General features: G+C 67.6%; 58 protein-coding genes, 1 tRNA gene and 1 pseudogene (1 of these 60 cut by a window edge). 40 read left to right on the plus strand and 20 right to left on the minus strand.

Features of this window, described 5'->3' with window-relative positions; genetic code table 11:
• A partial coding sequence (locus AB0M45_RS14805; protein WP_357881820.1) for an MspA family porin occupies positions 1-94 on the plus strand: 94 nt, incomplete at its 5' end.
• Between the two features lie 140 nt (positions 95-234).
• Here the strand turns inward: AB0M45_RS14805 and AB0M45_RS14810 are convergent.
• The 3 genes from AB0M45_RS14810 to AB0M45_RS14820 form a co-directional block, all read right to left on the minus strand.
• Positions 235-900: an SAF domain-containing protein gene (locus AB0M45_RS14810; RefSeq protein ID WP_364328014.1), complete on the minus strand. Its 666-nt coding sequence runs from the start codon at positions 898-900 to the stop codon at positions 235-237.
• 86 nt (positions 901-986) lie between these two features.
• Positions 987-1,277: an FmdB family zinc ribbon protein gene (locus AB0M45_RS14815; protein ID WP_364328017.1), complete on the minus strand. Its 291-nt coding sequence runs from the start codon at positions 1,275-1,277 to the stop codon at positions 987-989.
• Positions 1,278-1,347: 70 nt separating this feature from the next.
• A complete protein-coding gene (locus AB0M45_RS14820; protein ID WP_364328020.1) occupies positions 1,348-1,953 on the minus strand; it encodes a 5-formyltetrahydrofolate cyclo-ligase in 606 nt (201 codons plus the stop codon).
• Between the two features lie 68 nt (positions 1,954-2,021).
• On the opposite strand from AB0M45_RS14820, the gene AB0M45_RS14825 reads away from it, so the two are divergent.
• The 7 genes from AB0M45_RS14825 to AB0M45_RS14855 all read left to right on the plus strand — a co-directional run bounded on the left by AB0M45_RS14825 (position 2,022) and on the right by AB0M45_RS14855 (position 8,447).
• Complete coding sequence (locus AB0M45_RS14825; RefSeq protein WP_067476722.1) at positions 2,022-2,978, plus strand: UTP--glucose-1-phosphate uridylyltransferase; 957 nt, start codon at positions 2,022-2,024, stop codon at positions 2,976-2,978.
• A gap of 151 nt (positions 2,979-3,129) precedes the next feature.
• Positions 3,130-4,386 carry a gephyrin-like molybdotransferase Glp gene (gene glp, locus AB0M45_RS14830; RefSeq protein WP_364328023.1) on the plus strand — a complete coding sequence of 419 codons (1,257 nt, stop codon included), beginning with the start codon at positions 3,130-3,132 and terminating at the stop codon, positions 4,384-4,386.
• Between the two features lie 12 nt (positions 4,387-4,398).
• Positions 4,399-5,049, plus strand: a complete 651-nt coding sequence (locus tag AB0M45_RS14835) for a GNAT family protein (RefSeq protein WP_364328026.1) — start codon at positions 4,399-4,401, stop codon at positions 5,047-5,049.
• A 259-nt stretch (positions 5,050-5,308) separates the two neighbouring features.
• Complete coding sequence (gene glpR / locus AB0M45_RS14840; RefSeq protein ID WP_364328029.1) at positions 5,309-6,406, plus strand: gephyrin-like molybdotransferase receptor GlpR; 1,098 nt, start codon at positions 5,309-5,311, stop codon at positions 6,404-6,406.
• A gap of 90 nt (positions 6,407-6,496) precedes the next feature.
• Positions 6,497-6,572: transfer RNA gene (locus AB0M45_RS14845), tRNA-Ala, on the plus strand.
• 764 nt (positions 6,573-7,336) lie between these two features.
• Positions 7,337-7,516 carry a hypothetical protein gene (locus AB0M45_RS14850; RefSeq protein ID WP_364328032.1) on the plus strand — a complete coding sequence of 60 codons (180 nt, stop codon included), beginning with the start codon at positions 7,337-7,339 and terminating at the stop codon, positions 7,514-7,516.
• 4 nt (positions 7,517-7,520) lie between these two features.
• Positions 7,521-8,447, plus strand: a complete 927-nt coding sequence (locus AB0M45_RS14855; RefSeq protein WP_364328035.1) for a carbohydrate kinase family protein — start codon at positions 7,521-7,523, stop codon at positions 8,445-8,447.
• Here AB0M45_RS14855 and AB0M45_RS14860 read toward each other — a convergent pair.
• Complete coding sequence (locus AB0M45_RS14860; protein ID WP_364328038.1) at positions 8,444-8,695, minus strand: hypothetical protein; 252 nt, start codon at positions 8,693-8,695, stop codon at positions 8,444-8,446. The two genes, AB0M45_RS14855 and AB0M45_RS14860, sit on opposite strands and share 4 nt — an antisense overlap.
• Here AB0M45_RS14860 and AB0M45_RS14865 point away from each other — a divergent pair.
• Positions 8,685-8,963: a hypothetical protein gene (locus tag AB0M45_RS14865; protein ID WP_364328041.1), complete on the plus strand. Its 279-nt coding sequence runs from the start codon at positions 8,685-8,687 to the stop codon at positions 8,961-8,963. The two genes, AB0M45_RS14860 and AB0M45_RS14865, sit on opposite strands and share 11 nt — an antisense overlap.
• 602 nt (positions 8,964-9,565) lie before the next feature.
• Here AB0M45_RS14865 and AB0M45_RS14870 read toward each other — a convergent pair.
• The 3 genes and pseudogenes from AB0M45_RS14870 to AB0M45_RS14880 form a co-directional block, all read right to left on the minus strand.
• Positions 9,566-9,955, minus strand: a pseudogene (locus AB0M45_RS14870) (peptidoglycan-binding domain-containing protein); the annotation flags it as partial.
• A gap of 523 nt (positions 9,956-10,478) precedes the next feature.
• The gene (locus AB0M45_RS14875; protein WP_364328043.1) at positions 10,479-10,634 is read right to left on the minus strand and encodes a hypothetical protein; all 156 of its coding nucleotides are present in this window, start codon (positions 10,632-10,634) and stop codon (positions 10,479-10,481) included.
• Positions 10,635-10,972: 338 nt separating this feature from the next.
• On the minus strand, positions 10,973-11,617 hold the full coding sequence (locus tag AB0M45_RS14880; protein ID WP_364328045.1) for an HAD family phosphatase: 645 nt from the start codon (positions 11,615-11,617) through the stop codon (positions 10,973-10,975).
• A gap of 1,025 nt (positions 11,618-12,642) precedes the next feature.
• On the opposite strand from AB0M45_RS14880, the gene AB0M45_RS14885 reads away from it, so the two are divergent.
• From AB0M45_RS14885 to AB0M45_RS14940, 12 genes are all read left to right on the plus strand, one after another.
• Positions 12,643-12,951: a DDE-type integrase/transposase/recombinase gene (locus tag AB0M45_RS14885; RefSeq protein WP_364328047.1), complete on the plus strand. Its 309-nt coding sequence runs from the start codon at positions 12,643-12,645 to the stop codon at positions 12,949-12,951.
• Positions 12,952-13,495: 544 nt separating this feature from the next.
• Positions 13,496-13,876, plus strand: coding sequence for a hypothetical protein (locus tag AB0M45_RS14890; protein WP_364328049.1), 381 nt, complete (start codon positions 13,496-13,498; stop codon positions 13,874-13,876).
• 617 nt (positions 13,877-14,493) lie between these two features.
• On the plus strand, positions 14,494-15,045 hold the full coding sequence (locus tag AB0M45_RS14895) for a hypothetical protein (protein WP_364328051.1): 552 nt from the start codon (positions 14,494-14,496) through the stop codon (positions 15,043-15,045).
• Positions 15,042-15,596, plus strand: a complete 555-nt coding sequence (locus AB0M45_RS14900; RefSeq protein ID WP_364328053.1) for a hypothetical protein — start codon at positions 15,042-15,044, stop codon at positions 15,594-15,596. The genes AB0M45_RS14895 and AB0M45_RS14900 overlap by 4 nt, the downstream gene beginning before the upstream one ends.
• Entirely contained in the window at positions 15,593-16,438 is an 846-nt protein-coding gene (locus tag AB0M45_RS14905) for a helix-turn-helix transcriptional regulator (RefSeq protein ID WP_364328057.1), read from the plus strand. The genes AB0M45_RS14900 and AB0M45_RS14905 overlap by 4 nt, the downstream gene beginning before the upstream one ends.
• Before the next feature lie 84 nt (positions 16,439-16,522).
• Complete coding sequence (locus AB0M45_RS14910) at positions 16,523-17,287, plus strand: glucose 1-dehydrogenase (RefSeq protein WP_364328060.1); 765 nt, start codon at positions 16,523-16,525, stop codon at positions 17,285-17,287.
• A gap of 119 nt (positions 17,288-17,406) precedes the next feature.
• Positions 17,407-17,736 carry a metalloregulator ArsR/SmtB family transcription factor gene (locus AB0M45_RS14915; protein ID WP_364328063.1) on the plus strand — a complete coding sequence of 110 codons (330 nt, stop codon included), beginning with the start codon at positions 17,407-17,409 and terminating at the stop codon, positions 17,734-17,736.
• Positions 17,736-18,269, plus strand: coding sequence for a cupin domain-containing protein (locus AB0M45_RS14920; RefSeq protein ID WP_364328066.1), 534 nt, complete (start codon positions 17,736-17,738; stop codon positions 18,267-18,269). The genes AB0M45_RS14915 and AB0M45_RS14920 overlap by 1 nt, the downstream gene beginning before the upstream one ends.
• Before the next feature lie 181 nt (positions 18,270-18,450).
• The gene (locus AB0M45_RS14925; protein ID WP_364328069.1) at positions 18,451-19,098 is read left to right on the plus strand and encodes a TetR/AcrR family transcriptional regulator; all 648 of its coding nucleotides are present in this window, start codon (positions 18,451-18,453) and stop codon (positions 19,096-19,098) included.
• 116 nt (positions 19,099-19,214) lie between these two features.
• On the plus strand, positions 19,215-20,684 hold the full coding sequence (locus AB0M45_RS14930) for a cytochrome P450 (RefSeq protein WP_364328072.1): 1,470 nt from the start codon (positions 19,215-19,217) through the stop codon (positions 20,682-20,684).
• Positions 20,681-20,866: a ferredoxin gene (locus tag AB0M45_RS14935; protein WP_364328075.1), complete on the plus strand. Its 186-nt coding sequence runs from the start codon at positions 20,681-20,683 to the stop codon at positions 20,864-20,866. The genes AB0M45_RS14930 and AB0M45_RS14935 overlap by 4 nt, the downstream gene beginning before the upstream one ends.
• A gap of 125 nt (positions 20,867-20,991) precedes the next feature.
• Positions 20,992-21,225, plus strand: a complete 234-nt coding sequence (locus AB0M45_RS14940; RefSeq protein ID WP_364328078.1) for a hypothetical protein — start codon at positions 20,992-20,994, stop codon at positions 21,223-21,225.
• 53 nt (positions 21,226-21,278) lie between these two features.
• On the opposite strand, the gene AB0M45_RS14945 is transcribed toward AB0M45_RS14940, so the two are convergent.
• Positions 21,279-22,040, minus strand: coding sequence for a uracil-DNA glycosylase (locus AB0M45_RS14945; RefSeq protein ID WP_364328081.1), 762 nt, complete (start codon positions 22,038-22,040; stop codon positions 21,279-21,281).
• A gap of 256 nt (positions 22,041-22,296) precedes the next feature.
• On the opposite strand from AB0M45_RS14945, the gene AB0M45_RS14950 reads away from it, so the two are divergent.
• The 6 genes from AB0M45_RS14950 to AB0M45_RS14975 all read left to right on the plus strand — a co-directional run bounded on the left by AB0M45_RS14950 (position 22,297) and on the right by AB0M45_RS14975 (position 29,447).
• Complete coding sequence (locus tag AB0M45_RS14950; protein WP_040782680.1) at positions 22,297-22,740, plus strand: GyrI-like domain-containing protein; 444 nt, start codon at positions 22,297-22,299, stop codon at positions 22,738-22,740.
• A complete protein-coding gene (locus AB0M45_RS14955) occupies positions 22,737-23,171 on the plus strand; it encodes an effector binding domain-containing protein (RefSeq protein ID WP_364328084.1) in 435 nt (144 codons plus the stop codon). Before AB0M45_RS14950 ends, AB0M45_RS14955 begins: the two co-directional genes overlap by 4 nt.
• Positions 23,172-23,420: 249 nt before the next feature.
• The gene (locus AB0M45_RS14960) at positions 23,421-24,194 is read left to right on the plus strand and encodes a hypothetical protein (RefSeq protein WP_364328087.1); all 774 of its coding nucleotides are present in this window, start codon (positions 23,421-23,423) and stop codon (positions 24,192-24,194) included.
• Complete coding sequence (locus AB0M45_RS14965) at positions 24,184-26,319, plus strand: Rv1355c family protein (protein ID WP_364328090.1); 2,136 nt, start codon at positions 24,184-24,186, stop codon at positions 26,317-26,319. The genes AB0M45_RS14960 and AB0M45_RS14965 overlap by 11 nt, the downstream gene beginning before the upstream one ends.
• Before the next feature lie 43 nt (positions 26,320-26,362).
• Entirely contained in the window at positions 26,363-28,204 is a 1,842-nt protein-coding gene (locus AB0M45_RS14970) for an EAL domain-containing protein (protein ID WP_364328481.1), read from the plus strand.
• Between the two features lie 115 nt (positions 28,205-28,319).
• Positions 28,320-29,447 (plus strand): glycosyltransferase, encoded by a 1,128-nt coding sequence (locus tag AB0M45_RS14975; RefSeq protein ID WP_364328093.1) that lies wholly within the window; start codon positions 28,320-28,322, stop codon positions 29,445-29,447.
• Positions 29,448-29,476: 29 nt separating this feature from the next.
• Here the strand turns inward: AB0M45_RS14975 and soxR are convergent, their stop codons facing one another.
• Positions 29,477-29,962 carry a redox-sensitive transcriptional activator SoxR gene (gene soxR, locus AB0M45_RS14980; RefSeq protein ID WP_195132043.1) on the minus strand — a complete coding sequence of 162 codons (486 nt, stop codon included), beginning with the start codon at positions 29,960-29,962 and terminating at the stop codon, positions 29,477-29,479.
• A gap of 128 nt (positions 29,963-30,090) precedes the next feature.
• Between soxR and arcA the strand changes: the two genes are divergently transcribed.
• Both arcA and AB0M45_RS14990 read left to right on the plus strand, forming a co-directional pair.
• A complete protein-coding gene (arcA, locus tag AB0M45_RS14985; RefSeq protein WP_364328097.1) occupies positions 30,091-31,380 on the plus strand; it encodes an arginine deiminase in 1,290 nt (429 codons plus the stop codon).
• Between the two features lie 7 nt (positions 31,381-31,387).
• Positions 31,388-31,747, plus strand: a complete 360-nt coding sequence (locus AB0M45_RS14990; protein WP_364328100.1) for a GntR family transcriptional regulator — start codon at positions 31,388-31,390, stop codon at positions 31,745-31,747.
• Positions 31,748-31,844: 97 nt separating this feature from the next.
• Here the strand turns inward: AB0M45_RS14990 and AB0M45_RS14995 are convergent, their stop codons facing one another.
• On the minus strand, positions 31,845-33,389 hold the full coding sequence (locus AB0M45_RS14995; RefSeq protein ID WP_364328484.1) for a phospholipid carrier-dependent glycosyltransferase: 1,545 nt from the start codon (positions 33,387-33,389) through the stop codon (positions 31,845-31,847).
• 637 nt (positions 33,390-34,026) lie between these two features.
• Between AB0M45_RS14995 and rsmI the strand changes: the two genes are divergently transcribed.
• Together rsmI and AB0M45_RS15005 are read left to right on the plus strand one after the other, a co-directional pair.
• Positions 34,027-34,863: a 16S rRNA (cytidine(1402)-2'-O)-methyltransferase gene (rsmI, locus tag AB0M45_RS15000; protein ID WP_364328103.1), complete on the plus strand. Its 837-nt coding sequence runs from the start codon at positions 34,027-34,029 to the stop codon at positions 34,861-34,863.
• A 59-nt stretch (positions 34,864-34,922) separates the two neighbouring features.
• Complete coding sequence (locus AB0M45_RS15005; protein ID WP_364328106.1) at positions 34,923-35,675, plus strand: isocitrate lyase/phosphoenolpyruvate mutase family protein; 753 nt, start codon at positions 34,923-34,925, stop codon at positions 35,673-35,675.
• 35 nt (positions 35,676-35,710) lie between these two features.
• Here the strand turns inward: AB0M45_RS15005 and AB0M45_RS15010 are convergent, their stop codons facing one another.
• Complete coding sequence (locus tag AB0M45_RS15010) at positions 35,711-36,391, minus strand: TetR/AcrR family transcriptional regulator (protein WP_364328109.1); 681 nt, start codon at positions 36,389-36,391, stop codon at positions 35,711-35,713.
• A gap of 214 nt (positions 36,392-36,605) precedes the next feature.
• The gene (gene metG / locus AB0M45_RS15015) at positions 36,606-38,165 is read right to left on the minus strand and encodes a methionine--tRNA ligase (RefSeq protein ID WP_364328112.1); all 1,560 of its coding nucleotides are present in this window, start codon (positions 38,163-38,165) and stop codon (positions 36,606-36,608) included.
• A gap of 138 nt (positions 38,166-38,303) precedes the next feature.
• Here metG and AB0M45_RS15020 point away from each other — a divergent pair, with 138 nt between their 5' ends.
• The 3 genes from AB0M45_RS15020 to rsmA all read left to right on the plus strand — a co-directional run bounded on the left by AB0M45_RS15020 (position 38,304) and on the right by rsmA (position 41,330).
• The gene (locus AB0M45_RS15020; RefSeq protein ID WP_364328115.1) at positions 38,304-39,131 is read left to right on the plus strand and encodes a TatD family hydrolase; all 828 of its coding nucleotides are present in this window, start codon (positions 38,304-38,306) and stop codon (positions 39,129-39,131) included.
• Positions 39,132-39,308: 177 nt separating this feature from the next.
• A complete protein-coding gene (locus tag AB0M45_RS15025; protein ID WP_364328118.1) occupies positions 39,309-40,436 on the plus strand; it encodes a transglycosylase family protein in 1,128 nt (375 codons plus the stop codon).
• A gap of 12 nt (positions 40,437-40,448) precedes the next feature.
• Positions 40,449-41,330, plus strand: coding sequence for a 16S rRNA (adenine(1518)-N(6)/adenine(1519)-N(6))-dimethyltransferase RsmA (gene rsmA / locus AB0M45_RS15030; protein WP_364328121.1), 882 nt, complete (start codon positions 40,449-40,451; stop codon positions 41,328-41,330).
• Positions 41,331-41,387: 57 nt separating this feature from the next.
• Here the strand turns inward: rsmA and AB0M45_RS15035 are convergent, their stop codons facing one another.
• Complete coding sequence (locus AB0M45_RS15035) at positions 41,388-41,594, minus strand: copper ion binding protein (RefSeq protein ID WP_364328124.1); 207 nt, start codon at positions 41,592-41,594, stop codon at positions 41,388-41,390.
• Positions 41,595-41,693: 99 nt separating this feature from the next.
• Entirely contained in the window at positions 41,694-43,505 is a 1,812-nt protein-coding gene (locus AB0M45_RS15040; protein ID WP_364328127.1) for an ABC-F family ATP-binding cassette domain-containing protein, read from the minus strand.
• Positions 43,506-43,777: 272 nt separating this feature from the next.
• Between AB0M45_RS15040 and AB0M45_RS15045 the strand changes: the two genes are divergently transcribed.
• Positions 43,778-44,626 carry an LLM class flavin-dependent oxidoreductase gene (locus AB0M45_RS15045; protein ID WP_364328130.1) on the plus strand — a complete coding sequence of 283 codons (849 nt, stop codon included), beginning with the start codon at positions 43,778-43,780 and terminating at the stop codon, positions 44,624-44,626.
• 18 nt (positions 44,627-44,644) lie between these two features.
• On the opposite strand, the gene AB0M45_RS15050 is transcribed toward AB0M45_RS15045, so the two are convergent.
• Complete coding sequence (locus tag AB0M45_RS15050) at positions 44,645-45,580, minus strand: 4-(cytidine 5'-diphospho)-2-C-methyl-D-erythritol kinase (RefSeq protein WP_364328133.1); 936 nt, start codon at positions 45,578-45,580, stop codon at positions 44,645-44,647.
• Between the two features lie 113 nt (positions 45,581-45,693).
• Entirely contained in the window at positions 45,694-46,446 is a 753-nt protein-coding gene (locus AB0M45_RS15055; RefSeq protein ID WP_364328136.1) for an SDR family oxidoreductase, read from the minus strand.
• A 78-nt stretch (positions 46,447-46,524) separates the two neighbouring features.
• On the opposite strand from AB0M45_RS15055, the gene AB0M45_RS15060 reads away from it, so the two are divergent.
• Positions 46,525-47,118: a TetR/AcrR family transcriptional regulator gene (locus AB0M45_RS15060; RefSeq protein WP_364328139.1), complete on the plus strand. Its 594-nt coding sequence runs from the start codon at positions 46,525-46,527 to the stop codon at positions 47,116-47,118.
• Here AB0M45_RS15060 and AB0M45_RS15065 read toward each other — a convergent pair.
• Positions 47,115-48,008: an Abi-alpha family protein gene (locus tag AB0M45_RS15065; RefSeq protein WP_364328142.1), complete on the minus strand. Its 894-nt coding sequence runs from the start codon at positions 48,006-48,008 to the stop codon at positions 47,115-47,117. The genes AB0M45_RS15060 and AB0M45_RS15065 overlap by 4 nt on opposite strands.
• Positions 47,999-49,321, minus strand: coding sequence for a hypothetical protein (locus AB0M45_RS15070; RefSeq protein ID WP_364328145.1), 1,323 nt, complete (start codon positions 49,319-49,321; stop codon positions 47,999-48,001). Before AB0M45_RS15070 ends, AB0M45_RS15065 begins: the two co-directional genes overlap by 10 nt.
• Positions 49,322-49,514: 193 nt before the next feature.
• On the opposite strand from AB0M45_RS15070, the gene AB0M45_RS15075 reads away from it, so the two are divergent.
• Together AB0M45_RS15075 and AB0M45_RS15080 are read left to right on the plus strand one after the other, a co-directional pair.
• A complete protein-coding gene (locus AB0M45_RS15075) occupies positions 49,515-50,387 on the plus strand; it encodes an Abi-alpha family protein (protein WP_364328148.1) in 873 nt (290 codons plus the stop codon).
• Positions 50,388-50,837: 450 nt separating this feature from the next.
• Positions 50,838-51,365 carry a nuclear transport factor 2 family protein gene (locus AB0M45_RS15080; protein ID WP_364328487.1) on the plus strand — a complete coding sequence of 176 codons (528 nt, stop codon included), beginning with the start codon at positions 50,838-50,840 and terminating at the stop codon, positions 51,363-51,365.
• Position 51,366: 1 nt separating this feature from the next.
• Here AB0M45_RS15080 and AB0M45_RS15085 read toward each other — a convergent pair whose 3' ends face one another.
• Positions 51,367-52,965, minus strand: coding sequence for a peptide chain release factor 3 (locus AB0M45_RS15085; RefSeq protein WP_364328490.1), 1,599 nt, complete (start codon positions 52,963-52,965; stop codon positions 51,367-51,369).
• A gap of 342 nt (positions 52,966-53,307) precedes the next feature.
• Here AB0M45_RS15085 and AB0M45_RS15090 point away from each other — a divergent pair, with 342 nt between their 5' ends.
• Entirely contained in the window at positions 53,308-53,904 is a 597-nt protein-coding gene (locus tag AB0M45_RS15090) for a 50S ribosomal protein L25/general stress protein Ctc (protein WP_364328151.1), read from the plus strand.
• A gap of 17 nt (positions 53,905-53,921) precedes the next feature.
• On the plus strand, positions 53,922-54,509 hold the full coding sequence (gene pth / locus AB0M45_RS15095; RefSeq protein ID WP_364328493.1) for an aminoacyl-tRNA hydrolase: 588 nt from the start codon (positions 53,922-53,924) through the stop codon (positions 54,507-54,509).
• 108 nt (positions 54,510-54,617) lie between these two features.
• Here pth and AB0M45_RS15100 read toward each other — a convergent pair whose 3' ends face one another.
• Positions 54,618-55,954 carry the 3' portion of a fatty acyl-AMP ligase gene (locus AB0M45_RS15100; RefSeq protein ID WP_364328154.1) on the minus strand. It continues 316 nt past the right edge of the window, so the window shows 1,337 of its 1,653 coding nt (coding positions 317-1,653); the start codon falls outside the window, past its right edge; its stop codon occupies positions 54,618-54,620.

Here is a 55,954-nt window from a genome sequence, read left to right on the forward strand (position 1 = left end):
TGCGCAGGCGCGTGCTTTCGTCAGCGTCGAGGTCGAGACCGACAACGTCATCACCTGGGTGACGCTGTGGGGCCAGCCCTTCAGCCTCGGCTGAGCCCGAACACCCACCGCGCAAACGTGAACGGGTCCGTCGTTACGACGGGCCCGTTCCGCTGTGCGGCACAGATGAGGTCATATCTCGTGCCTCCCACCCGCGCTGTTCAGATGGCGAGATATTCCCGCGGGGATGACAAGTCAATGGAAGACGACGGTGAGCGCCGTGCGCAGTGAAGCCCCGGCCACGGTGGTGGCGTGGTCGGCGTCCATCGCGACCAAGACCACGCGTTCGGCGGCGCCCCTTTCGTCGGCCGGCCTCGACACCAGGATGACGGCGGCGTCGGTGGCCAGGGTGCGGGCCGGCCGGGTAGCCGGTCCGTTCGAGTCTTCGGCACCGATCACGTCGACGCGATCGCCCGCACGCAGGATGTCCGCGACGGCGGTGTCGGCGAGACGGATGGGAACGATCCTGGCATCGCGCGCTCCGGTGGCCGCCGCGGCCAACCGTGGACCGATGACGCGCAGGTCGGTGAAGACTTCGCCCTGACGCATCGCGCCGGTCAGCGTCGCGCCGACGAGAGCGGCGGGATCGGCGACCGCGCCCGCGGGCAGTGTGCCCGCTTCGCGTGGCGCCGAGCGCAGGTCACCCGGCTCGAGGAGTCGTCCGGGCGCCAGCTCCCGGGCCGCGATCACGACCGTCGTGGTCTCGGTATCGGGGTCACCACGCAGCGAGAGGACGGCCGCGAGTACGGCGAGGACGGCGGCGAGCAGTCGTCGGGCGAGGACGGCATCGGCCCAGGGTGGGCGCTGCCACCCGGAGGGATTCCAGCCGCCCCGGCCGAGGTCGGCGAGTGCGCGAGTCATGGCCGGATCCTATGGCCGAACTCACACTCAGCCGTCCCGTCTCACCGGGGGCTGTGGATGGCGACGAGGCTGTGGAAAACGTCGAATCAGCTGGCGACGGCCGTGCTGGTAGCCGCGGTGGACCCGCTGGACGCGCTCGAGTCGGAGGATGAACTCGAACCGCTGTCGCCCTTGGCGGGCTCGCTCGCGGTGGACGCGCTGCCGCGGCTGTCGGTGCGGTAGAAGCCGCTGCCCTTGAAGACGATGCCGACCGAGTTGAACAGCTTGCGCAGCTTTCCCGAGCACTCCGAGCAGACGCTCAGAGCTTCGTCGGTGAAGGACTGAACGATGTCGAAGCGGTTGTCACACTGGGTGCACGCGTACGAGTAAGTTGGCACAGGATCCTCCGCGGGTATTCGTCAATCTGGCACTCTACAGCCGACAGTGCCAACATCGCCAATCGGCATTTCATTCCCCGGCGCTATCGCCGAGTCGTCGCAGGCCGCCGCGGGGTGTCAGAGCCCAGCCCATCCGCAGATCGTGCGGCTCCTCGGGCAGCCGCTCGACCAGTTCGTCGTCCCGTACCACCGCGATCAGCCGCGCGTCCGGGCGCGCGGCGGGCAGGGTGCGGTCGTAGTAGCCGGCTCCGCGGCCGAGCCGGACGCCGCGGCGGTCCACCGCGAGCGCGGGGACCAGGATCACTTCGGCCCTGGCCACCGCGGCTGGAGGCAGTACCGTGCCGATCGGCTCCAGGAGCCCGTAGCAGGCGCGGCGCATGGCATCCGCTCCGGTGTACTCGGCCCAGCTCAGCGGCCCGGGCGGCCCGGTGACCGGCAGCAGCACCCGCGCGCCACCGGTCACAAGCGCGTCCAGCATGGCCGTCGAGCCCGGCTCCGGATCGACCGGCACATACGCGCAGACCCACTCCCGCGCACCCAGCGCGCCGACCGCGACGGTCAAGGCGAGCGCCTCGTTCTCCCGGTCAGTGGCACTCATCACAGCTCGCCGGGCTGCCAGTTCGATGCGCCATGCATGTTTATCGCGCTCGGCGGGCATCTTCACAGTGATCACCATAGGCTCACCCCGGTACCGGGTCGGCTCGACGCCGCTCCGGCGGCGTGATGGATGGATAGGGTATGCGCATGACAGCAAAGGCCGGACAGCCCGGTGACACCGCGGTGGTGTCGTGCTTCCGCACGGCCGTGGTGCCCGCGGCCGGGCTGGGAACACGGTTCCTGCCCGCGACCAAGACGGTGCCCAAGGAGCTCCTTCCGGTGGTGGACACCCCCGGCATCGAGCTGGTCGCCAGCGAGGCGGCCGACTCCGGCGCCGAGCGCCTGGTGATCGTCACGTCGCCGGGCAAGGACGGCGTCGTCGCCCACTTCGTCGAGGACCTGGTGCTGGAGAGCACGCTCGCCGAGCGCGGCAAGTACAAGTTGCTGGAGAAGGTGCGCAAGGCGCCTGCGCTGCTCGACGTCACCTCGGTGGTGCAGGAAGAGCCGCTCGGGCTCGGCCACGCGGTCGCCCAGGCGGAGCAGGCCCTCGACGCCGACGAGGACGCGATCGCGGTGCTGCTGCCCGACGACCTCGTGCTGCCCTGCGGTGTGCTCGACGTGATGAGCCGGGTGCGCCGCAAGCGCGGTGGGACGGTGCTGTGCGCCATCGACGTGCCGAAGGACGAGGTCAGCGCCTACGGCGTGTTCGATGTTGCGCCGGTGCCGGATGCCGTGAACCCGAACGTGCTGCGCGTCAAGGGCATGGTGGAGAAGCCCGCGCTCGCCGACGCGCCCTCGACGTTTGCCGCCGCGGGCCGGTACCTGCTGGACCGCGCCATCTTCGACGCGCTGCGCCGCATCGAGCCCGGCGCCGGCGGCGAACTGCAACTCACCGACGCCATCGCGCTGCTGATCGCCGAAGGACATCCGGTTCATGTGGTGGTGCACCGTGGGTCGCGCCACGATTTGGGCAACCCGGGCGGTTATCTTCGTGCTGCGGTCGATTTCGCACTGGAACGAGAGGAATACGGCCCCGCCCTGCGGGAGTGGCTGCAGCACCGCCTCGGTCCGGACTGGGATCCGCAGCTGACTACCGACGACTGACGGGCCCGTCCGGGGTTTCGCCGAGAGTGGACCGTCGGGTACGAATGGTGGTTCACCGCGGTGCGCGCGAACGCGCTTGCGCCGCGGTGCGATCCCGCGCGCCGGCGCAGGCGGAATCGGATGGAGTGCGGAGAGGATCAGGAAGGGCTGGATGCGCTCGGTTGAGGATCAGCAGATCAAGGTGACCGCCGCAGCGGTCGCGCCTCGGCCGGTCCGGGTCGCGATTTCCGAGGCTCAGGGCCTGCTGTGCGCCGAGGACGTCGTCACCGAGCGTCCGTTGCCCGGCTTCGATCAGGCCGCGATCGACGGCTACGCGGTGCGCAGCGTCGATGTCGCCTCCGCGGGTGCCGACATCCGCGACGAGGAGGGCAATCTCGTCGACCTGACCCTACCCGTGGTCGGTGAGGTGGTCGCCGGATCGCGTCAGCCGATCCGGTTGCAGCCGCGCCAGACCGTCCGGGTCGATACCGGTGCGCCGATGCCGACACTGGCCGATGCCGTTCTCCCGTTGGATTTCACCGACGGGGGCAGGGCCAGGATCAAGGTGTACGAGCCGGTGCGCTCCGGGGATTACGTCCGGCGTGTCGGCGACGACGTCCAGCCGGGCGATGTCGCGGTGCGGGCGGGAACCATCATCGGCGCACCGCAAGTCGGTCTGCTCGCCGCGGTCGGACAGGACAAGGTGCTGGTGCACCCGCGACCCCGGTTATCGGTGATCTCGGTGGGCGGGGAACTGATCGACATCGACCGGACGCCCGGCCCCGGCCAGGTCTACGACGTGAACTCCTACGCGCTGGCCGCCGCCGCCCGGGACGCGGGCGCGGACGTGAACCGGGTCGGCATCGTGAGTTCGGATCCGCGCCGGTTGCGTGACGTGGTCGAGGGGCAGCTGGTGCGCTCCGAAGTCGTGGTCATCGCGGGCGCGGTCGGCGGCTGGGCCTCCGAGCAGATCCGGGAGACGCTCGAGGGGCTCGGCGAGCTCGAAATCACTCGGGTGGCCATGCATCCCGGTTCCGTGCAGGGCTTCGGCAAGCTGGGCCGCGACGAGGTGCCGACCTTCCTGCTGCCGTCCAACCCGGTCGGCGCGCTGGTGGTGTTCGAGGTGATGGTGCGGCCGCTGATCCGAATCGCGTTGGGGCGCAGGCATCCCATGCGCCGGATCATCCGCGCGCGCACGATCATGCCGATCAGCTCCATGGCCGGACGCAAGGGATATCTACGCGCGCAACTCATGCGGGACGAGTCGACCGGCGAATACCTGGTGCAGCCACTGGGCAGCGCGAACTCGTCCTCCCACCTGCTCGCCACGCTCGCCGAGGCGAACAGCCTGATCGTGATCGACCCGGACGACACCGAGATCCGCACCGGTGACGAGGTGCAGGTCGCCTTTCTGGCACAGCGCGGCTGAGACGTGGACGCGATGAACGTTTTCCGGGTCACGCAGCATCCGGGCTGGCCCGCGCGACTCGGCCCGGTCCGGGTGGCCGCGGGACAGGTGACGCTGCGTCCGGTGCGGCTGCGTGACGCGGCGACCTGGAGCCGGATTCGGTTGCGGGACCGGGAGCATCTCGAGCCGTGGGAGCCCACCGGCCGCGGGTCGTGGGAGGCGCGCAATCACGCGTCCAGCTGGCCGTCGCTGTGGTCGAGCCTCAAGGCCGAGGCACGCCGCGGCGCGATGATCCCCCTGGTGATCGAAGTCGACGGCGCGTTCAGCGGGCAGCTGACCGTTGGCAATATCGTGCGCGGCGCGCTGCGCTCGGCCTGGATCGGTTACTGGGTGGCCAAGGATCTCAGCGGGCAGGGCGTCGCGACCGCTGCGTTGGCGCTCGGGCTCGACCACTGCTTCGGGCCGGTGGGCCTGCACCGCGTCGAGGCCACCGTGCGACCGGAGAATCTGGCCAGTCAGGCGGTGCTCCGCAACGTCGGCTTCCGGGAGGAGGGGCTGCTACGGCGCTACCTCGACGTGGACGGCGCTTGGCGCGATCACCTACTGGTCGGCATGACCATCGAGGAGGTGGTCGGGACGGTTCTGGACCGGCTGGTGCGAGAGGGGCGCGTCACCCTGCTGTAGCGCGGGCCACCGAAGACGGTGGCATTGGTGGAAATGTGACAGGTGTGGCGGATGTGCACGGCGCGCCTGACGGAACTTGGTGCTACCCGGAATTAGCCTACGGACGTCGATGGTGCGTCTTGCGTCATCGGCAGGGAGCCTGCGGGCGTCCGGCGTCGACGCGCTTGCGTCGGACGGGGAGCCGGACGAGCGCGGCGTATCACGCGCCGCCCGCGGGCCGAGCCGGACAAATCCAGGCAGGGACGGAGGTGCTGACGCGATGCCGAATTCGATCCTGTGGATCGGTCTTGTCGTGCTCTGGGTCTTCGTCCTGTTCCCGATGCTCGCCGACCGCCACCCGAGAATCCGCCGGACCACCGACGCCGCCCTGGCGACCCGGGTCCTGCACCGCGGCGGAGGCAAACGACGTCTCAGAAAAGGCCCGGCAGCCGGGCATGAAACCGACCCGAACTGGCGGCCCCGTGGACGACACGCTGGACGCCGCGTACCGAGAGAGTATCCCCACAGCGATGATGCGGAGGACCGGATGACGACACCGGCCGACGAGCCCGTCACCGAGACCGACGAGGACAACGTGCCCGTGCCTTTCGACGCCGCGGGATCCGACATCGCTGACGCCGGACCGGAGGAGATCGAGGCGGCCGTCGTCGACGCCGACGACGCGACCGACGCCGACGACATGACCGCCGCGCCGGAAGACGACGAGGAAGCGGCCGAAGTCGCTGCGAAGATCGACGCGGCGACCGATGATGACGGCGTGGGCGCACACCACCCAGAACCGGCCGCGGCCAGAATCCCGCCTGCGCGCTCCACCGCGCCCGCCCGCGTGGCCTATCCCGAGGACGACGAAACCGATTCGGACGAATGGGAATTCGTCCCCAGTCGCCGTGGCCGCGGCGGCTTCGACCCCGAGGCCGACGCCATCGCCCGCGCCGCCCGCTACACCTTCCGGCAGCGCGCCGTGCTCGGCCTGGTGCTCACCGCCATCCTCTGCGGCGCGCTCGCGTTCGTCTTCACACCCATGCTGTGGTGGGGCACCGGGCTCTCCTTCGTGGTGCTCGTGACATACCTGGGCTACCTGCGCAAGCAAGTGCGGATGGAGGAGGAGATCCGCCGCAAGCGCGCCGCCCGTCTCAACCGCGGCCACGGCGGAGCCAACCCACGCGCGCGCCGAGCCGGCACCCCGCAAGGCGCCATGGACCGCGACACCGCCCGCGCCCTCCGCCGCCGCTCCGCACTCGTAGACCTCGACGACGAAGACCCCCTGTTCGACCACCTCGACCCCTTCGACCCCGCCACCGCCCGCGCCCTCCGCAGCCGCACCACCGGCGACGCCCGCCGCGCGGAGGGCGCGTAGGCCCCGACATAAGCGCAGGTCAGCGCACCGATTCGGAGTCCAGTGGCATGGCCTGATACAGTGTCACAGCGCGGTTCCCCGGAGCCGCACGGGGCTATAGCGCAGTTGGTAGCGCGTCTCGTTCGCATCGAGAAGGTCAGGGGTTCGATTCCCCTTAGCTCCACCATATGGTCCGTATTAAAACCCTGCCCTAAAGAAAACCGCAGGTCAGGGCTTCAATCAACCTCAGCGACTCGCCACCCTTTCGGGTGGCGAGGTCTGTTTCTGGCAGATGCCGCTGAAGGAGACTCCGTGCCAGCATCGTAGCTTTGCTCGGGTTTTCTCCTCGCTGCACGGCTGCAACTCCGGCTTGGACGGCGTGTAACTCTGCCAACGCCAGCTGTGGCTCGTGCCCAGTGATCTCCTCGTCGAACACGTAGATTCGCCTGAAGATCGCCTGGTTCAGCCTGCGCCGGACCTTATCGCTGGCCCCATGTACATCCTGTGCGGATCACGCAGAAGCTCCAAGCACCCGGTGATGTACTCCACACTGGCGTTGAGATTCTCGGCCACTTGGCCCAGCTCGTTCGCCACCTTCTCCCGCGTGCGTTGGATCTCGGTCAGGCGGGTCTTGATCGTGCTTTCGGCATCGCGCCGTCCTCGGCCAGTTCGACCAGGTTCGCTTCCTTGGTGTCCAGCTCCTCGAGCCGGTCCTGGAGTTGCTTCCCGGGCGGCATCGCTCAGTCACCTCTTCGATCAACAGCAGGTACGCCGCCTCCAAATGCACGATGCATTCGTCCGGATGGTGATGGCGGTGGATATACAGCAGCTCCCTGGCCCGTTCCGCGGTGAGATCAAGCAACTGCACCTGACACATGAACTCGGCCAGCATGCCGTCCGCTTGGACAAACGTCTTGTGGTTGGGCGGTCCCAGGGTCGAGCCTGGTCCGGGTGGCCGAACGGTTCTATACCGGCGGTTGCCAGGGCGAGCCCGAGAACTGTGAGCCCGAGAAGTGCAGCGCGCTCGACTGGTTCGCGCTCGATACTCCGCCCGAGCGCATGATCGGCTACTGCCGGGCCGCGATGAAGCACATCGCCGAGGGCACGCCGTTCTCGGTCTACGGCTGGTAGAGCTATGACGCTCCAGTCCGGCCCGGTGGTGTGCGTCAGCTACTTGGCGCTGGCGGAGCTGTGGAACCTGCCCCGATTTCCGGCAGCGAACCACGGGGCGGAAATCCGAAGTATCGAGTGGTCGGTGGCGGCCGACGGACCGATAACAGCGGTGGCGCTCGCATCCCTGAGAGCGCCCTCGTTGCTCATCGCCAATGACATCGGCGACGACGAGCAAGGCCAGCACGTTCGCCGATGGCTGGAGGAGGGCGGCGTCGGGCGAACCTTTGCGATCCGTTCGGAGGTCGTCACGCCATGGATCGTCGTGGCAGCCGACGACGATCACACCCGTACCTGGTTTGCACATCTGCCATGCGTGGTTGGCAGCCTGGAGCGCGCCGACTTGTCGCCGATCGCCAGTGCATCGCTTCTCTACCTGGACTGCTACCAGCTCATAGAGCGGGCAGCGCTGCGGGTGATCGAGGCGGGCCGCGCGGCCGAGGTGCCGATGCTGCTCAACCTGGGCGGCTGCGAACTCTCGCAGGCGATGGCGTCCGCCATCCGTGGGTGCTCGCAGCTGGTGATCCAAACCAACGTCGATGATGCCGCCCACGCCGCGGCGCCGGAAGCAGCGAGATCGTTGCTGGTTCGGACCGGCGTGGCCTGGGTGGTCGTGACGGCTGGAGTATTCGGCGCGGTCGCCGTCAGCAGATCGGAAACGGTGTCCGCGCCCAGCTTCCCGGTGGAAGTTCGGCACACCCATTGTGCAGGGGCGGCTTTCTCGGCGGGGCTGCTCTACGGCCTGCGGTCGGGATGGCCGATGCATCGTGGCATGCTGCTTGGATCGGCCAGCGGGGCACTGCGGGGCGCACGACACCAGAGTGCCTCGCTGCCGAGCTTGGACGAGTTGCGGGAGGTCATCGCCTCACGCCCGCAGTCCGTCGCCAGCTAGAACAACTGCCACTCGTCCAGGCGGCCGATGAGCTCTTGCAGCCTGGCGGGCGTCATCCGCTTGCGGAGCGCATCTTCCGCCGATTCCTGCGTCGCGCCGTACTGCCACCACGCCTCGCCCGTTTTGCGGTCCATTACCAGGAACTTGTCCTTGACCGCCGGGCCACGGATCACCAGCGACACCGTGTATGGCTCGGCCACGACGGCGTGAACCGTTGTGTGGTGCAGGGCGTAGGTCGTGATCGACATCCTGCAGCACTACCGCGTGTCCGCCACCGAGGACGAAGCCTCGGCGGCCAACTGTCGGCAATGCGCTCCGAGCCAGTTCGTGCTGCCGCGGATCCATCAGGCAGCAGCTCGAAGCTGCGGAAACATCCGCTCCGACAGTGCGCGCACCGGCCGTGCCAGCCGCATCTGCGGCCAGATCATCACCAACAGGCGACCGTTCACCAGTTCCCGCAGATTCTTCGCGGTGCCCTCGTCCAGCACGATTTTGTATACGGCTGCGCGGTCGTAGTCGTCGTCCAGGTCGAATTCTCGGCGGCCGCTCCAGGCCAGCTCGATCGGCAGCCGGAGTGTCCCGTGTTCGGGCCCACGCAGTTCAACTCAGCGAGCCGACGACCTCATACGGTCTGAACTCGCTGAGCTGAACGGGTATTGCTTCGACTGGACATATCCACAGTCTGCCGCAGTCCTTCGCCGCGTGTAAACCTGCCACACTCGAGGTCGAACTGCTCCGCGATTCCCTGCGGTCGGCGGTGACCGACGGCATCTGACCGTTGGCGTCGGCAGCAAACGCGGAACTCGTTTGATCACCCGGGAAAGGTGGTGGCTCAGTGGGTGGTCTCTCGGCGTGAGGACAGGGCGTCACTTGTCCATATCTTTGCGCGATACTCGATGGCCAGTCAAGCGGCTGCGCGATTTACGTGTCCCCACGGACATCGACGGCACCCCGCGATGCTGGCACATCTCTGTGGGGCTCATCCGCAGGAACCGATTCGGCCGCGGCCGCACAGCGTTGGCTGGCCTACCGCGTACCGCGGACGATCAGTATCAGTGGCCGTAACGGTGGCAAGAGACATCGGTTCCATGGAAGTAGGCCCATTTCAGCTTGCTCCTGGTTTCGGGCCCGAAGATACCGTCGGCACCGGCGCCGGCCTCCCGCTGTGCGTGGATCAAGGCGGATTTCGTTTTGGGACCGAAATTGCCGTCGCGAGCAATATTCTGGCCATAGCACTTCCACAATGTGCCCTGGAGCGCCCTGACGGCATCACCTGAGTCGCCCTCACGCATCGAGCAGGTGTTGGGACCAGGAACGCTGACGGTCCCGCCCCGGCCGTCAGTGGATGTGTAAGAGTAGGTACAGGTCCCGGCTGCATTCGCGGGCGCGGCAGTCGCGACGCTCAGTCCGGTGCCGATCAGCAGAGCGGCAGCGATGGAGCCGACCGCCTTGGTGCTCGTGTTCATCATCATTCCCATTCCCATTGCACATTCGCGTAATTGGCACATTCGCAAGCTCGGTCAACGTTCCGCTATGTGCTGGCTACCGTCTGATGGTAGAGCGGACTTGCCTCGGAATCTAGTTCGCCAATCGCGTTTTACACGCCTTTGATATTTCAACGGCGACGGTGCCGACTCCTGATCCGCCCGGCCGCGGCCAGGGTCCATTGCCATGGCTCCGACCCGAACTGAACTCAGGGTCCGGGTCGTGGGTGCCTTCGTCGCCGTTTCCGGTGGCGATGAGTGCTGGGTGGAGTTCATGACCCGAATGCCGGTGGTCGTTGCCGTTCGCCTCTGTTGGCTTGCGCGGCAGTGCGTTTCGGCAAGCTTGAACCGGCGCGGAGGTTCCCTTCGTTTCGTGGTCAAAAGAACTTCTCGGGATCGTGGTGCAGCGACTGTGTGCACATGGCCTCTGGCCATGTAGCACGGCTGCAACATGGATATCGTTATCTCGGAATGGTCCAGTTATTGTCGAGTGGCCGGTCGACCGCCAGGAATTCGTAGTATTGGCATTCGCTCACTATCCATCCACTCAGTTGGCGCAGGCGAAACGTTCTGCCCGAAATGACGAGTCGTCGCCGAGGTGGAAGAACAGGTGTCCCCGGATCGTCTGGTCGTCGATGAGAACCGCCCAGCCGCGTCCGCTGACTTTGTCGCCTTCGTCGAGGCCTCCAGGTGAACGCGACACCGGGCCGGCCATCCTGCCGAGTCGGTCGGCAGTCCAGCTGACCGTGGACCGCGATGAAACTGAACTGGCCGGTCCCGTCCGCGCCGAACTCGATGTCGGGCTCGCCTAGTAGGGATGTCGTGCCGCGGGTTCCCTATCTCGGGCCCGCCTAGTCGCGTTCTTCCAGTCGATAAAGCCTTGTTCCTGGATGGGGCGTTCGGTCATGGCGGCCCAAAGGGGCGCCCATACGAAACGCTCGGCTGGGATACCCCAGCCGAGCGTCTGGAAGGCTCGTGTCCGCCACCGACCGGCAGCGGTGTTGCGCCGACCGCGGGAATCCTGTGGTGACTCGCGGGGATCTACGCGGCGATGGTCGTGAGGCGGAGGTGATCCTCGATATCGGCGGGTGAGCCGGTGTAGTGGAGAGCGCGCAGACCGAGGTGAGCGGCGGCTTGGCAGTTGTCGGCGCGGTCGTCGACGAACAGGACGCGGCCGGGATCGCGAACTCCGGTCGCGGCGAGTGCGCTTCGGTAGGTGTCGGGGTGGGGTTTGTTCATGCCGAGCCGGGCCGAGTAGAGGGCGTCGGTCATCAGAGGGCGCCAGTCGGAGGCGTCGAGGGTATCGCTGACCGGATGGGGTGCGTTGGAGAGCAGCACCATCGGGAGATCTGCCCGCCGGGCATGGCGGAGAAGTGCGACGACGCGGTCGTCGGTCCGGGTCCACAGTGCGGTGTCGACGGCACGCAACCGGCTGAGCAATTCCGGGTCCGGGCGATGGCCGAGCACGGCGGTCCAGAAGTCCGCGTCGTCGAACTCGCCGGAATCGTAGGGTTCGCGGGCGCTCCAAAAAGCATTCTGGAAGAGCCCGAGCTGGTCTGCGTGCCATCCGGCGAGTTCGGCGAGCCTGCCCCACATAGGAACAGTGGGCTGCAGGCCGATGACGCCGTTGTAGTCGAAGATGACCGCGTCGAGTTCCGCGGGCTGGTGAGGTAGCGCAATTACCACCGGTTCTCCAAGGCTTGATGGGACAGGACAGCCACGCCTGCGTCGAGCAGGGCGGGCAGCGTGAGGGGTGGGTGGTGTCGTCGCGGGGGCCAGGCGCCGATCAGCGTCCGGCGTCGGGCATATCTCGCGCGTGTTCCAAAGCCGGCGCGATGGTGCGTGTCATGAAAGCTCCATCGGTGCCGCCACCGACTTCGCCATCGAGAACGACCGCGAAATCGGCTGCGTGGGTACGACGATTCCCGCCTGCTTCCATGACGGAAGAGGCGCACAAACTGTGGATCGAAGGAAGGTTTCGCGAGTCGAAGGCTGGAGGTGATGCGCGACGCTGCGCGAATAAGCCGAAACCTACCAAGGGGTTTGGCGAGGCACCACTCGGAACGGGCCTTGGTGATCCGCTCCACAAAGTGCCGTGCGAAGGTCTCACCGGCGCGCCGTATCCGAGTTCCTCACCGATGTCGGCCAGCAGTCGTCGAAGACCAGGCCCTCCTCCACCTGGATCCCGCGTCGGCGAATGGCCCGGTACGGCTTGCCATCCCCTGATGCGGTTACCGGACCACCGTTATCTGATGCGTCTCGGTCACCGCCGTGGCCGTGTTGAGGAACACGATCCGAGGGTTCAGGGCTCCAGGTAGAGCCGCTCCGATGGTAGGCGCGGCAGTCCGGTGGTGACGGGGGTGTCACCGTGACGGCGTCGATGTAGGGCCGGAAGCAAACCGCCACCTTGCTTGCAGTGATATCAAACCAGCAGGTGCCGCGCTGGTCGGATTCCAAAGCCGGGCGATATGGCGATGATCAGACGGGATCCGGGGTTGTCTCAGCTGCGGCAGGGGGACGGCTGGCTATCAGGGCCCGCAGTGGGAACGCGCCACCACCAATGACTGTCCAGGATTCCCTACGGGGGTACACCTGGCTCGAGCAGGGGCGCGACATCACGGTCTCGGCCGAGGTGCTCGATTCCGGATGCCGGTTTGCGGGCCTGGCTGCGTTCCTACGCGACGAAACACCAGCGGTGAAGATCGCGGTCGATGCTCGACGAGCACGCCCGCGAGTCGCTGCTGCACCTGGTGGAGCGGTCGATCACCGCCGAGAAGCTGATGGCCGAGCTGGAGCAGGTGTTCGCCGCTCGCGGCGGCCCGCCGAAGGTGCTGCGCGTGGACAACGGGACGGAGATGATTTCTGCTTCGCTGCACCAGTTTTGCGCTGATCGAGCCGGCATTGTCTACCTTCCACCCGGGACGCCGTGGAACAACGGGTTCATCGAGCCGTTCAACCGCAGTTTGCGTGCTGAGTGCCTCAACCGCACCCACCATCCCGTGGCCTGCGACATCAACTGAAACCGGGTCGAATACAACCCGGACTCGAGGACCGGGTGGTCCCCGTTATCGGGGCGCGGTCAGGCGGAGCTCATCATCCACAGGCAGCGCCGGATTTCCTGAAAGCGGTGTGGGCGCGATCGGTCAGTTCCCGATCTCAATGGAGTGTAAAAGATTTGGGCCAATTCGGGCGGTGGCCGCCGCTGTTATGTACCTGTTATTTTCCGCTGCTGCGATGGGGTTGCATGTAACCCGATGTGGAGAAGGATCTGATGCGACGAATTGTCTGGGGCACAACTGCTGCCGTACTGTTGAGCCTTACCGGCTCGTTGATCGCCGCTGGACCGGCTAACGCCGCCTGGGTCTACAACAGCAAGCATAAGACAAAAGGTCTGTGCGAGGCCCGCGGAGAGACCATCCTCAACAACGAAGGGTCGTCCGTGTACAGCAAGTACACATGCGTATATGTCCCGATGAGCAGTTATCCATGGCGGCTGTACATGGACTGACGTCTCCGGCATTCTGACAATCGAGTTGAAGGGGAATTATGTCTGATCGAAATTTTGTGCGTTTTACCGCTGTCGGCATCGCGGCCACAGCACTCGTGGCCGTTGTGTGCTCGTCGACGGCCGCGGCGAATCCTGGAAGCGTCGATCCCGCAACGGTGGCGCGGGAGTACGTCGAGGCGATCAAGGGCGGCGAGTCGCGGCCCGACCTGCTCTGTGCAGCGGAGGCCGGCGTCCCGGACGAGGAGCCGTCCACCGACTCTCCCGAGGAATCGGCCACCGTTCCCCAAGCGGTGCAAGCCACCCTGGGCGCGGTCGAGGTCAAGGGCGACGAGGCCACCTTCGATGTCACGGTGTCGCAAGCCGGCGAAGACACCACCACCACCAAGCATCGGTTGATCAAAGAAGGCGGCGCGTGGAAGGTGTGCGGTCCCGCCTAGCAAATGGTTGATTGCCTCGCAGGACCCGACGACTCGATCCCCAGGTCCTGCGAGCTGGCCAGCGATGGGGTGACGATGCCAACCGCACGTTCACCTTCTGCGACAAGGCCGAAGCCATGGAGATTCGGGCGCCGTTGAGCAGGTTACTGTTGAGGGCCTCGGAACGACGGTGGTCGGCGCAATTGACCCGCGGATAGTGTGACCGGATGCGTCGTGACGAGCTGTTGGAGCTCCGGCAAAGACGTCGGCCGCGGTGTCCAACGTTTGCTGATGAACTGAATCACGCTTATCGCGATCGCTGGGTGCGGTTCCATGGCCTGCCCCAGGACCACGCTCGGTGGCATCCCGGCGCCGACTATTGAACCTCGGTTTGCGATGATCCAACCAAGACCGACGCCGAATTCGTTCCCTACACATACCTTTTCGTCAGCCAGATCCCGTGGCGGCGCCGCGCTGTCGATGACCTGCTCCGCGGTCGTGATCGCTGACCTGTCGTTGGAGCGAATTCACCATCCCTACGATGGCGGCACAGATGTTCTGCTATCTACCACCGCCGAACGCGACTCGCTCTCGCGCCGGCACTCGCGCTGGCTCGGCAATCACAGTGAAGGAAACGAATGAGCGACCTCGACGATATCCGCGACATCCTGGGAGTCCCGATGTACCACGGGGCGCGGACCGATTGGGAAGCCGTCAGCCAGGCTCTCGGTGCGTGTGTCCCCGGCGATTTCCGGGAGTTGGTCGACGCCTTCGGTCCGGGGATGATCGGCAATGACACGGTCTTGCTGCAGCCGTACGCGACCGATGAAGACTACGATCAGGTTCTGATCCACGAGGAGCGCATGCGCGGACTGGAGAGCATCTGGGAAGACGAAACCCACAGTCTTCCCGAATTCCGCACCAAACCCACGGTGTTCGACGAACCCGGCGTTCGGCCCGTCCTGTGGGCCTACTCGAGCCTGGGTCTGTATCTCTACTGGCTTGCCGAGCCCGACGTCGACCCCGACTCGTGGCAGATACTGGTCGAACAGGCCCGCGGCTGCGACTGGGAATTCCACCCGGGTACGGCGACTAGCTTCCTGCTGCGTCTGCTTCGCGGCCAGGAGCCGAGCAAGTATCTGGATTACCTGCGGCATCGCGAACAGCATTTCTTCACCCCTGCCCAGTGAAAGCGCTCGTCCGGTACACACCGCACGCGGACGACGAATCGTGGTCCGCGGACTGGGCTCCGTCGTTGTTCTTCGATGAGCACGGTGAATCGCGCGACTGGGATGACCTCGGCGAGGACGAGTTCATCTTCAGCCGGTTCTACGTAGACGTCACCCTGGAGATCGGCGGTGTCGACTTCTCGCGCCATTACCTGCCAGTTCTCGATTTCGCACTGGCCTGGGCCGCCGCGCCGAAGGCTCTGAGAACGCAGGACCGGGTGGAGGTGATGATGAGCGTCGAAGCACTCACCTACCGACTCGAGCGGGACGGCGACCTGGTCCGTGTCCGCTCCAATGTCCATGCCGGACAGGCACTCATCTCCGCGACGGCGTTGGCCGACTCGGTCGATCGAATGGTCGACGGCGCGTTCAGCATGCTCCACCGCCATCATCCGGAACTGCGACACAACCCCTATCTGCTGGTGCTGCTGAAGCGCCTGTTATACCCGGATGTGCAGTACCTCAACGCCTGGGAGTGGGACGTGTGTCGTCGTTGTTACCGTGAATCATGACCAGCGAATCCGCGCAGGGGCGCCGCGAGCAGCTCCGTGATTTTCTGCGCTCTCGTCGGGAGGGGCTCGCACCGGGTGACGTCGGTATCGTCACGACGGGTCGGCGGCGCACTCCTGGGCTGCGGCGCGAAGAGGTCGCCGCGCTGGCCGGGGTCGGGGTGTCCTGGTACACCTGGCTCGAGCAGGGGCGCGACATCACGGTCTCCGCCGAGGTGCTCGATGCGATCGCCGGGGCCCTGCTGTTGAGTGCGCCGGAGCGGGTGCACCTGTACCTGCTGGCCGGTCTCAACCCACCGCCCGCCGGTGGGGCGCCTGCTGTGGAGGTAACTCCCGAAGTACGGCAACTGCTGGATGGGTGGGAGCGACGACCTGCGCTGTTGCGCGACCGGTACTGGAATGTACTGGCATTCAACGACACTGCGCGCGCGGTGTTCGGCTTCGACGACACCGCGCACAACTGCTTGGTCACGTTCTTCACCAATCCCCGATACCGCACCATGCGCGATATTTGGGCGGCGGCTGCTCCCGCGGTCGTGGCCGCCTATCGCGCCGATACGGCGCACTGCGCCGAACACTCCGAGTTCCGCAGAGTGGTAGAGGATCTCAGTACGGTAAGCGCCGAATTCGCGGAGCTGTGGGCGCGCCACGAGGTCGGCGTCCCGATCCAGGCCGTGAACGCGCTGCGCCACCCCGAGGCCGGGGAGTTGTTCTTCGACGCGACGACCCTGCTGGTCGCCGACCATCCCTGCTGGCATCTCGTGCTGTACAACCCGCGACCCGGTACCGATTCCGCTGCTCGACTCGAACGACTACAGCACATCCGTCTCGCCGCCCCCGCCTGACCGGGCATGGCCCGAACGTGGTGGTGCCGAACCCACGATAACTGCGCACTGTTTGTCTGCCGCACGGGTTGACACGCTGGGGCCATGACGTACAACAGCTTCCGATTCGACGGCAAGATCGCACTGATCACCGGAGGTTCCAGCGGCATGGGTTTGGCCGCCGCGCACCGGTTGCTCACCGAAGGCGCGCAGGTCATCATCACCGGGCGCGACAAAACCCGGCTCGATGCCGCCGTCGAGGAACTCGGCGATCGGGTGCTCGGGATCCCCGGTGATGCGGCGAGTCTCGCCGATCTCGACAAGCTGGCAACAGTCATTCACGATCGGTACGGGCGGCTGGATGTGGTGTTCGCCAATGCGGGGATCGGCGCGTTCCAGCCCATCGAAGAGGTCACCGAAGCGGAGTTCTACCGCGTCGTGGACATCAACTTCAAAGCGGCGTTCTTCACCATCCAGAAGGCGTTGCCGCTGCTGCCCAACCACGCCGCGATCGTGATCAACTCGTCGTTCGGGCTGTACCGGGGGATGCCCTCCGCCGCTCTCTACTCGGCGACCAAGGCGGCGGTGCACAACCTGACCCGGACCCTCGCAGCCGAACTCGCGCCCAGGGGAATCCGGGTCAACTCCGTGAGCCCCGGCTACGTCGATACGCCGGCGTTCCGGGCCGAGATCTCCGCCGAGGCCCAGGCTGCCATTGGCAGTGGGGTCGCAGCAGGCCGCATCGGCGAGGCCGACGAGATAGCCGCCGCAGTAGCGTTCCTCGCCTCCGATGAAGCGTCCTACGTCAACGGACAGGATCTGCTCATCGACGGTGGACTGATATCCGCCATCCCGGCGGGGATGCTGTAATCCCGATCCGGCGTTTCCGCACGGACAGCTACCCGTAGCTCGCGGCCCTCCCGAGCGGATGGCGAAGCTCGCGTAGTTCAGAGGTTTCTGAATACAGATTTCAGTGTATTGTTCTGTGGGTGGAGACGTTGCTGCACAGTGACGCGCTGGCTCGGTTCGGGCATGCGTTGTCCGATCCCACCCGGACGCAGATCCTGCTGAGCCTGCGCGCAGGTCCCGGTTATCCGTCGGAGCTGGCCGAGCGGATCGGAGTGTCGCGGCAGATTCTGTCGAATCACCTTGCCTGTCTTCGTGGTTGTGGCTTGGTCGTCGCGGTTCCGGAAGGGCGGCGCAGCCGGTACGAGCTGGCCGATGCGCGCATCGCGGCCGCACTAGGGGACCTGCTGGGGCTGGTGCTTGCGGTGGATCCGGCGTGTTGTCCTGCCGCGGACGCGGAGGCGTGCTGCTGATGTCGGCGGCGCTGGGGATGCCGTCGGGGGTGACGTCGACCGGTGCGTCGGCGGCGCGGCGGGCGGTGCTGTCGCGGCGTATCCGCTGGTTGGTCGCCGCGACAATCAGGGTGGGCAATATCTACACCATCCTGATTCCTGGCTCCGCCACGAACGGCCGCTACACCCTCATTGATATGAGGGTGCCGCCGGGCGGCGGTCCACCCCCGCATCGGCACGATTTCGAGGAAATGTTCACCGTTGTGGAGGGGCGCATCCGCTTCACCTTCCGTGGCACGGATATCGACGTGGTAGCCGGTGCGACGGTGAACATTCCGGCCAACGCGCCGCACTTCTTCCGCAACGTCTCGGACGTGCCCGCACGCATGCTGTGCATGTGCACACCAGCGGGCCAGGAAGAGTACTTCGCAGAAATCGGCGCTGTGCTCGATAGCCCTACCGACACCCCGCCCCCGCTGACCGAGGCCGAGGAGTCGCAACAGCGGGAAAAGGCGCGGCAACTCGCCGCGAAATACCGCAGCGAGCTCGTCTGACACGCGGCGACGAATGAGCAGTTGAGCGTGACCACTCCGATTCCAGGAGCGGTCACGCCGAACCGCGGCCGAACCGGTCTCGGACATCGCTCGGCTCGGCGCGGTCCGAATTCCGTGCGAACCGGCGTTGGCCGGTGTATTCGCGGGCCCGATCGGCCGCGTGAATGCTTAGCATCGGAATGTGGAGCCAGGATCATTGCTGAAGGCGCGGGCCGGCGGGAAGCTGCACGGCGGTAACCATGGGATCGCGCCGGAAGAGGTGGTCGCTGCGCAGCGGGCCCGCATGGTGGTGGGGATGATCGAAGCCGCCGCGCAGAAAGGGTATGCCGCGGTGACGGTCGCGGACGTGCTCGTCCGTGCCTGCGTCTCGCGGATGACGTTCTACCAGCATTTCGCGAACAAGGAAGCATGCTTTCTCGCCGCATACGACATGGCCGTGGAGATCGTGATGACCCGGATCGGGACTGCGCTCACGGCCGACGGTCCCGTGCTGGAACGCATCGACCGCGCTTTGGACGCATACTTCTCGACGCTCGCGCAAGAACCCGAGGTCGCGAAGGTTTTCCTGGTGGAGGTGTACGCGGCGGGAACGGCGGTGCTCCAGCAGCGACTGGCGACACAGGCCGGTTTGGTGGATGGGTTCGCCGCGGCACTCGGCGCGAGCCTGCCGGATCAGCGTGTGATGGCCGAGGCGGTGATCGGCGCGGTCGTCACGCTGGCGACCAATCGAATCGTCGCGGGGGATTTCGACGGCCTACCGGGTTTGCGGGAACCACTGATGTCGCAGCTGATCACGAAGCTGGTGCAGAAGGATCCGGCCGCTCGGTGAGGCGAGCAGCGTCGAGCGGCCGCCTGTGCCGGTCCTCGCGGCGCTCGCCCGAGGACGCCGAGACCGCTGTTTCCTATATGGTCGAACCGTCGCAGTGTCGCGAAGGGATGACGGCCATGAGTCTGCTTGTGCCCCAATCGATCAACGAGGTCTCCGGTACGGTCCGCCAGGCGCGGGCCACGTGGGCCTGGCATGCGCAGCGGGCGGCCGCGCGGCTCACCGAACGTTATCCAGCCCCGGTCCGGCCGCTGGCCGATCCGCCGCCGGGCAGCGGACTGAAACCGGTGCCCGGCGACTTCGGACTGCCTGGAATCGGCTACACCTTGCAGGCGTTGGCCGACCCGATCCAGTTCGCGCGGACGAGATCGGAAAAATTCGGTCCGATCCAATGGTTCGGCCTGCTCGGGCGCCGCATGGTCGGGATCGCCGGCCCGGAGGCGCTGGAGGCGGTGATGCTGGACCGGAACAAGGCGCTGTCGGCCCAGCGCGGCTGGGAATTCCTGATCGGCCCGTTCTTTCGCGGCGGGCTGCTGCTGCGCGATTTCGACGAGCACCTGTTCCATCGGCGCATCATGCAGCAGGCATTCACCCGGCCGCGATTGATCGGCTATTTGGACCTGAGCACGCCGCGGATCACCCGCGGCATCGCGGACTGGCGGCCGGGTGCGGACTTCCGCGTCTACCGCGCGATCAAGAAACTGCTGCTCCAGCAGGCCACCGAGGTCTTCGCGGGCGCCGAACTCGGTGCGGAGGCCGCCCGGCTCGAGCGTGCCTTCGAGGACGCGGTGCGCGGTGGGGCGGCGCTGATCCGGACCAACGTCCCTGGTGGGGTGTGGGCCCGCGGCTTGCGCGGGCGGCGGGTTCTCGAGGAGCACTTCCGCCGCGCGTTGCCCGCCAAACGGGCGGGCAACGGCAACGACTTGTTCAGTGTGCTGTGCCGGGCGAGCACCGAGGACGGCGAGACCTTCACCGACGCCGAGGTGGTCGAGCACATGATCTTCGTGATGATGGCCGCCCACGACACCAGCACCATCGCCGCGTCCATGCTGGTCTACGAACTCGGCAGACATCCGGAATGGCAGCAGCGGCTGCGCGCCGAATCCGTCGCGCTGGGCAAGCCCGCGCTCGGCTACGACGATCTCGACCGGTTGCCCTCGCTCGATCTCGCGTTCAAGGAGGCGTTGCGGATCTATTCGCCGGTGGCCCAGCAGATCCGCGAGACGGTCACCGGCACCGACATCCTCGGCTACTACGTCCCGAAAGGGACGCTCGTCCTGTGCGGCACCTACGCCATCATGCGCACCGAGGAGTACTGGCATGATGCCGACGAGTTCGACCCGGAGCGTTTCGCCGACCACCGCCGCGAAGACAAGTCCCATCGTTTCGCATGGGCGCCGTTCGGCGGCGGCGCGCACAAGTGCATCGGACTCTACTTCGGCGGTATGACGGTGAAAGCCCTTGTGCACCAAATGCTGTTGCGATACCGCTGGACTGTCCCGGACGGTTACCGGGTGCCGCTGGTCGCTGGGACCGGCCCCGTGCCGGTCGACGGCCTACCGATCCGGCTGGAGCGGATCGGCCGATGAGGATCATCGCCGACCGCACCGTCTGTGCGGGCCATGGCATGTGCGAAGCGCTGGCGCCCGACTTCTTCCGCGTCGGTGCCGACGGAATTGCCGCGCCGGTCGCCGACACGGCCGCCGCGGAGCCCGAGCTGCTCGAGCTCGTCGTGGACAGCTGCCCCGTGCAAGCGCTACGCCTGGCCTGAAGTCTCCGAACCAGGGACCACCGCATCCCAGGGTCTGCCTGCCGCGCTCCGTTTTGCGTCGTCTCTTGCGGGTACCGCGAATCTCGACGAGCTGTCCATCGACTCGAGAGGACCGGTGATATCCCATGGCCACCTGCGCGACCTGCGGTAACGAGTACGACAAGACATTCACCATCACCCGGGACGGTGAATCCGCCATCTTCGACAGCTTCGAATGCGCGATCAACGCGATGGCCCCGACGTGCACGCACTGTTCGTGCCGAATCCTGGGGCACGGCGTCGAGGCGCGCGGTGACTACTTCTGCTGCGCGCACTGCGCTCACGAGGCAGGTCACCCTGCCCTGGTCGACCACGTGTGAGCGAGCGTCAGCGGGTGCGGTCGTGAGTCACTGAACCACCGGTCCGGACCGGCTCACTCGCGCGGAGCGGCCGCCGCTGATCGGATGCCGGCGGCCGCGGCCGCGTCGCCGAGCACCGCCTCGAGCATGGCCGGGGTGAGTCGTCCGGTGAAGGTGTTCTGCTGGCTCACGTGATAGCAGCCGAACAGTTGCAGCGGCGTCCGTTCCACGTCGGCCGCGGCCAGTTCCACGTGTGCGCCGTGGCCGAATTTCGGTCGCGGGCGCGGCACGACCCAGCCCGCCCGTGCCAGCACCGGGAACAGCGCCTGCCAGCCGAACGCGCCGAGCACCACCACCGAGCGCAAGGTCGGGGTCAGCAGGCGAACTTCGGTGTCCAACCAGTGGCTGCACCGGTCGCGTTCGGCCGGGGTCGGCTTGTTGTCCGGCGGTGCGCAGTGCACCGGCGCCGTGACCCGCACGCCGGTCAGCAGCAGGCTGTCATCGATGCTCGTCGACGTCGGCTGGTTGGCCAAGCCCACGGCGTACAGCGCGGCGTAGAGCACGTCCCCGCTGCGATCGCCGGTGAACATGCGCCCGGTCCGGTTGCCGCCGTGCGCTGCGGGCGCGAGGCCGACGATGAGCATGCGCGCGTCATCCGGTCCGAATCCGGGGACCGCACGCCCCCAATAGGTTTGGTCGCGAAAGGCGGGGCGCTTCTGCTCGGCCGCGAGTTCGCGCCAGGCGACCAGGCGTGGGCAGGCGAAGCAGTCCGCGACCGCGGCGTCGAGTTCGGCGATGCTGCGGCACACGCGGCCGGAGATCGAGCTGTTGTTCATCAGAACTCCGTTCGGTGGTGCCGTAGGTTCGGCGAACCGGACGATCATGCCCACTATGCATCAAATCGGTTGTTCATAGCCGATCCGTCCCATCCGGACCGACGCCGTCGGACATCTGTCCAGTTCAGCGGCGTGACGGGACGGATATCGAGCCGGACATGTGATCGGTACCACCCGGTCCGGGTTGGTAGCATGGCGGTTCCGACCGACCGGATGCGGGGTAGCTCACCGCCGGCTTCATTCGAAAGAGTCTTCCATGCAGTTTGAAATCGTCGAGCGGGACGAGACGTGGGTTGCCGGGTTGCCGGTGCGCAGCCCAAAGCGTGCGCTCGGGGAACTGCGTGACCGCGACCTGGAGGCCGCCTGGGCGGCCGTGCTGCATCAGGAACTCGGCGGACCGCTGGCCAGCGCCTACACCGATTACAGCGGTGAACTCGGCACCTACAACACGCAGATCGTCGGCTATCAGTGCGCGTCCTTCGACGACGTCACCCGCGGGCACCTGGTGGCACGCCTGCCGCGCGGCGCCTATGCGCGGTTCTCTTCGGTCGGTAACTTCCCGCAGGTGATGACCGACTTGTGGACGCAGATCGCCTACGCCGAGGAGCACAACCAGATCAAACGGACCTATACCGGCGATTTCGAGTGCTATCCGCACGCCTACAAGATCGATCTCTACCTGGCGGTCGAAGCGCGATGAGCTATGCGATCGTGGTGCGCGCCGAGGCGATCTACGGCGGGTTGGTGGTCCCGCGGGTGCGCCCGAGCTTCAAGGTCAGCAACAGCGACCTGATCGAGTTCCTCAAGGACCGGCTGCGCGACCGCGCGGGCGAGGATCGCCCGATGTACACGGTGTACGTGCCGGACCCGGCCGGCAACTACAACGCGGTGGTGTGCTTCGAGTACCCCTCCGCGGATGCCGTGCCGGTGGGCGACGTCCTGGTACGGGTGCCGAAAGGTGTCTACGCGCGTTTCGCGCCGAACGGCGACTATCACGATCCGGTGGAGGACGTGTGGGCGCAGGTCGACGACGCGACGGCGTCGGCCGAGATCACCCGTGCCTACCGTGAAGAGATCGAGATCTGGCACGGACCGCAGTCGGTGGAACTGTTCATAGCCATCCTCGTATAGCTTGCTGGGCGGTAGCTGGAGCAGAACCGACTGGTCTCCCCGTTATTTCCGATATTGATCACAGGGCGTCTGACCTGCGAAAACATTATGTGTACCGCAGAGTTTTCGGAAGATTTGCCGGACGGCTGGTCAATTTCTGTCGGATGACGGATACTGCCCTGGGCAACTTCATCTCGGCTCATGGGCCGTGGGGTGCTGCACGAGGCTGGGCTATCGCGCATAACAGCGCGGCGATGGAGTAGGAACAACATGGCTGTGGATCTGATTGCAGTCGTGCCGACGAACTCCCTGGGGCGGGGAGGGTTTCGGTATTACGACGCGCAATCCGAGTGTGCGTTCTTTGTCGCCGAACCGAGCGTTCAGCCGGAGCTCTGGCACCGGTACCTGGACGGTGCGCTGGAGGTCTACCAGCGCTTCGGAGTCGAGCAGGCGCTCGAATACGAGTCGGTCACCGATGGTCGATCGACATCGCTGTTCTTCGCGGCGCTCGACGCGGGTGGCGAGATGGTCGCCGGCGTGCGGATGCAAGGCCCGTATACCGCGGCGCGGCAGGCGCACGCACTGGTCGAATGGGCGGGTCACCCTGGAGCGGACGAGCTGCGCGGGATGATTGCCGATCGGATACCGGAGGGTGTGGTCGAGGCCAAGGGTGCGTGGGTCGCTCGTGCCGCGCCCAACCGCGCCGAGTTGAGCGCGGCCATCTCGCGCACGGTGCTGCACGCGGCTCGCCTGCTCGGCGCGCGTTACGGTTTCGCCACGGTGGCGTCGTTCACCGTGGGCCGGCATCAGTCCTGCGGCGCGGTGCCCGCCGAGGGGATCCCGGCGGTTCCGTACCCGGACGAGCGCTACCGGACCGTGCCGCTGTGGTGGGATACCCGGTCCTACTCGGCATTTGCCGAGGAATTGCAGCGGTCCCTGGTTCGGGTCGAGCAGAAGGCGCTCGGCATACCGGCTGCCCGACCACCCGATGGCCTGTGTGGGCGCGTCCGGGGAACCGGGGATCGGCGCCGACATGGGTGGTGACCCGAGCCGAATGGCGCCGCACCGGCCACTGATCCTGGACGGCGCCGATCCGTGCGATGCTCGAACGCTCGCCACGCTGCGCGACGATCCGCGCATCGAATTCACCGACCTGCGTGGGTCGCTGCGTGCCGAGCTCGGAAAAATGGTTGCCGCCCCGGATATCTCGGAGGGCCTCGAGGCGGACCGGTGGATCCACTTTCCGTGGCGCGCCGCCGTGATCGGATTGCCCGGCCCGCGGACATTACGAATGATTCGGCTGGATCGCAATCGGAACAAACTCACCAGAGCCGAACAGGATCGTCTTGCCGAAAGCACGATCGGGATCATCGGGCAAAGCGCCGGACACGCGATCGCGCATCTGCTCGCACTCGAAGGCATTTGTGGCGGGCTGCGTTTGGCCGATCTGGACGAAATCGAGTTGTCCAATCTCAACCGCGTTCCGGGAACGCTGTTCGACATAGGCGTCAACAAAGCGGTCGTGACGGCGCGGCGTATTGCAGAACTGGATCCCTATCTGCCGGTGGAGATCTTCGCCGCCGGAGTCGACGAGAATTCGGTGGACGCTTTCCTGGACGGCCTGTCCGTCGTCGTCGAGGAATGTGATTCGCTCGATATGAAGCTGGTGGTCCGCGAGGCGGCTGCTCGGCACGGCATTCCATTGCTCATGGAGACCAGCGACCGTGGTTTGCTGGATGTCGAGCGTTTCGATCTCGAACCCCAGCGTCCGGCATTCCACGGGCTGCTCGGCGACATTCGCGCAGCAGATCTGCGCGGGTTGACGCCGAGGGAGAAGGCGCCGTTCGTGGTGAAGCTGCTCGGCGCCGCCGGGCTGTCGCCGCGGCTGGGTGCCAGCATGGTCGAAGTCGGGGAGACGGTGACCAGCTGGCCGCAGTTGGGCGGCGACGTCACCCTCGGGGCCGCGAGTGTGGTCGCCGCCGTGCGGCGGATCGGCCTTGGTATGAAGCTGGATTCCGGCCGAGTCCGGGTGGACGTGGAACGGCATCTCGACGAGCTGGCCGACCCGCCGCCGACCGACGAACCGATCTGGGCCGAGGTCGCGCCGGAATCGGCCGCCGGGCCTGTTGACAGCGTGCTGGCCTGCGCGCAGCGGGCGCCCTCCGGGGGAAACATGCAGCCGTGGACGCTGCGCGCCGGGTCCGGCGACATACACATCGAGCTGGCTCCGGAGTGCAGCTCCGCGATGGATGTCGGCTACCGCGGCAGCGCCGTCGCGCTCGGCGCAGCCTTGTACAACGCGCGGGTGGCCGCGGCCGCGCACGGCATTCTCGGCCCATACGAGTTCAGCGAGGGCGCCGCGGGGTCCGGCGAGCTTGTCGCGCGGCTGCGGCTGGGCGGTGAACGCAATCCGGCGCTCGCCGCCGACTATCCGGCCGTGCTGCGCCGCGCGACCAATCGCCGGGTCGGTACCGGCGCCCCGCTGGCCGACGGGGTGCTGGATTCCCTTGCGGCGGTCGCCGAATCGGCCGGTGCGCATCTGCGCGCGGTGGTGGACCGGCTGGGAATCGAAGAAGCTGCCCGTTTGCTGGGCGATTCCGATCGAATCCGCTATCTCACGCCCCGGTTATACGAGGAAATGCTTGCCGAAGTTCGGTGGCCGGACGACGATCCGGACACCGGGATCGATGCGCGCAGCCTCGAACTCACCGATGACGAGTGGGCGGCGTTCGAGATCGTCACGCGCGCCGATGTCATGGCACAGTTGCGCTCCTGGTCCGGGGGTGCGGCTCTGGGGAAATACACCGCCGACCGCGTGCGATCCAGCTCCGCCATTTTGGCCGTGACATTCGACGGCAACGACCCCGATTTGAGCGACTACGCCGAGGCGGGGGCGGCGGTCGCGCAGGTTTGGGTGCAGGCCGAGCGCCTCGGATTGTGTGTGCAACCGATTTCGCCGGTATACCTGTACGCCCGACGCCCGGGCGAACTTACCGCGATTTCCCCCGACTTCGCGGATACACTAGCGTCACTTCAAGGTCGTTTCCTGAACCTGCTGGAAGTGCCCGAGCATGAGACCATGGCGTTGGTGCTTCGCCTGAGCTATGCCTCCGCCGCCACCGTACGCAGCCGGCGGCGTCCGGTGCTCGGCGTGGACGCCAGTAGTTAGCGCGATCGGAGACAATGTGCCACGGCGGACACTCGACTCATTGGTGACTCAGGTCGCCTCCGAGCTCATGGGTGTGGACGCCACGACGATGGTCGCCGCCACCGAGCGTGTGCTCGCTCAATTGGTCGAGTACTTCGACGTGGACTTCAGCTATGTGCGACACACCGACCGCGAACGTCGAGCAACCGTACTCATCGCGGAGTGGCCGCACCGGCAGAACGTACCGGACCCCGACCCGCTCGGCGTGATCTATTTCGAGAGCGCCGACCCCGTATTCCGTGCGCTGGAAAACGCGACCGAGCCCTTGGTCGCGCGTCCGACCGCGCAGTTCGCCGATTACCAGGAGACCGTCCGCCGGGCCTCCGGCATCGCGGGAGTCACCTCGGCCGCCGTGCCGCTGCTGTCCCGGGGCGAGCCGACCGGCGCGCTCGGGTTCGTCAAAGCGGGTGATCGAGAATGGAGCAATCGCGAGCTCAACGTGCTGAAGGCCATCGCGGCGCTCTTCGCGCAATTGCAGGCGCGGGTCGTAGCGGAGGAACGGCTCCGATATATCGCGCTGCACGACGATTTGACCGGTCTGGCGAATCGACGCGCGCTGCTCGAGCACATGGAAGAACGACTAGGCGCGGGCAGTCCAGGTCCGGTGGCCGCGTTTTTCCTCGACTTGGATCGCCTGAAGGCACTCAACGATTTCCTCGGTCACACCGCCGGGGACAACTTCATTCGCACGCTGTCGACGCGGTTGCGGGAGAACCTGGACCCGAACGACATGATCGCCCGGCTCGGCGGCGACGAATTCGTCATCGTTCCCGCCAAACCCATGGACGCGGTGGCCGCGGAGTACGAGGCCAACCGCATCCAGCAGTTGATCGCCCGGCGTGTCACCGTCGGCGGCGAGTCCGTCAGCCGGGGCGCCAGCGTCGGAGTCGCGCTCGGCATTCCCGGTGAAACCACCGTCGCGGACGTGCTGCGCCGCGCCGATCACGCGCTGCTGTCGGCGAAGTCGGGTGGTGGCAACGGTGTCGCGGTGTTCACCGACGCCATGCGCGCCCAATTCGAGCTCCAGGACGATGTGGAACTCAATTTGCGCGGCGCGGTGTCGGACGGTTCGCTGCTGCTGCATTATCAGCCCGAAGTCGATCTGCGCACCGGCCGCATCGTCGCGCTGGAGGCGCTGGTGCGCTGGTTGCATCCGACCAGGGGGTTGTTGCCGCCCGCCGCGTTCGTCACCGTCGCAGAGGCCACCAATCTGGCTGGTGAGCTGGGGCGCTGGGTGATCCGGTCGGCCTGTGCGCAATTCGCCGAGTGGCGTCGCCGCGGCATGGCGGGGAATGTCGTGATGCGGATCAACGTGTCGCCGGTGCAACTGGTCAGCCTCGATTTCGTCGAGCGCATCGAAGACATCCTGCGCCTTTTCGGCATCGACGGAAGCTCGGTGTGTCTGGAGATCACCGAGCACGTCGTGGTCCAAGATCTGGCCAGGACCCAGGTCACCTTGCGTGGACTGAAGCGGATGGGCGTGCAGATCGCCATCGACGACTTCGGCACCGGGTACAGCTCGCTGTCGCATCTCAAAGCGCTGCCGGTGGACGCGGTGAAGATCGACCGCGGCTTCGTCCAGCGCCTCGGCGCAAGCACCGACGACCTGGCCATCGTGAAATCCATCATCGGGCTGGCCGGTTCCTTCGGGTTGGGCGTCGTCGGCGAGGGCGTCGAGACGGCGGTGGCCGCGCGCACCCTGGTCGGCCTCGGGTGCTATCGCGCCCAAGGGTTCCTGATCGCGCGACCCATGCCGGCCGAACAGGTCGAATCGCATCTCGAGGCGGGCCGGATTCCGCTCGACCTCGATCTGCCCCGAGCCGGTCGCGGGCTGCCCGCGCACTGACCGGACCGCACGCCGTGGTCGTATTCCCGGGTCGAATCGGCTGGTTTCCTGTTCTTTCACAGCTGTTCACGTGTCGTTCGGCGCAGGTAACGCGATCCGCTGCACGATCGGCGACGTGCGCATAGTTCAGCTGGCGAACTTCTACGGCCCGCGTTCGGGTGGGCTGCGCACCGCGCTGCACCACCTGGGCGAGGGCTATGCCGCCGCCGGGCATGAGGTGGTACTGATCGTGCCCGGTCCGCGACGGTCGGAAGAGATCCTGCCCACCGGGGTCGTGCGGATCACGCTGCCCGCCTTGGCTATTCCGTGGACCGGCGGCTACCGGGCCGCGGACCCGCGCCGGGTGGCCGACGTTCTGGCCGGGTTGCGGCCCGACGTGCTGGAGGTGTCGGATCGGCTGACGTTGCGCGGATTCGGTCGCTGGGCGCGGCGGCGCGACGTGACCGGCGTGATGATCTCGCACGAGCGCCTCGACCGGCTGCTCGGCCAGGTGCTGCCCGGTCCGGTAGCGCGGCGCTGCGCGGACGTGGCCAACCGGCATACCGCCAGCGAATACGACATCGTCGTGTGCACGACGCGATTTGCCCGCGAGGAATTCCTGCGGATCGGCGCTTCGAACGTGGAGCTGGTCCCGCTGGGGGTGGATCTGGAGTTGTTCAGCCCGCGGCGGCGTGACCGCAGGCTGCGTGCCGATCTCGGGGTGCCGGGACATCCGCTGCTGGTGCACTGCGGCCGGTTGTCGGTGGAGAAGCGGGTGGATCGCAGCATCGAGGCGGTCGGCGCGCTGCGCGAAGCGGGCATCGAGGCACGGTTGGTGGTCGCGGGAGACGGTCCGCGGCGGGATGCCTTGCAGCGGCGGGCACGGGCGCTGCCCGCGCTGCCGGGTGGGGTGCCCGCCGTGCATTTCACCGGTTTCATCTCCGACCGGGCGATGGTCGCGAAACTGCTAGCCACCGCGGATGTCTCGCTGGCGCCGGGTCCGCACGAGACGTTCGGGCTGGCCGCGCTGGAGGCGCTCGCGGCGGGCACGCCGGTGGTGGCGAGCCGGTCCTCGGCGCTGGCCGACATCGTGACCGCCGACTGCGGCGCGGTCGCCGCCGACCATCCGTCCGCGTTCGCGCAGGCGGTCACCGACGTGCTGGCGATGCCGCGGGCCGGGCGGCGCAGGGCCGCGCGCAGCCGCGCCGAGCAGTTCACCTGGCCGCGGGCGGTGGCGGGCATGCTCGCGGTGCTCGGCCGCTAGCCGTCACGGTGTGCACGGCCGATCGCGGTTCAGCAGGCCGCCGGTTTCGACGGGCAGTTCAGGTGCACGTCGAGGACGCGCGCGCCCGGCCCTTCGGAGCCGAGCCGGTCGTGCTCGTTGACCAGACGGCAGCTGCCAAGCGACAGGCAGCCGCAGCCGATGCAGCCGGTGAGGTTGTCGCGTAGGCGAACCAGTTGGGTGATCCGGTCGTCGAGATCGGCACGCCAGGCGGTCGACAGGGTCTCCCAGTCGCGCCGGGTGGGGGTGCGGCCTTCGGGCAGCTGATCGAGGGCGGCCCGGATCTCGCTCAGCGGTATGCCGACGCGCTGCGAGATGCGGATGAAGGCGACCCGGCGCAGCGTCTCGCGAGCGTACCTCCGTTGGTTGCCGCTGGTGCGTCTGCTGGTGATGAGACCTTCGCGTTCGTAGAAGTGCAACGCGGAGACCGCGACTCCACTACGCTCGGAGAGCTGGCCGGGGGTCAGCTCTTTCGCTCGCCAATCGGCTGTCGACATGCACACTCCTCCAGTCACCTCAACAATACTTCAGGTTACGTGGAGCCGGAGGCGGATTCGGCAGCACGGGTGATCAGCACACGCAGCAATTGCGTGCTCTCCGGGCCGCGGCGAACTACGGTCTGATCATGGGAGCAGATGCTGTGTCCGCGCGGCGCGAGGGCCAGGGCCCGCAGGGACCCGAGCAGGACGATGCGCGCCTCGCGGTGACCTCCGAAGTGGGTTCGTTGCGTACGGTGCTGCTGCACCGGCCCGGCAACGAGCTGCGCAGGCTGACGCCGCGCAACAACGATCAACTGCTGTTCGACGGCATTCCCTGGGTGGAACGCGCGCAGCAGGAGCACGACACCTTCGCCGACGTCCTGCGCGAACGCGGCACCGAGGTGCTGAAGCTGGCGGACCTGCTCGCCGAGACGCTCGCGGTCAGCGGCGCCGCCCGCATCCAGGGCATCTCGGCCGCGGTCGACGCGCGCAGGCTCGGGCACACGCTGGCCGACGAGCTGGCCGCCTTCCTGCGCGGGGTCCCGGCCAGGGAACTGGCCGAGATCCTGATGGCGGGCATGACGTTCGACGAATTGCCGTTCGGACCGGACGCCGCCTCCCTGGTCCGCCGCATGCACCACGGCGCGGACTTCGTCATCGATCCGCTGCCCAATCTGCTGTTCACCAGGGATTCCTCGTTCTGGGTCGGTCCGCGGGTCGCGATCACCTCGCTCGCACTGCCGGCCCGGCATCGCGAGACCTCGCTGACCGATCTCATCTACGCCTTCCACCCCCGCTTCCTCGGGGTCCGGCGTGCCTACGAATCGCACACCGCTCCGATCGAGGGCGGTGACGTGTTGTTGCTGTCCGACGGCGTCGTCGCGGTGGGCGTCGGGGAGCGCACCTCGCCCGCGGGGGCGGAAGCGTTGGCCCGCAGCCTGTTCGACGACGACCTCGCGCACACCGTGCTGGTGGTGCCGATCGCGCAGACCCGCGCGACCATGCACCTGGACACGGTGTGCACCATGGTCGACGCCGACGCCGTCGTGATGTACCCGGCGGTGCGGGACTCGCTGTGCGCGTTCACGATTCACAAGGAGGACGACTACGGCGGACGGCAGGGGGGCGGCCGGGTCGCCATGCGCGGTCCCGACCCGTTCCTGCCCGCGGCCGCCGACGCGATGGGCATCGGCAAGCTGCGGGTGATCGACACCGGGCTCGACGGCGTCACCGCCGAACGTGAGCAATGGGACGACGGCAACAACACCCTCGCCCTGGCCCCCGGCGTGGTGGTGGCCTACGAGCGCAACGAGATGACCAACGCCAGACTGGAGGACGCGGGCATCGAGGTGCTGCGCATCCCCGGTTCGGAATTGGGTTCCGGCCGCGGTGGACCCCGCTGCCTGTCCTGTCCGCTGTCCCGAGACGACGTGTGAGCCCGCGATGTTCACCATCACGGTGTCGCACGAGTCGGCCGTGCCGCCCTACGAGCAGCTGCGCCTCGGCATCATCGCCCAGGTGCGGTCCGGCGAGCTGACGGCCGGAACCAAGATCCCGACCGTCCGGGCGCTGGCCGCCCAGCTCGGTCTCGCCCCGAACACGGTGGCCCGGGCCTACCGTGAGCTGGAAGCCGACGGAGTGGTCGAGACCCGGGGGAGACAGGGGTCGTTCATCGCGTCGTCGGGTGACCCGACGCGGGACGTGGCAGGACGGGCGGCCACCGCGTACGTCGCGACGGTGCGCAGATTGGGGTTGGACGACGCCGCGGCGCTGCGCTACGTGCGGGCGGCGCTGGAAAGCTGAACAACCAGCGATCAGCCACATCGGCCCAACTCCCGCTTTCGAGCGAAGCGAGACCGAGCATGCCGCGAACACGCAGCGCCGCAGGCGCTGCTGAACACTATCGCCAGCTGGGTAGCCAGAGGTGGTCGTGCCAGTTGCCCGGTGTGATCGGCAGGGCGGTGAGGATGGGCCAGAGCCAGATGAAGTTGGCGATCACCAGCCCGAGATACAGGCATACCGCGAGCAGGCCGAGGCTGCGCCGTTCGCTGGGCGGAGCCGACAGGTAGGTCCCCGCGGGGCTGCGCGGTATCGGGCTCGGGCGCGCCGGGCCCAGGATGTCGCCGAGCACCAGCGCCACGCCCATCACCAGGAACGGAGCCATCGGGACGGCGTAGAAGTAGTACATCTGCCGGTCGAGCGTCGCGAACCAGGGCAGCAGTGCGGCGCCGTAGGCGACCAGCACCGCGCCGTAGCGCCAGTCGCGGCGGACCACGGCGCGCCACAGCATCCACGCCAGCACCGGAACCGCGATCCACCAGAGGGCGGGCGTCCCGATCAGCATCACGGCCTTCACGCACTGGGTCTGGCCACAGCCGGTGACACCGCTGTCGGCGTAGTAGTACAGCATCGGGCGCAGGCCCATCGGCCAGGTCCAGGGCTTGGACTCCCAGGGGTGATGGTTGCCCGCCGAGTTGGTTAGCTCGGTGTGGAATTCCAGCGATCTGGCGTTGAAGTACCACAGCGAACGCAAGGCGCCCGGCACCACGTGCGACCAGAATCCGCCGGTGCCGATCGAGTCCGTCGGAGCCGATGGATTGCCCGGCATGTACCGATACACGCCGGTCTCGCTGGCGAACCAGGCCCAGTAGCCGGCCAGGTAGACCCCGAGCGGCACGAGCACCAGCGCGGACAGCGCTGGGCCGATATCGCGCACGGCGACGCCGAGCCAGGGGCGGCGAACTCCGTAGGCCCGCCGCGCCGAGAGATCGAAGTAGACGCTCAGCAGGCCGAAGGCGGCGATGAAATAGATGCCGGACCACTTGGTTCCGCAGGCCAGCCCGAGCAGCACGCCCGCACCGAAGCGCCACCAGCGCACGCCGAGCCGCGGTCCCCAGTCCGTCAGGCCGATCCGGCCCTCGGCGTCCGCCCGGGCGATCCGGTTGCGGACCTCGTCGCGGTCGACGATGAGACAGCCGAAGGCGGCGGTCACGAACAGCGCCATGAAGATGTCGAGCATGCCGATGCGCGACGAGACGAAGGTGAGCCCGTCGGCGATCAGCAGGATGCCCGCGATCGCGCCGATCAGGGTGGAGCGCGCCATCCGGCGCACGATCCGGATCACCAGCAGCACCAGCACTGTTCCGGCGACGGCGGCGGTGAAGCGCCAGCCCCAGCCGTTGTAGCCGAACATCGCCTCGCCGATCGCGATGAGCTGTTTGCCGACCGGCGGGTGCACCACCAGCCCGTAGCCGGGATTGTCCTCCACCCAGCCGCCGGTGAGCATCTGCCAGGCCTGCGGGGCGTAGTGCTTCTCGTCGAACACGGGGGTGCCCGCGTCGGTCGGATAGTTGAGCATCGTGAACCGCGTCACCGCCGCGATCGCGGTGAGGAACGCCGTCACCAGCCACCCCCGCAACCGGTCGGTCGGCCCGAAGTCGGGCATGGGCCGCAGCGGCGCCGGACTCGACCAGGAGGGCGCGGTCCCGAACCGTGCGGTCGCACGCTGGTCGGTCACCTGAGTCACGCCCCGATCGTATGCTCCCCCGCCTCTCCCGGTCTTCAGGCCGTACCAGTTGGGTGCCGAGGGATTTGCGTTCAGGTGCTGCGTTCGGGATCGCTCGGGTTCTGGGCGTACCCGGTGAGTTACCTATGTACTTGCGAGATCAGGTGTTGCGTGCGGCGCAATCAGTGGCTGCGTGCTCCGGGTTCCGGAGGCAGACTTCGGGTCTGCTGCGGGGGTGAGTGAGATTCGTCTCGGACGCATACATGTTCCGTGGTCGCCCGGGCTGGCGCGTGGAGCTGCGTCGCGGTCGCACGCTGGTCGGCCACCTGGGGCCACGCCCCGATCGTATCTGCGGACCCCGCGGACACGGACAAATCTCACCCGCCCAGGGATAGACCTGAGGCATACCCGGAATCCTCGCCGACGCCGGAATACGTGACCAAATGATTTCGTGAGAACATGGGTAACTCACCCGGGTACGCCCAGAACTCGAGCGGAACCCGACGCAGGACCTGAGCGTAATCCTGCGTCACCCAACTGGTACGGCCTGAATACTCGGAGAGGCGGGGGAGACAAGGTGACGCAGGGCAGGCTGGTACTCGCGGCGACACCGATGGGTGATGTCGGGGATGCCTCGCAGCGCCTGCGTGAGGTGCTGGCGACGGCCGATGTCGTGGCCGCCGAAGACACCCGTCGTACCAGGTCGCTGGCCAAGGCGCTCGGCGTGGAGATCACCGGGCGGGTGGTCAGCTTCTACGACCACGTGGAGACGGCGCGGATCCCGATGCTGCTCGACGAGATCGCGGCCGGGCGTACGGTGCTGCTGGTGACCGACGCCGGCATGCCGTCGGTCAGTGACCCCGGCTATCGGATGGTCGCGGCCTGCGTCGAGCGCGACCTTCCGGTGACGTGTCTGCCCGGCCCCTCGGCGGTGACCACGGCGCTGGCCTTGTCGGCCCTGCCGGTGGAACGGTTCTGCTTCGACGGATTCGCGCCACGCAAATCCGGCCAGCGCCGGGAATGGTTGCGCACCCTGGCCGCCGAGCCGCGTGCCTGTGTCTTCTTCGAGGCGCCGCACCGCCTCGCCGACTGCCTGGCCGACGCGGTCGAGATCCTCGGACCGGATCGTCGCGTGGCCGTCTGCCGGGAGCTGACCAAGACGTACGAGGAAGTGGTTCGCGGCACCCTCGCCGAACTCGCGGCCTGGGCGGTCGAGGGAGCGCGCGGGGAGATCACCGTGGTCCTGGCGGGCGCTGCGCCGGCTTCCGCCGACCCCACCGACCTGGTCGACGTGGTCGAATCCCTCATCGCCACCGGCCTCCGCCTCAAGGACGCCTGCGCCGAAGTCGCCGCCGTGCACGCCGTTTCCCGTCGCGAGCTCTACGACGCGGTCCTCACTGCCCGCCGCGGGTAAGTAATGGGGTGGCGCGCCTCATGTGTGCTCGAGGGCATGCGGCGGGCAAGATCGTCGGTATGACTTCTCTGGAGAACAAGGCCACGACGTTTCTCGGATTGCACGTGCCGGGGGATCCGGGAGTATTCCCGACGGTATGGGATGCCTGGTCCGCGAAAGTCGCCGTGGAGGCTGGTTTTTCGGCATTGACGGTCGGCAGTCATCCGCTGGCCGATTCGATCGGGCGCGCCGACGGGGAAGGGATGACCTTCGACGAGTCGATGACCCGGGTACGGCAGATCACGGCGGCGGTGGATGTGCCGGTGTCGGTCGACATCGAGTCGGGGTACGGGCTGGAGCCGGCGCGGCTGATCGAGGGGCTGCTCGAGGCGGGCGCGATCGGACTCAATATCGAGGACACCGTGCACAGCGAGGGCAAGCGGCTGCGCACCGCGCAGGAGCATGCCGACCTGGTGCACCGGTTGCGCGAGTCCGCCGACACCGCGGGCGTGCACGTGGTGATCAACGCGCGCACCGATCTGTTCCTGCGCAAAGACGGCGACGACGCCGACCGCGTCGACCGTGCCATCGAACGCCTGAAGCTAGCCGCCGAGGCCGGCGCCGACGTGCTGTTCCCGGTGGGCCGCCACGCCGAGGCCGACATGCGCCGCCTGACCGGCGAACTGCCGCTGCCGATCAGCGCCACCGTGCTCCCGGATCAGGCCGACAAGGCGGCACTCGCCGATCAGGGCGTCGCCCGCATCACCTTCGGCCCGTTCCTCCAGGCCGCTTTGACCACGGAGACCAACCGCCTGCTCGATCGCTGGAAGTGAGCGCGTCAGGCCGATACGGAGAGAGGCGGGGGAGCCTAAAGGCCCGGAGAGGCGGGGTAGCGCAAGCCCAGCGTGGTCATGACGAACTGGACGAACAGCGGCGCCAGTTCCGGTACCCGCGCGGGTCCGTCCGCGATGATGACGCGGCGCGTGCGCTCGCCGATCGCATCGGGGATCAGGGCGATCAACTCGTCCGAGACCTCCGGCAGCGTCGGATCCGCCGCGCGCGCCTCGTCGTAGAACAGCCGATACAGCTGGGCGAACCGGTCGACGGCCAGGTCACGGTAGCCGACGGCGGCCTGGTTCACTTTGAAGGACTCCACCAGCACCAGCCGCGCGAAATCCGGCTCGGTGGCGACGGTCCGGCAGAACGTGACGACGATCGACTCGATCTTCGCGTACGCGTCGGCGTCCGGCGGCAGTTGCGCGAGTTCTTCGGCGATCCGGGACGCCACGATGTCCACCCCCGTGTGCACGGCCTCGACGAAGCACTCCTCTTTGTTGGTGAAGTGCTCGTAGAAGGTGGTGCGCGAAACCCGGGCTCGCGCAACCAGATCCGTGAGTGTGGTGGCGGGATAGCCCTTGCTGTCGACACACTCCACCATGGCTTCGACCAGCCTGCCGCGCTGCGACGTGAGCACGGCTTCGCGCGCGGCGCGATGGCGCTCGGCGAAACCGGACCGCTGAACGGATGTCGTCGCCTGCTGCTGGCGCATGGGTGCCCTCTCTGTGCCGGAACCGATCCGAACGGAACGTCGACGTACCGATCGCACACGGCCCGGGGCGCTGCGCGGCCGCGAACCGGTGTTTCATTATCCGACAACGCATTCCACTGCGGGAAGGCAGGTGGTTCAGTGCCCGGCTCAGCCCCGGGAAAACAGTGCGAAAGGTGTTGCGCGCCTTGATATTCCGGCACGCAACACGTCCGCGTCAATCCTTCGGTTCGACGTACTTGGGGAAAACAGGTTCCGGCGCGGGCAGTGTCACATCGGGCTCGATCGGGGTCGCGATGTCGGCGAAGGCGCGGTCGCGCTGACCCAGTTGATCGAGGATGCGCCCCGCCGAACCCGGCATCACCGGCTGCACCAGGATCGCGACGATCCGCAGTACCTCGAGCGTCACGTACAGCACGGTGGCCTCGCGCGCGAGGTCCTCCGGCGTACCGGATTTTGCCAGCGCCCATGGCGCCTGGGCGGAGAAGTACTTGTTGGTTTCGCCGAGCGTCAGCCAGATCGCCTCCAGCGCGAGATGCATCTGCTGCGCGTCGAATTCGGTGCGGCAGCGCTCCAGCAGGCCGCCCGCGAGGTCGAGCAGGGCACGATCGTCGGCGGTGAACTCGCCGGGCGTCGGCACCACGCCGCCACAGTCGCGCGCGACCAGCTTGGTGCTGCGCTGCACCAGGTTGCCGAACTCGTTGGCCAGGTCGCTGTTGATCCGGCCGACGATCGCCTCGTGGCTGTAGCTGCCGTCCTGACCGTAGGAGATCTCGCGCAGCAGGAAGAAGCGCACCGCGTCCACGCCGTAGTTCTCGACCAACTCCAGCGGGTCGACCACATTGCCGACCGACTTGGACATCTTCTCGCCCTTGTTGTACAGGAACCCGTGCACGAACACGCGTTCGGGCAGCTCCACACCGGCCGACATCAGGAACGCGGGCCAGTACACGGTGTGGAACCGGGTGATGTCCTTGCCGATGATGTGCACGTCGGCGGGCCAGAACTTCCGGAACGCGGCGGATTCGGTGTCCGGGAAGCCGACGCCGGTGATGTAGTTGGTCAGCGCGTCCACCCACACGTACATGACGTGATCCGGGTGGCCGGGCACCGGCACACCCCAGTCGAAGGTGGTGCGCGAGATGGACAGATCCTTCAGCCCCGCCTTGACGTAGCTGACGATCTCGTTGCGACGCGTTGCCGGCGCGATGAATTCGGGACGCTCGTCGTAGAGCGCGAGCAGCTTGTCCTGGTAGGCCGAGAGCCGGAAGAAGTAGTTCGACTCCTCGGTCCAGGTCACCGGCGTCCTGGACTCGGTGGAGACGCGGGTGCCGTCCTCCAGCACCGTGGTCTCCTCGTCGGCGTAGAACGCCTCGTCGCGCACCGAGTACCAGCCCGAGTAGTTGCCCAGGTAGATGTCCCCGTTGGCGAGCATCCGCTCCCAGATCGCGGCGCTGGCCACCTGGTGGTCCGCGTCGGTGGTGCGGATGAACCGGTCGAAGGAGATCTCCAGCGTCTTGTCCAGCGCCTCGAACACATCGGAGTTGCGCGCCGCCAGCTCCCGCACCGGGATGCCCTCGGCGGTCGCGGCCTGCTGCATCTTCTGGCCGTGCTCGTCGGTGCCGGTCATGAAGAACACGTCGTACCCGTCGAGCCGCTTGAAACGGGCGATGGCGTCGGCCGAGATGTACTCGTACGCATGCCCGATGTGGGGCGCACCGTTCGGATAGGCGATGGCCGTGGTGATGTAGAAGGCGGGGCGGTCAGCTTCGCTCATGGTGCTGTCTACTGTAATGCGCGTGCATTCCTTCGCTCGCGTGAATATCCCCGGCGTCGCTCCCCGGGGCGACGCGCCCGCGCTGCGCGACCACCGCGCGCTCGGCGACCACCGCGCGCTCGGCAGGGGTGGCCGTCGATGAGCGCCGCACGTCCCGCGCCGGAGCTGCCGGAGCCGCTCGCGCCGATCGTGGACGCGCACACCCATCTCGACGCCTGTGGCGCGACCGACGCGGCCTCCACCGCCGCGATCGTCGACCGGGCCGCTTCGGTCGGCGTCGGCCAGGTGGTCACCGTGGCCGACGATCTGGCCGCGGCGCGGTGGGCGGTGCGGGCCGCGCACTGGGACGATCGCGTGTTCGCGGCCGTCGCACTGCATCCGACCAGGGCGAACGTGCTCGACGACGAGGCGAAGGCCGAGCTGGAGCGCCTGGCCGCCGACCCGCGCGTGGTCGCCGTCGGCGAGACCGGCCTCGACTACTACTGGCCGGGCAAGCTGGACGGCTGCGCCGATATCGAGACCCAGATCGAGGGTTTCCGCTGGCATATCGACCTGGCCAAACGGGTCCGCAAGCCGCTGATGATCCACAACCGCGAGGCCGACCACGACCTGCTGACGGTGCTGCTGGACGAGGGCGCGCCGGACACCGTGATCTTCCATTGCTTCTCCTCGGACACGAACATGGCGCTGTCCTGTGTGGCCGAGGGCTACATCCTGAGTTTCTCCGGGACGGTGAGTTTCAAGAACGCGCACGAACTGCGCGAGGCGGCTCAGGTCGTGCCCGACGATCAGATCCTGGTCGAGACGGACGCGCCGTATCTGACCCCGCATCCGTTCCGTGGCGCGCCCAACGAGCCCTACTGCCTGCCCTACACGGTGCGAGCGCTGGCCGCGTTGCGCGAGCAGGATCCCGCGGAATTGGCGAAGATCACCACCGCCAACGCGCGTCGCGTCTACCGCATCTGAGTACCCGGCGGCCGGGTGCTGACAAGAGCCTGCCATCCCAAATGTGTTCTATGTCACGTTTGGTATCTCGTTCCGTGATTTACCTGCGCAGTCGATATCTGATCGTGATATTGAAAAGCCCCTGTTCCGGAGCTTGCGGTTGTCGGGTCTCGGCACGCTCGTTATCGTGCTGTGACCATGTCACCCTTTACGCGGATCAACCAGTCGCGGTCCCCGCTGCTGTACCTCGCGGTCGGGGCGCTGCTGCTGACGCTGATCGTCGGCGCGGGCCTGGCGATCGTGAACCGCAAGACGGTGACCGTCGTCGTGGACGGCGAGAAGCTGTTGCAGACCACCATGTCGCGCGACGTACGCGGGGTCTTGAAGGCCGCGGGCTTCGCCGTGACCGACCGGGACAAGGTCGCTCCCGCGTTGGCCGCGCACATCGGCAACGGCGCGACGATCACGCTCAATCGCGCTCGTGAGGTCGACCTCTCGGTCGACGGCTTGACGCGGAAGGTGTGGACCACCGGTGTGACCGCCGGGGAGGCGCTCGAGCAGCTGAAGATCCCGAAAGAGGTGTACGTCTCGCCCGCGCGCGAGGAGAAGCTGCCGTTGCAGGGCGCGGCACTGCTCATCGCGACCCCGCGAACGGTTTCGCTGCTCGACGGCATCGGCAACCCGGTGGACGTTCGCCTGGCCGCCCCCACGGTCGGTGAGTTCCTGAAGGTCGCGGGCATCCCGCTGATGGAGCAGGACTCCGTTGAACCCGCCGCGTCCGCCCCGCTGACGAATGGCCTGCACATCACGGTGACGCGCAAGCGGGTCGAGCGGCACACCGAGACGGTGCCACTGGATCCGCCGGAGAACGTCATCGAAGACCCGACCTTGAACATGAGCCGCACCGTGGTGGAATCACCCGGCAAGCCCGGCGTCCAGGACGTCACGTTCGCGGTCACCATGGTCAACGGCCAGGAAGTCGACCGCACGCCGATCGATTCGACGGTAACCGTCGCCGCACAGCCGAAGACCGTCCGCAAGGGCGCCAAGCCGGGCACCGAGGTGCCGCCGGTGCGCGACGGCGCGATCTGGGACGCGCTGGCCCGCTGTGAGTCGACCGGCAACTGGTCGATCAACACCGGCAACGGCTACTACGGCGGCGTGCAATTCGACCAGGGCACCTGGGAGCGGCAGGGCGGTTTGCGGTACGCGCCGCGCGCCGACCTCGCGACCCGGGAAGAGCAGATCGCCATCGCCGAGATCACCCGGCAACGGCAGGGCTGGGGGGCATGGCCCGCCTGCACCAGTCGGCTGGGGCTCGGTTGATAGATTCTCGAGGTGCCCGAACCTGAGATTGCCGCTCGCGGAAATGCCGCGCTGCTCGGTCCCGCCGAGGTGCGCGTGCTGGCCGAACGGTTCGGGATCCGGCCGACCAAGCAGCTCGGGCAGAATTTCGTGCACGACGCGAACACGGTGCGGCGAATCGTCGCCGCCGCGGGAGTGGGGCGTGCCGACGTGGTGCTCGAGGTCGGACCGGGGCTGGGTTCGCTGACTCTCGCGCTGCTGGATGTGGTGGGGTCGGTGGTCGCCGTCGAGATCGATCCCGTGCTCGCGCGGAATCTTCCCGTGACTGTCGCGGATCGGGCGCCGGAACTGGCGGCACGGTTGTCGGTGGTCGAGGCGGACGCGCTGCGCGTCACCGCCGCGGATCTCCCCGCCGTGCCGACCGCGCTGGTGGCCAACCTGCCGTACAACGTCGCGGTGCCCGTGCTGCTGCATCTACTGGCCGAATTGCCGAGCATCGCGGTGGCTTTGGTGATGGTGCAGGCCGAGGTGGCCGATCGGCTCGCCGCGGAGCCCGGTGGCCGCATCTATGGCGTGCCGAGTGTGAAGGCGGGCTTCTTCGGCACGGTCCGGCGCGCGGGCGCGGTCGGCACCCAGGTGTTCTGGCCGGTGCCGCGGGTCGAGTCGGGACTGGTCCGGATCGAACGTTTTGCCGAGCCGCCGTGGCCGATGGATGACGAGCATCGCCGCCGGGTCTTCGAAGTCATCGACGCCGCCTTCGCGCAGCGCCGCAAGACCCTCCGCGCCGCACTCGCCGCTTGGGCGGGCTCGCCCGCCGAAGCCGAACGCCGCCTGCTCGCCGCCGGAATCTCGCCCACCGCCCGCGGCGAGACCCTCGACGCCGCGGCCTTCGTCCGTCTGGCGGCCCAGGCGTAACGCTCCCGAACTGCAGTGGCTCCTCGCGGTGTGCGAGGAGCCACGCGGAGAAGGGGGTCAGACGGCGACTTCGTAGCCCGCCTCGTCGACGGCGGCGACGATGTCGGCCTCGGCGATCGGCGCGGTGCTGCCGACCCGGACCCCGCCGCTGGCGAGATCGACGTCGACACTGGTGACACCGTCGATCTTGCCGATCTCGGTCTTGACGGAGCTGACGCAGTGCCCGCAAGTCATTCCCGTGACGGTGTAGGTGGTAGTGGGCATGTCCGACTCCTTCGCTCCGTGGTGATCATACGGCCGGGGGGTACCCGACCTCTGAAAACATACCCCCTTGGGGTATAGAGCGCAATGGTGATCGATGACCTACACGCCCTCGGCCAGCTCTAGCCAGCGCTCCTCGGCGATCTCCTTCTCCGCGAGGACCTGCTCGAGTTCCGCGCCCAAGGTGACCAGCTTGCCCGGATCGGTGACGGCGTCGGTCAATGCGGCGTGCAGACGCTGCTCGCGGTCGGACAGTTTGTCGATGGCTCGTTCCAGGCGGGTCAGCTCTTTGCGGGCGGCGCGGTAGGCCGCGGAATCGGTGGCGGGGGCGTCGGTGGGCTTGGCCTCCGGTGCCGTCGCGCGGGTTCGCCCGGCGGTGAGCGCGGCGCGCTTGGACAGGTACTCCTCGATGCCGCCGGGCAGGTTGGTGAGCTTGCCGTCGCCGAACAGCGCCCAGGTGGAGTCGCAGATGCGCTCGATGAGGTAGCGGTCGTGACTGATCACGACCAGCGTGCCCGCCCAGTTGTCGAGCAGGTCCTCCAGCTGTTGCAGCGTGTCGATGTCCAGGTCGTTGGTCGGCTCGTCGAGCAGCAGGACGTTCGGCTCGGACATCAGGATGCGCGTCAGCTGCAGGCGGCGGCGTTCGCCGCCGGACAGGTCGCCGACCGGCGTGCGCTGGCGGGCGGGGGTGAAGCCGAGCCGCTCGGCCAGCTGGCCCGCGGAGATCTCCTTGTCCCCGAGCATGATTCGCTGCGCAACCTGCTGCACCGCCTCCAGCACGCGCAGATCGGTCGGCAGGTCGTCGAGTTCCTGGCGCAGCCAGCCGATCTGCACGGTCTGGCCCTGGATGCGCTTGCCCGCGGCCAGCGCCGAGCCGTTCGGCCCGGTGTCTCCGGCCAGCGCGCGCAGCAGCGTCGTCTTACCCGAACCGTTGACGCCAACCAGGCCGACGCGTTCGCCCGGCGCCAGCCGCCAGGTCAGATCGCGGACCAGTTCCCTGCCGTCCGGAGTGGCGAGCGTGGCGTCCTCGAGTTCGACGACGACGCGCCCGAGGCGCTTTCGCGCGAACGCGGCCAGCGAGACGCTGTCGCGCGGCGGCGGCACATCCGAGATCAAGGCTTCCGCGGCCTCGACCCGGTAGCGCGGCTTGGAGGTGCGGGCCTGCGGGCCGCGCCGCAGCCAGGCCAGTTCCTTGCGAGCCAGGTTGCGCCGCCGCGCCTCGGAGGCGTCCGCCTGGCGGGCGCGCTCGGCGCGGGCGAAGATCCAGTCGCCGTAACCGCCCTCGTAGCTTTCCACCTTGCCACCGACCACTTCCCAGGTGTTGGTGGCGACGGTATCGAGGAACCAGCGGTCGTGGGTCACCACGACCAGTGCGCTGCGGCGGCTCAGCAGGTGTTCGGCCAGCCACTGCACGCCCTCCACGTCGAGGTGGTTGGTCGGCTCGTCCAGTACCAGCAGGTCGAGCTCGCGCACCAGCGCGGCGGCGAGCGCGACCCGGCGCCGCTCGCCCCCGGAGAGATTGTCGACCAGGGTGTCCATGCCGAGACCGGCGATGCCGATGCCCTCCATCACCGAGCGGATCCGTGGGTCGGCTGCCCATTCGTGTTCGGCGACCTGGTCGGTCATCGCGTCGTCGGCGAGACCGGCCAGGACCACCGAGCCCACCGTCGCGCCCTCGGGCAGTGTGCCGCGCTGGGTGACCACCGCCATGCGCAAGCCGCCGAGTCTGCTGACCCGGCCGCTGTCCGGCTCCTCGATGCCGGTGAGTACCTCGAGCAGGGTGGTCTTGCCGCCTCCGTTGAGGCCGACGACCCCGATCCGTTCGCCCGCGTGCACGCCGAGCGACACGTTGTCCAGCAACGGCTTGATCCCGAAGCTCTTGTGGACCTGTTCGAGATTGATCAGGTTGGACATGGATCCTTCCGTGTCGTGCGGCGACGCGCCGATGATTGCCCCGAGCCAGCGTACCGACCGGCGTGGACGGGTCGCTGTCCCGGCGAGCGGGAGCGCTTGCGGAACGAACAATGTTCGTTTAGATTCTTCTCGACGAACAACGTTCGTTCCAAGGAACCGATCCGGCGCTCCCCAGAAGTAAGCCGCAGAATGGGAGCCCCACCTCGTTCGCTTCGAGGTGTTCGGTGGGCGGCACTGTTTCCATTCCGCTTTGCTCCCTCTGGAGGATCCCCATGCATGTCGGCCTCGGCCTGCCCATCTCCGATCCCGCCGCTCTGCTCGACTGGGCCCGGCGCGCCGACGCGGGCCCTTTCCGCACGCTCGGCTTGCTCGACCGGTTGGTGTACGACAACCCCGAACCGCTGATCGCGCTTGCGACGATCGCCGGGGCGACCACCAGGCTCGGGGTCCAGACCGAAGTGCTGCTCGCGCCGCTGCGTGACCCGGTGCTGCTCGCCAAACAGGTCGCGACGCTGGACCGGATGGCCGGCGGACGCCTGGTGCTCGGTCTCGGCGTCGGCGGGCGCGCCGACGATCACCATGCCTCCGGCGCCGACCTGCGCACCCGCGGTCGCCGCCTCGACGAGCAACTCGCACTCATGCGCCGACTGTGGTCCGGTGCGCCCTACAGCGACGAGTGCGGTCCGGTCGGACCCGCGCCGCTGCGGCCGGAAGGCCCCGAAATCCTGTTCGGCGGTTTCCGGCCCGCGGCGCTCGAGCGAGTGGGCCGTTGGGGTGGAGGGTTTCTCGCCGCCGCGCCACCATCGTGGGCGGGCGGCCTGTTCGAGACCGTGCGCCGTTCCTGGACGGACCACGGTAGGTCCGGCGTGCCCCGCATCGTCGCCCAGGTGAACGCGGCGCTCGGCCCGCAGGAGGTCATCGATGACGCCCGCGCCGCGATGGGCGCCTACTACCGGTTCACCGGACGCGCCGAGTCCATGGTCTCCGGAATGCTCACCACTCCGGACGAAATTCGCACGGCCATGGCTCAATTCGAGGATCTCGGTGCCGACGAGGTGATGCTCTACTGCTACGGACGCGATGCCGACCAGGTCGATCGGCTGGCCGACGTCGTCTCCTGACCCGATGGGCGTGCGAAGTCAGTGTTTCCCGGACGCGTCGGCGGTCAGAATGCGCGCCCCCGGCACCGGGCCGCTGGCCGTCCGGACGCTGCGGCACACGCCCGCGCCCGCGAGTTCGGCCGCCACCGATATCGCCGATTCCTCGCTCTCGCACAAGAACGCGCAGGTGGGTCCGGAGCCGGACACCAGCCCGGCCAGCGCGCCCGCGGTGACGCCCGCGCGCAGGGTGCGGCGTAGCTCCGGCTTCAGCGACAGCGCCGCCGCCTGCAAATCGTTGCCGAGCAGGGGGGCGAGCTGGCGTGGATCACCGGAGGCCAGTGCCTGCATCAGCCGTTGCGGCTCGCCGAGCCGAGGGGGTTGGCCGTGCTCACGCAGCCGGTCGAGCTCGGCGAAAACGGCCGGAGTGGGCAGGCCGCCCTTCGCGAAGGCGAGCACCCAGTGAAACGTATTGCGGGACAGCACCGGGAGCAGGCGTTCCCCCCGGCCGGTGCCGAGCGCGGTGCCGCCGTGCAGCGCGAACGGGACGTCGCTGCCGAGTTCGGCGGCCACCGCGGTGAGTTCGTCCCGGGACAAGCCCAGATCCCACAGCTCGTTCAGGCCGACCAGCGCCGCGGCGGCGTCCGCGCTGCCGCCCGCCATGCCGCCTGCCACCGGAATGCCTTTGCTGATAGCGATTTCCACCAGGGGTGCGCGGCCGCCCAGGTGCGCGAGCCGGACGGCCGCCTTCCACACCAGGTTCGTCCGGTCGGTCGGCACCTCCGCGGCGCCCTCGCCGGTGACTCGAACGGCGAGCGATGCCGCCGGCGCGATCTGCAGATCGTCACTCAGCGACAGCGCCTGGAATACCGTGGTCAGGTCGTGATAGCCATCGGCGCGCAGGTCGCCGACTCCGAGATGGAGGTTCACCTTCGACGGCGCGCGCACGGTGACGGGACTCGGCACTACGGACAACACGGTGCTCAAGCCTAATGGGCGCAGCCGGACGAAGGCGGCCCGAAGGTCGCGCTGGGCCGAGGGAAGGCTGAGGCACCCGCCGAGCGAAGGCGAGGCAGCCGCCTTCGGATCGTTTACAGCAGCGCGCCGCCGGTGGCGTCGATCCACTGTCCGGTGACCCACCGCGCGTCGTCGGAGGCGAGGAAAGCGACGATGTCGGCCACATCGGCGGACTGCCCCACCCGCTGGAACGGTGACATCGCCGCCACCGTCGCCGCGACTTCGGGATCGCGCAGCCAGCTCGCGTTCATATCGGTGTCGATCACTCCGGGCGCGACCGCGTTCACCGTGATGCCGCGCGCGCCGACCTCCTTGGCCAGCACGCTGGTGAAGCTGTCGATCGCGGCTTTGGTCATGGTGTAGGCGATCAGCTGCGGCATGTGCGCGCCGCGGGTGAGACCGGTGGAGATGTTGATGATCCGGCCGCCCGCGCGCAACCGGTCCAGGCCGAGGCGAGTGATGAAGAACGGCGCCTTGGCGTTGACCGCGAACACCCGGTCGAACGCCGTCTCGTCGGTTCCGGCGATCGGCTCACGGATGCCGTCGATGCCCGCGTTGTTCACCAGGATGTCCAGCCCGTCGGCGTGTGCGTCGAAAGCGGCCCACAGGGTGGCGGCGTCGCCGGGCACACCCAGTTCGGCGCGGATCGCGAACGCTTCGCCGCCCGCGGCCTCGATCGCGGCGACGCTCGTCTTGGCCGCCTGCTCGTTGCCGTTGTAGTGGACCGCGACCCGTGCGCCCTCGCGCCCGAGCCGTTCGGCGATGGCCCGTCCGATTCCCCGGCTGGCTCCGGTGACCAATGCCGTCTTCCCTGTCAGCGTGCCCATACCGGGCCCCTTTCTCTAGCGGTCGCTACAGAAAGAAAAAGTAGCACATTGTCTAGTGACCGCTATAAAATTATCGGCATGGGTACGACGACCCGGGGACGACCCCGATCCTTCGATCGGGACGCCGCGCTGGAGCAGGCCATGCGGCTGTTCTGGGCGCGCGGGTACGAGGCCACCTCCATCGGCGACCTGACCGCGGCCATGGGCATCGGGGCGCCGAGCCTGTACGCGGCGTTCGGTGACAAGAAGACGCTGTTCGGCGAGGCGGTGCGAAGTTTCGGCGCGCGCTACGGCGGATTCGTCACACGGGCGCTAGCTGAAGAGAGCACCGCGGAGGCCGCCGTTCGGCGCATCCTGCGCGAGGCGGCCACGGAGTACACTCGGCCGGATTGCCCGCACGGTTGCTTGGTGATCAGCGCGGGCGTCAACACGACCAGCGCCGAGATCGCCGACATGCTCCGCGATATGCGCAACCGGAACATCGACAGATTCGCCGCCCGCATACAGGCCGACATCGACGCGGGCTTCTTGCCGCGACATCTGGACGCGCGCACGCTCGCCCGCTACGTCGGCACGGTCATGCAGGGCATGTCCCAGGCGGCCAGGGACGGCGCCAGCCGGGCGGAACTCGAGCGGGTGGCCGAGCTGGCGATGCGAGGGTGGGCGGCCTAGTGCCCGGAGGCGCGCCCGTCCTGCACGACCACCGGCAGACAGCTGCGCACGAAGTCGGCGCCGAAGTCGGTGAGTACCACGCTGCGGTAGATCACCTTGGTACCGAATCCGGACCGCTTCAGCTTCTCTCGCACCACTGACTGCGCCTCCAGTACTTGGTAGCGGTTCGGGTTGCCGACCGGCTCGCGCGCGTGCTCGACCAAGCCGAGTCTGCGCAGGTTGGTCAGGTACTGCTGGATTCGGTTCGGGAAGCGCAGGCCGGCATGCTCGCCGATCAGTGTGAGCATCGAGCCGACGCGTTCCGCCCCGAGCGCGCGCGGGCGTCCGGTGCGGATGTCGATCGAGGGCTGTGGTCCATCCAAGTGCAGGAAGCGCAGGATGCGTGCCTCGTCCGGGGTGAGTTCGGCCAGCATGCCCGCGAAGGCCGGGTGGTTGTCGTCCTCGCCGTGGGCGCTGGCCGACAACCGCAGCAGCGCGGCACCCTGCTCGCGCAGCGTCGGCACGCTCTGCCCGGTGGACGGTTGTGTGACGGCCGGGATGCCGAGCGCACGGCGCATCGCGCCACGGACCTCGGATTCGGCCTGGGCGAGCACTTCTCGGGGCGGTGCGCCCTCGATGCTGCGCCGCACGACGGTCGAGGTGACACCGACCGCGGTGCCGACACCCCAGGCGGTCACGCCCGTGACGGCGCTCCACGCGACCCTTGCGACGCCCGTAGCGGCGCGCACGGTAGCCACGGGAACCGTTACCGGTCTGGATGATTCGTCGGAACGAGTGATGTCCGAGGCAGGCCGCCGGGCGATTTCCCGTGATGGCTCGGCGTTCGCCTCCGTCGCATCGCGGTGCTCGACGGCCTGGAGATCGCCGTCGTCCGGACCCGCTACAGCCATGATGTCGCCACTCCCGTTCCGAAGATCAGGATATGAGCGTATCCGGCGAACAGCCCCAGCACACCGCCATGGACGAAAAGCAGCCATTCATCCTGTTTGATCGCGGCACGCAGCATGTCGACGAAGTCCGGTGGCGACAGCGCCGACATCTGCCTGGCGATGTATTCGTTGATCTGCCGGCCCTGGCGGACGTTGAACTCCGGGTCGGCGAACGCGATCGGCGCGATGGCCATGGCCTCGGTGGTCAACGTCGTCTGTAGCGAGTCGTAATCGCGACTGCCGAGCATGAACTTGACCGCGGGCCGCGCGGGTCCGAGCGCGCGGTCGGCGGCGGGACGCAGCGTGTCCTCGAGCATCTGCATGGTGCGATCCGAGCGCGGACCGTTGAGCAACTCGTCGCCGATATTCGCCACCGTGATCACCTGGCTGGAAACCAATTCCGCATAGCCGTCGGTGATTTCGGATTTGCGTTTGATCAGCAGGCCCTGCCGCCACGGGCACCACCACTTCGGATAGGCGGGCGCGAAGATCATATTGATGCCGATCCAGTTGACCACCCAGCCGATGATCACGCCGCCGATCGGGAGCACGACCAGACTCGCCCATCCGGTCAGATGCAGGACGGCGACCAGCACCGCGCCCATGGGCGCGCCGAAGTAGAAACCGAAGTTCTGCATGAAACGCAGTTCCTTGGCGCCGAGCACCTGGAACAGCGTGTTGAGCAGGTGCGGCCTGGCCTGGAAGTAGCGGATCACCATCTGCTTCACATCGAGCAGTTGATCGATATTCGCGCCCAATTCCTCGGTGAGCTCGCGCAGGATCTCCGGCAACTGCTGGCGCACCCGCTCGTGGATCACGTCGCGCACCTGGGTGGGCAGGTTGTACCAGAGCTGCGGATGCTCGCGCCGCAGGATGTCCTCGACGATGTCCTTGATCTGCGTGTCGGCGATGCTCGCGAGGTGCTCGGCCAGCTTGTCCGGCTCGAGCTCACGGTAGAAGTCGGCGACGCTGCCGAGTTTGGCCAGGCCCTTGTCGACCGCGATGCTGGCCATCTTGTCCGCGCGCGAGGGGACGATGCCCTGCCAGCCGAATCGGCCGTCGTAGCTGAGCAGCGGGAGAACTTGAATTCGCTTGGGCAGGAATGGGTACAGCGCGCGCAGGCCGGGAACTCGGAAGCCATGGAAGGCGACCGGCTTGAACAGCATGAGCACGCCGGTCCAGTTGGTGATGTAGCCGATGACACCGGTGAATAGAGGTATGGTGACGAGTTCGAGCAGGATCGTGGGGTGGATTCCGAATACGCTCTCCAACACGACACCCTCCTGCCGACACCCCGGTGATCGCCGCCTCACCGGCACCCAAAACTAGCACCCGCTCGGCAAAGAAACCCTATTGTGCGCCGCGAGCCGGTCGCACTGTCCGAGTCAGGGCGTTGCGAATGACCCGCGACACAAGGGGAAGTAATCTGTGGGGCGGATTCGTTCACCCGGCGATATCGGAGAAAATGTGACAGACGACAGGACCGGACGGGACGTGACCCGGGCCGGTTACCGCTCCGTCGAGCGCAGTTCGGATGTCGAACAGCGGCAGATCAGCAACGAAGCGAGGCTGATCCGCGGCGTGTTCCGCGCGGCAGGACTGGCCGCGGGTAGCGTCGTGCGCGGCAGCCAGTGGGCCGTCGGTACCACCTTCGAGGTCACCAAGGAGATCACCCAGGCGGCGCTGGACGGCGAGTCCTCGGCCGAGATCGCCGAGCGGACCGGAAACGCGTTGCGCTCCATCGCCCGCAGCGCCCTCGGCGTCACCGAGGGTTCGGTGCGGGAGATCGTCAGCTACGTCCCGACATCCAACGGCGCGCAACAGGCGCTCGCGGTCGGTTCGCACCTCCGCTCGGCTACCACCGAGGAACTGCGCCGCCGCGGTGACTCGCTGCTGGCCAGGTCCGCCGACGTCTACTTCACCGAGGACGTGCACCCGGCCTACGACCGCATCCTCGACGAGCTCGCGCCCGACGAGGCCCGCATCCTGCGCTTCATGGCGCTCAACGGCCCGCAACCGTCGGTCGACGTGCGCACCAACCGTCCATTGGGGATCGGCTCGGAACTCGTGCAGGGCGATCTCACCTCGGTGCCCGACCAGGCAGGTGTGCGCTACCCGGACCGCGCGCGGATGTACCTGATCAACCTCAACCGTCTCGGACTGACCCTGACCTCCGATGATCCGGTGGTGCTGAGCCGGTACATGGTGCTCGAGGTCCAGCCCGTGGTGGAGGCGGCGCTGAAGAAAGCGGGCCGGGCGCCGAAGATCGTCCGCAAGAGTCTTCGGCTCACCGAGTTCGGCGAGGATTTCTGCCGCACCTGCTTCACGATCGGAAGCTGACCCCGGGTCCGTCGATATTCGCCGGAATGTTGCCCTAACCGTGATAGCAATCTGATACAACCCTCCCAATTCCAGACTCGGGGTGGGATTGTTGAGGGTATGGATCAGGGAACCGGCGGGCAGGGGCGCGGCGACCCAGCTGTGGGCATCGCTGCGCAAGTGCGTACTGGCCGGGGCGCGGGCTCCGGTGGGCAGGGGCGCGACGACCCGGGATTCCACCCGGGCCGGCAACAGCGCGGCAGCGTGGGAATCGATCCCGGTAGACCGGAGCGGGCAGCTCCGGACGTCGACCAAGGCAGACCGGACCGCGGCGGCCGCGGGACGAGCACCGGTGAGCAGACCCGCGGCGATCGCACGGGCGCGCGGTTGCGCTTCGACGCGGGGCCGATCGACTTCGGGCAGGTGCGCGGCGATCCGAGATCGTCGCGAGGCCGCGAAGACGAGCGGGAAGTGGACGACGTATCGGCGATCAGCCGACTGAAGTACCGGTACCTTCGCACACTCGACACTAAATCATGGGATGATTTCGCGGACACCATGATCCCCGAGGCGACCGCGACCTACAGCGAATATCTCCAGTTCGAATCGCGTGAGGCGTTCATCGCGTTCATGCGGAACACGCTCGGTCCGCACGTGATCACCGAGCACCGATGTGACCACCCGGAGATCGATGTCGACGGTGACAACGCCAGCGGCACCTGGTACCTCGCCGACACGGTCCTCATTCCGGGCCACAACATGCTGCTGCGCGGCGCGGCCTTCTACAACGACCGCTATGTCCGCTGCGACGACGGACGCTGGCGGATCTCCCACACCGGCTACGAGCGCACCTACGAGGTGGTGCTTTCGCTCAGCGATCTGCCGAGCCTGCGGCTGACATCCAGCCGCTGGGGTCTGATCGCCCGGGAAGAGGGCATCGCGTCGGTCGAGCGCGAACCCACCGGCCCGACGGTGCGGACCGAGCCCGAGGCCGGCTGACTCAGTCGGCTGTGGCGACCAGGGGCTCCAACGTGAGCTTCGGGTGCTCCTTCTCGATGTATTGCAGCCGCCATTTGTCACTGAACAGCGCCAGCAGCGCACCGTCTGAGCGGGTGAAGACTTCCACCCCGCGCTGTCGCCCGAGTTCGTCCGCCGACGCGGCGTCGGTACGCCGGGCCAGCGTGTAGCCGAGGTGCTCCATCGTGGTCTCCACGTTGAACTCGGTGAGCATGCGCGCGGTGACCACCTCGAATTGCATCGGGCCGACGGCGGCCAGCACGGGGGAGGCGTCGCCGCGGAGATCGTTGCGCAGCACCTGCACGACGCCCTCGGAGTCGAGCTGGTCGATGGCCTTGCGGAACTGCTTGTACTTGCCCGCGCTCTGGGCGCGCAGCACCGCGAAATGTTCCGGCGCGAACGACGGGATCGGCGGGAACTCCACCTTCTTGTCCACGTACAGGGTGTGGCCCGGGGCCAGGGCGGTCGCGTTGACCAGGCCGACCACGTCGCCCGGGTAGGCGGTGTCGACGGTGGCGCGCTCGCGGCCGAACACGGTCAGCGCGTACTTGGTGGCGAACGGTCGTCCGGTCTGCGCGTGGGTGACCACCATGCCGCGCTCGAACTCGCCGGACACGATCCGCATGAACGCGAGCCGGTCGCGGTGCGCGGCGTCCATGCCCGCCTGCACCTTGAACACCACCGCGCTGAACGGGTCGCCGGTCTCGCGCGGTTTTCCGCCGACGTCCTGGCGTGCTCCGGGCGCAGGCGCGAGCGTGACCAGCGTCTCCAGCAGCTGCCGCACGCCGAAGTTCAGCATCGCGGAGGCATAGATGACCGGTGAGGTCTGACCGGCGAGGAACAGTTCCTGATCGTGGTCCTGGCCGGTGGCCGAGAGCAGTTCGCTCTCCTCGGCGGCGGTGTTCCACGGCTCGCCTTCGCGCGCCTCGGCGGCCTCCGGGGTGAGCGACTCCTCCGGCGCGATGGTCGCGCCACCCGCGGTGCGAGTGAAGTGGATGTATTCGAGCGGGACGCCTTCTGGACCGCGGCGCAGCAGGCCGCGGAAATCGCCCGCGATGCCGACCGGAAGGAACAGCGGGGTGGGGGTGAGGCCGATTCGCTCGTCGATCTCGTCGAGCAGTTCCAGCGGCGCCCGGCCCGGCCGGTCCCACTTGTTGATCACCGTTATCACCGGGATGCCGCGGTGGCGGCACACCTGGAACAGCTTCAACGTCTGCGGCTCCAAGCCCTTGGCCGCATCGATCAGCATCACCGCGGCGTCGACGGCGGTGAGTACCCGGTAGGTGTCCTCGGAGAAATCGGAGTGACCCGGGGTGTCGACCAGGTTGATGACGCTGTCGACATCGGAGCCCGCGGCGCGGTAGTTGAACTGCAGCGCGGTCGAGCTGACCGAGATGCCGCGCGCCTTCTCCATCTCCATCCAGTCCGAGACGGTGGACTTGCGCCCGGCCTTGCCGTGGATCGCGCCCGCCTCGGAGATCATCCTGGCGTGCAGGGCGAGCGCCTCGGTGAGCGTGGACTTGCCCGCGTCGGGATGGGAGATCACCGCGAACGTGCGTCGCCGGGCAACCTCGGCGGGCAACCCGCGGGGCGCGGGCGCGACGACACCCTCAGGGGAGGCGCTCAACGCAAAACAACCTTTCGCAGACGACCGATCGGCAACCACGCCAGCGTACGCGACCGGCGCGAACCGGAGCCGATCACCCGATTCGAGGAGCGCTCCCGCGCTGGGGTATGGTGTTCGGGTTGTCTCGGCGAGGGTGACCGCAGACCAGATTTGCGACACCGTGATCGACGCGGCGCGGCTTCCGGCCGTCCTCGTTCGGTCTTCGCCCCGACGAGTAGACCACCCCGGTCAGGCGTGAGCAACCCCTGACGGGTAAAACGCTGACCGCCAGGAAGAGCCGTAGGAGTAGATCCAGTCATGTCCGACGTCAACCTTCTCGAAGCCGCCGTACGCACCGAGTTCGGCAAGGGCGCCGCCCGCCGCACCCGCCGTGCCGGCAATGTCCCGGCCGTCCTGTACGGCCACCAGACCGACCCGCAGCACCTGTCGGTCAACGCCCAGGAGTTCGCCGCCATCCTGCGTGAGCACGGCACCAACGCGGTGCTGAACCTCGTCATCGACGGCAAGAAGCAGCTCGCGCTGACCAAATCCGTTGTGGTGCACCCGATCCGCCGCTACATCGAGCACGCCGACCTGCTCATCATCCAGCGCGGCGAGAAGGTCACCGCCGACGTGACCGTCACCGTGGTGGGCGACGCCGCCCCCGGCACCCTGGTCACTCAGGAGGCCACCACCGTCTCCATCGAGGCCGACGCGCTGAAGCTGCCCGAGACCATCGAGGTCTCCGTCGAGGGCGTCGAGCCGGGCACCCAGATCACCGCGGGCGCGCTGGAGCTGCCCGCCGGTGTCACCCTGGCCGTCGACCCGGAGACCCTGATCGTCAACGTCATCGCCGCCCCGGCCGCCGAGCCCGCCGCGGGCGAGGGTGAGGCCGAGGGCGAGACCGCCGAGTAAAGCCGGAAGCCAGAGCGCTGAACAACACCGAATCGTCCACTGGGCCCGCGCTCGTGGTCGGACTGGGTAACCCCGGCCCCGAATACGAGCGCACCCGGCACAATGTCGGTTTCCTGGTCGCCGACGTGCTCGCGCAGCGCGTCGGTGGCCGTTTCGGTGTGCACAAGAAGTCCGGCGCCGACCTGCTGCAAGCGCGGTTGGACGGCCGCCAAGTGTTGATCGCCAAGCCGCGCTCGTTCATGAACCTGTCCGGCCGGGCGGTGGCCGGCCTGGCCAAGTTCTTCTCCGTGCCGCCCACGGAGGTGATCGTCGTACACGACGAACTCGACCTGCCGTTCGGCGCTATCCGCCTCAAGCGCGGCGGCGGCGAGGGCGGGCACAACGGATTGCGCTCCGTTTCCAGCGCCCTGACCACCAAGGACTACCTGCGCACCCGGATCGGCATCGGCCGCCCGCCGGGTCGGCAGGATCCGGCCGATTACGTGCTCAAACCGTTCTCGGCGCCGGAACGCAAAGAGGTGCCGGTGATCGTCGAACAGGCCGCGGACGCGGTGGAGCTGCTGCTGCGCGTCGGCTTGGAGACCGCGCAGAACCAATTGCACTGAGCCGCAAGCAGACTCGTTGCCCTGCGGAATTCCGGTTCGTCGTGACCGATTACCCACAGCCGGAAACGGCGTCGGCGGCTCATGCGCGACGGGAATTTCAGCGGTGGTTCACCAGTGCGGCAGATGTATCGCGGTGGCGGACCTGCGCAGCTTGCCGGAGGAGGTTTTCGGCAGTGCGCCGGGGCCGAGCACCGCGACTGTGCGTGGCCGCGCGCCCACCTCGGAGAAGACCGCATGCACGATTTCGTGCTGGATGCGCTTGACTTCCTCGGGATTCTGGTGGCTGTTGCTCTCCACCACCACGGCGAAGGTCTCGCGCTTCTGGCCCGCGTCCAAGCGCACCGCGACCGCGTTGCCGGCCCGGACGCCGGGCACTCTGGTCGCCGCGCGCTCGATGTCGGTGGGATAGATGTTGCGGCCGCCCATGATGATCACGTCCTTCATCCGGCCGCACACCACGATCAGGCCCTCATCGGTGAAGTATCCGATATCACCGGTGTCCAGCCAGCCGTCGGCGTCCTGGGCCGGGCTGAATCCGTCCATTGTCACGTAGCCGGACGTGACCGCGGGGCCGCGTAATTCGATCACGCCCACCGACCGGGGCGGCAGCGGCTGGCGTTCGCTGTCGACGACCCGGCCTTCCAGGTGGTCGACCAGGTAGCCCAGCGTGGGCAACCTGCGAATGTGGGCCGGATGCCCGTGCTCGTCCGGCACCGGCACCGCCTTGCCCAGCGCCTCGAGCAGGTCGGCGTCGATCACGTCGACCACCTGCCCGTGGCCGGGATCCGGGACCGAGACGGCGAGGGTGGTCTCGGCCATGCCGTAGACCGGGGTGAGCGCCATCGGGTTGAGCCCGAAGCGTTTTCCGGCCGCGGCCAAGGCGTCCATGGTGTCCGGATCCACCGGTTCCGCGCCGTTCCACATGTACCGCACGCTGCTGAGGTCGTACGCGCCGTCGTCGGCCTGCCGCAGCCGGCGGGCCAGCAGCGAGTACGCGAAATTGGGTGCGGCGGTGACGGTTCCGCGGTACTTGCTGATCAGCTCCGCCCACAGTAGCGGCCTGGTCAGGAAGTCCAGCGGCGTCACGCACACTACTTCGGCACCGAATTGCATGGGGACACTGAGGAATCCGACCATACCCATGTCGTGGAACAGCGGCAGCCAGCTGACCATCACGTCGCTGTCGAGCTGGAACTTCACCCGGTCGAACATCGCGTGGGCGTTGACGGAGAAGTTCGCGTGCGTGATCCGCACGGCTTTGGGTGACCCGGTGGAACCGGAGGTCAACTGCTGCAAGGCGATATCGTCCTCGCCGGTCGGTACCGGGTCGACGTCGGGGCCGTCGGGCAGTTGGTCGATGCGCACCACAGTGATGCCGCGTTCGCGCAGCAGCGGCTCGGCCGCCTCGAACGGCGCGCCGAGCACGACCGCGCGCGCCTCGATCA

Source organism: Nocardia sp. NPDC051787 (genome assembly GCF_040681325.1).
Lineage (GTDB): Bacteria > Actinomycetota > Actinomycetes > Mycobacteriales > Mycobacteriaceae > Nocardia.

Excerpts from the sequence above, each read along its gene's own strand:
- AB0M45_RS14810 (WP_364328014.1), bottom strand. The coding sequence starts at position 900 with ATGACTCGCGCACTCGCCGACCTCGGCCGGGGCGGCTGGAATCCCTCC.
- AB0M45_RS14820 (WP_364328020.1), bottom strand. The coding sequence starts at position 1,953 with ATGGTGATCACTGTGAAGATGCCCGCCGAGCGCGATAAACATGCATGG.
- AB0M45_RS14825 (WP_067476722.1), top strand. The coding sequence starts at position 2,022 with ATGACAGCAAAGGCCGGACAGCCCGGTGACACCGCGGTGGTGTCGTGC.
- glp (WP_364328023.1), top strand. The coding sequence starts at position 3,130 with ATGCGCTCGGTTGAGGATCAGCAGATCAAGGTGACCGCCGCAGCGGTC.
- AB0M45_RS14835 (WP_364328026.1), top strand. The coding sequence starts at position 4,399 with ATGAACGTTTTCCGGGTCACGCAGCATCCGGGCTGGCCCGCGCGACTC.
- glpR (WP_364328029.1), top strand. The coding sequence starts at position 5,309 with ATGCCGAATTCGATCCTGTGGATCGGTCTTGTCGTGCTCTGGGTCTTC.
- AB0M45_RS14855 (WP_364328035.1), top strand. The coding sequence starts at position 7,521 with ATGACGCTCCAGTCCGGCCCGGTGGTGTGCGTCAGCTACTTGGCGCTG.
- AB0M45_RS14860 (WP_364328038.1), bottom strand. The coding sequence starts at position 8,695 with ATGTCGATCACGACCTACGCCCTGCACCACACAACGGTTCACGCCGTC.
- AB0M45_RS14885 (WP_364328047.1), top strand. The coding sequence starts at position 12,643 with ATGCTCGACGAGCACGCCCGCGAGTCGCTGCTGCACCTGGTGGAGCGG.
- AB0M45_RS14895 (WP_364328051.1), top strand. The coding sequence starts at position 14,494 with ATGAGCGACCTCGACGATATCCGCGACATCCTGGGAGTCCCGATGTAC.
- AB0M45_RS14905 (WP_364328057.1), top strand. The coding sequence starts at position 15,593 with ATGACCAGCGAATCCGCGCAGGGGCGCCGCGAGCAGCTCCGTGATTTT.
- AB0M45_RS14910 (WP_364328060.1), top strand. The coding sequence starts at position 16,523 with ATGACGTACAACAGCTTCCGATTCGACGGCAAGATCGCACTGATCACC.
- AB0M45_RS14920 (WP_364328066.1), top strand. The coding sequence starts at position 17,736 with ATGTCGGCGGCGCTGGGGATGCCGTCGGGGGTGACGTCGACCGGTGCG.
- AB0M45_RS14930 (WP_364328072.1), top strand. The coding sequence starts at position 19,215 with ATGAGTCTGCTTGTGCCCCAATCGATCAACGAGGTCTCCGGTACGGTC.
- AB0M45_RS14935 (WP_364328075.1), top strand. The coding sequence starts at position 20,681 with ATGAGGATCATCGCCGACCGCACCGTCTGTGCGGGCCATGGCATGTGC.
- AB0M45_RS14940 (WP_364328078.1), top strand. The coding sequence starts at position 20,992 with ATGGCCACCTGCGCGACCTGCGGTAACGAGTACGACAAGACATTCACC.
- AB0M45_RS14945 (WP_364328081.1), bottom strand. The coding sequence starts at position 22,040 with ATGAACAACAGCTCGATCTCCGGCCGCGTGTGCCGCAGCATCGCCGAA.
- AB0M45_RS14950 (WP_040782680.1), top strand. The coding sequence starts at position 22,297 with ATGCAGTTTGAAATCGTCGAGCGGGACGAGACGTGGGTTGCCGGGTTG.
- AB0M45_RS14955 (WP_364328084.1), top strand. The coding sequence starts at position 22,737 with ATGAGCTATGCGATCGTGGTGCGCGCCGAGGCGATCTACGGCGGGTTG.
- AB0M45_RS14960 (WP_364328087.1), top strand. The coding sequence starts at position 23,421 with ATGGCTGTGGATCTGATTGCAGTCGTGCCGACGAACTCCCTGGGGCGG.
- AB0M45_RS14965 (WP_364328090.1), top strand. The coding sequence starts at position 24,184 with ATGGGTGGTGACCCGAGCCGAATGGCGCCGCACCGGCCACTGATCCTG.
- soxR (WP_195132043.1), bottom strand. The coding sequence starts at position 29,962 with ATGTCGACAGCCGATTGGCGAGCGAAAGAGCTGACCCCCGGCCAGCTC.
- arcA (WP_364328097.1), top strand. The coding sequence starts at position 30,091 with ATGGGAGCAGATGCTGTGTCCGCGCGGCGCGAGGGCCAGGGCCCGCAG.
- AB0M45_RS14990 (WP_364328100.1), top strand. The coding sequence starts at position 31,388 with ATGTTCACCATCACGGTGTCGCACGAGTCGGCCGTGCCGCCCTACGAG.
- AB0M45_RS14995 (WP_364328484.1), bottom strand. The coding sequence starts at position 33,389 with ATGCCCGACTTCGGGCCGACCGACCGGTTGCGGGGGTGGCTGGTGACG.
- AB0M45_RS15005 (WP_364328106.1), top strand. The coding sequence starts at position 34,923 with ATGACTTCTCTGGAGAACAAGGCCACGACGTTTCTCGGATTGCACGTG.
- AB0M45_RS15010 (WP_364328109.1), bottom strand. The coding sequence starts at position 36,391 with ATGCGCCAGCAGCAGGCGACGACATCCGTTCAGCGGTCCGGTTTCGCC.
- metG (WP_364328112.1), bottom strand. The coding sequence starts at position 38,165 with ATGAGCGAAGCTGACCGCCCCGCCTTCTACATCACCACGGCCATCGCC.
- AB0M45_RS15020 (WP_364328115.1), top strand. The coding sequence starts at position 38,304 with ATGAGCGCCGCACGTCCCGCGCCGGAGCTGCCGGAGCCGCTCGCGCCG.
- AB0M45_RS15025 (WP_364328118.1), top strand. The coding sequence starts at position 39,309 with ATGTCACCCTTTACGCGGATCAACCAGTCGCGGTCCCCGCTGCTGTAC.
- AB0M45_RS15035 (WP_364328124.1), bottom strand. The coding sequence starts at position 41,594 with ATGCCCACTACCACCTACACCGTCACGGGAATGACTTGCGGGCACTGC.
- AB0M45_RS15040 (WP_364328127.1), bottom strand. The coding sequence starts at position 43,505 with ATGTCCAACCTGATCAATCTCGAACAGGTCCACAAGAGCTTCGGGATC.
- AB0M45_RS15045 (WP_364328130.1), top strand. The coding sequence starts at position 43,778 with ATGCATGTCGGCCTCGGCCTGCCCATCTCCGATCCCGCCGCTCTGCTC.
- AB0M45_RS15055 (WP_364328136.1), bottom strand. The coding sequence starts at position 46,446 with ATGGGCACGCTGACAGGGAAGACGGCATTGGTCACCGGAGCCAGCCGG.
- AB0M45_RS15060 (WP_364328139.1), top strand. The coding sequence starts at position 46,525 with ATGGGTACGACGACCCGGGGACGACCCCGATCCTTCGATCGGGACGCC.
- AB0M45_RS15065 (WP_364328142.1), bottom strand. The coding sequence starts at position 48,008 with ATGGCTGTAGCGGGTCCGGACGACGGCGATCTCCAGGCCGTCGAGCAC.
- AB0M45_RS15090 (WP_364328151.1), top strand. The coding sequence starts at position 53,308 with ATGTCCGACGTCAACCTTCTCGAAGCCGCCGTACGCACCGAGTTCGGC.